The organism is Bradyrhizobium cajani, from assembly GCF_009759665.1.
GTDB classification, from domain to species: Bacteria; Pseudomonadota; Alphaproteobacteria; order Rhizobiales; family Xanthobacteraceae; genus Bradyrhizobium; species Bradyrhizobium cajani.
On the sequence record NZ_WQNE01000040.1, the window covers coordinates 1 to 57,671 of the forward strand.

Below are 57,671 nucleotides of genomic sequence, written 5' to 3' on the forward strand. Positions count from 1 at the left end.
GTCACCGCCGCCATCGGCTCGACGCTCTTGCGTTCGCAGGGCAACAACAGCCCGGTGCAATAATCCCGAAGCGGTCGCGCTCGATCGGCATGTCCGATCACGCTGACAAGACCATCAACGTAAGCCGCAAACCGCGTTTCGCTGGTTCCTTTCCCTCGGCGACCCATCTCAGTTCCTCTCGATCTGAGTGAATCTGCTCTAATACCTCGATTCTCAGTTCGATCGGATTGCGATTTTCTGACTCAGTAAGATTAAAGCGCGATGACGCTTCATCCTAATCTCATCGCGCTTTAGCCGCGACCGATGAGATGGATCGCCGAACGCCAGGCGTGCTGCGACAGCGCGTCGAGGTTTCGAACCGCCTCGACGCGAAGGAGGGCAGCGTCGGCGGTCAGTGTTCCATCAGCCACCGCACCGAGCGTCGCGCTGCGGTGGGTGCGCAACATTTCACGGAGTTGTGTCGTACAACGCTCGAGCTCGGCGATGGCCTCGTCGGGCGGGTCCGCGCGGGGACCTGCCATGATGTCGGCGGCATGCGATGCGGGCGCGAAGTGCGTCGATCCATCGACGCGAGGCGGCGCCGCTATGCCGCGCGCAATCGCGGCTGCGCTTCGCATCGTTTCGGCACATAGCTCTCCGGCGCCGATGTCCTCCGGTGTGCCTGACACCGAACCGAAATTGCTTTCCCCACTTGCGAGGTCCGCCAGCCGGGACGCGTGGTCGAGCGCGTGCAGCGTACTGGTGAGACGCTGCTGCTCGTCGTCGGTGTCAGGCGGTCCGGCCACTTCCGACAGGAATATCTGTGCCTGGCGCAAGGCATCGGCCGCTTCCTGCACGGAAACGGCGTCCTTTCCCAGGCGTATCGGTCCAGCGCGGGTCGCCAGTTTCGCCTCGACCGAACCGCACACCGTCAGGACCACGCGCGCGATCGTGCGCCGTACCGCCTCCACCGCCACAATCGGGGTCTCAAGGGCCGAAGGATCGAGACATCGCGTCAGCGGCGAGCCGCGCTCGGGCAGAATCCGTTCGACCAGCCGCGTGAACGGGTTGATCAACGGTAGCAGGACTGCGACGCCGAGGACATTGAACGCCGTGTGGTATCCGGCGAGCAGCGTAACGCCGTCGATCGTGTCCGAGGCGCGCAGCAGCCAGGGCGTTACGACGGGATAAGTCAGCAGCGCGATGAGCGCAGCGATCAGCTTGAAAAGGACGTAGGCGATGGCCAGCCGCTTTGCGGTGGTGCTCGCGCCGATCGCGGCGAGCGCGGAACTCGTCGCTGTTCCGATGTTCTGGCCGATGATCAAGGCGCAGGCCTGGTCCAACCCGATTGCGCCTGCGAAATAGCCGGACAAGGTCACCGCGATGGCGGCCGTCGACGATTGCATCAGCGCGGTCATGACCAATCCGATCACGACCAGCGCCAGCACGCCGAGCAGGCCCGACCACCCTGACACCCCGGGACTACCGAGGACCGCAGGCAGGTCCGCCGGATGCAATTGCTCCGCCAGCCCGCCCATGCCCTGCTGCAAGGTCGTCAGGCCGAACAACACGAGCCCGAAGCCCGCGAGCGCGGCGCCGGCGCCGGACGTCCGCCCTCGGCCGAGAAGCTTGGTCAACGCGCCGACGAAGATCATCGGCAGCGCCGCGGCCGTGAGGGAGACGCGGACGCCGATCAGCGCCACCAGCCAGCCGGTCCCCGTGGTGCCGATATTGGCGCCGAAGACGAGACTCAATCCTTGCTGGAACGTCAGCAGGCCGGCGCTGACGAGACCAATAGTCGTCATGGTCGTCGCGCTGGAGGACTGCACCAGCAGCGTGACGATGGCGCCCCAAAATGAGCCAAGCAGCGGAGTCGATGCCGCCTTGCCGAGCACCGCGCGAAGCGCGGAGCCGGCCACCGTCTTCAGGCCCTCCGTCATCACGGTCATGCCGAGCAGGAACAGGCCTACTCCGCCCAGTGTCGAGATCGCTGTGGACATGCGCGCTCCTAGCGACAAACCACCACGAATAGCAAAGCAGACAGCACAGCAACGCAGCCCCGATAGGTCGGATCAATTATTGCACAATCGTGGCCTTCCCCGTCGCGGTGTCTGCGATCTCAGGTATAATGGCATCTGCCTTGCAATGCATGATTTTGATGTTGGCCTCCTTGAACCGGCGAGGGCTACATGCGCAAGATCTGGTTTGCCATTGCTGTTTTCATCTTCGCTTCGAGTCCATCCAACGCGGCCGAATTCGCGGTTGCAGACATCGTCCCGATCAAGGACTGCGACACTCAGCGCGAAACGCGTCCCTGTGAGGGCCGCGACGCGATCTTCTTCGTGCATGGAATTTTTGGTGGCGTCGAGACGTTTACCAAGGGAACGTATCGGTGGCCTCAGGAACTGGCGGCTGACTTTCCCGACGTCGATGTCTTCGTCATCAAATACGACACCCAGCTTCTCAACTGGCTCAACCGCGACGTCGCAACCTTCGACGAGATCGCCGAGGTTCTGATGAGCAGCATGCAGGGCCCCGTCGTCAATGACGGGGGGACGCGAATTCTTGATCAGGGCTTCGTCACCTCACGCGGTTATCGCTCCATCGGCTTCATCGCGCACAGCCTTGGCGGGAACGTCGCTGCAGCGTACCTCCATTCAGTCAAATCCGAACTCGGCCATTCGGCGCGGGCGCAGAACGCCTACATCATCACGCTCGGGACGCCTGCGGAGGGCTCGTATCTGGCGAATGTCGGCGAGGTCATCAAACAGTTTCTGGGCCAAAGAGATCCGCTCCTGACTTCGCTCGAGCGGGACAATCTCTTCCTGCGGATGCTCGCGATGTGGCGCCGTGCCGAGGATCAGAAGTCTCAGCGATTTCATTGCCGGCCAGTGCATCTGTATGTGGGGATCGAGGGCGCGCCAACGTTTGGACTACCTGTCGTCTCCGCGGAGTCGGCAGGAGGGCCGTACAGGCGCCTTGCAAAGCAAATCAAGGTGTTCGACACCTACGATCACCTGCGCATAGCCGCGCCGGACAAGAAGACGGACCCCCTCAACGTGTGGGTGACCAGTATAATCAAGGACGAGCGCCAGCGAATGGACGATTGGAAGAGGCCGTTATGCGGCTCTGAGTTCTAGAGGGGGACTCGCCGGCAATGCGGCATGCCTGATTTCGAGTGTTTGGGGTCCAAAGCAGTCGCGACTTTCCGCCTGCGATTCTCTTCGGGGGTGACCAATTGCCCCACTCGGATTTGAATGGCCTTGCCGCAAGCGACTGTCTATCTTCGGCTCATGTCGAGAGTCGTGTGTCTATTCGTTGCTATCATCCTGTCGCTGCTGCCGGCTGTAGCGCCCGCTGCCTCAGTTCAAAAGCGCTCCAAGCAGGCCTGGCATGGCTACGGCTTCCTGCCGGGTTATCGCCAGCCGCTAAGCAACAGCATTCCGCTCTACAAGCAGAAAGACGCAATGCGGCGCCTCGCGCGCAACGACCGGCGCCATTGGTACATCGATCCGGTTCCTCAGTATTACCGCTGGAACGGCGAGTGGCACTATTTCGGTCGCCCCGGTTTCGGCGGCGGCCGCTACAATGGCGGCAGTTTCGGGCCGTGCTGGACGCGAACGCCGATCGGGCCGGTCTGGAATTGCGGGTGATGGGCCGAGTACGCGGCGGTTAGTTCGTCATTGCGAGCGGAGCGAAGCAATCCAGACTATCGCCGCGGAGGGATTCTGGATTGCTTCGCTGCGCTCGCAATGACGAGAGCAGCAGCGCGAGGGCCTACGCCTTTACGAGAAGAACGCGATCTTCTCGGCCTGGGTCATGCGGCGGATCGGCGCCAGCGGATCGTTGGCCGGCGCGCGGGGCTTCTGCAAGATGCCGCTGGCGAGGATGGTGGCGCCGAGCGAGGGCTGGGGCAGGGGCGAGGACATGGGTGAGGGCATCGGCAGCGTCGCCGTCGGCGCTGCGGCCGATGTTGCCGTGACCGCCACGGCCGCGGCCGGCTGCTCCATCACCTCGGCGGCGGCTTCGGCAATGGCGTCGGTGAGGCGCGCGAGCGAGTCCATCGCGATCGGCGCGGCGGCGGGCTCTTCCGCGACCGGTGCGGCGGCCGGCGCAGGCGCGACCGGCTCCGGACTCTCGACGGCGATGGACGCTGCGATCTCCGCCGCCATCGGCTCCGGAGTTGCGGCGGCCATCTCGACCGGCGCGATGATCTCGTCGAAATCCGGATCGGGTGCGGCCATCTCGAGTGCGATGGCTTCGAGTATGGCTTCGTCTTCGGCTTCCGCGGCGGCGTCGAGCGAAAACTCGTCGGTCACCTCGGCGAGAGCGGCGGGCTCTTCAAGAGCGACGTGTTCGAGCGCGCTATCTTCACGTGCGACGTTTTCGATTGGAATCTGGTTTTCGGCGACGATCTCCGGTTCGACGCGAGCGGCCATGACCTGCTCGGCAATTGTGGACGCCTCGTTGGTGGCCGGCCCCTCGGCGGCTGCTTCGACCTCGGGAGCTGCTGCGATGTCCTGCGGCGTCTCCGTCAAAGCCACGGAGGCTTCGCTCATCATCGCGGCAGGCGCGGTCTCGGCAGGCGAAGCTTCGGCGACGGACGCCGGTGCTTCCTGAGCCGCGGAGGGATGGACCGCCGCTTGCGGCGCCGTGTCGCCGTCGGCATCGAGCTGTTCGACGCGATCCCTGAGCAGATCGAAGGCCGCCTTGAGCTCGACGCGGGGGTCGACGGTCGAAATCTGTCCGCAGGCGGCCTGGATCGAGGCGAGCTGCGAATCAATGAGGTCGCAGATTCGCCCGTCGGCGCCGATCTCGCGCCAGCGCCAGGAGATCTCCTTGATGATGCGCACCCCGCGCGGGATCGGCGCGAGGCTCGCCTCGATCGCCGCGGGATCGAACGCCGCGATCGCGATGGTCTCGGCCTCGCGGATGGCGCGGCGGATCTCGACCAGCGCCTCGGGCAGGCGGTCCTCGACGACGGGTTGTCGCTGTGCCGCAAGGGTTTCTTCGATTTTCGCGACCGCATCGAGCACCATGCGGGTATCCGCATTGCGGTTGCGCTTGGCGTATTCGCCGAGGAACCAGCGCCCGCGCGCCGTCTCCATGAAGGCTTCGCGGATCGCGTCGTAATCCTGCTCGTTCGGCTCGGCCGCGCGGGCAGACATAGGCGAGAGGGCGAATGCTTCGTTGGCCATGGCAATCTCGTCGCGCAAATCAGTGCGCGTTACTGTAACGATCACCACGATATCGTCCGAATCGCAATTGGTTTGATGCCGCCCGAATCACAAATCCCCACGCCAGCGTCGGTGAAGCGGCGATTCGCCGTCAGCCTTGCCCTGTTCTACTCGGCCATCTTTGCGGTCTCGGGCACGCACCTGCCGTTCTTCCCGCTCTGGCTGAAGGCGATCGGCATCGACGCTGCCTGGATCGGCCTCATCAATGCGCTGCCGGCGATCACGCGCTTCACCACGCTGCCGCAAATCACGGCCTTTGCCGAAAGGCGGCATGCCATTCGCGCCGCCATGATGTTGTTGGTGCTGGCGACAGCGATCGGCTTTGCTGCGGTCGGCTTGCAGCAGCAGCCGCTGGCGCTGTTCCTGATCTATGCGCTGACTTGCATCATGTGGACGCCGACGACCCCGCTGACCGATGCCTATGCGCTGCGCGGCGTCGCCCGCTACGGGCTCGATTACGGACCCCTGCGGTTGTGGGGATCGGCGGCGTTTGCCGCCGGCTCGCTCGCCTGCGGCTATCTCGTCGACAGCATTGCGGCGCGCGATCTGATCTGGGTCATCGTCGCATGGGCCGTCGTTGCTGTCCTCGCCGGCCTCTTGCTTCAGCCGCTGGACGATGTCAGGCGAAAGGCGGCCGAGACGCATGCCGGCAAGGCCTGGCTGCGCGATACCGGCTTCTGGGCCGTGATCGCCTCGGCCGCGCTGATCCAGGGCAGTCACGTCGCCTATTACACCTTCTCGGCCATCAACTGGCAGCTCCATGGGATCAGTGGGCTGACGATCGCAGGGCTCTGGACGCTGGGCGTGATCGCCGAGATCGTCGTGTTCGCGCTGTCGCCGCGCTTCTCGCTGCATCCATCCACGTTGATCGCGATCGGCGGGCTGAGCGCCGTGGTGCGCTGGATCGTCACCGCCAACGAGCCGCCGCTCGCGCTGCTCGCGATCGTGCAACTCGGCCATGGCCTCAGCTTCGGCATGACCATCGTCGGCACCATGAATCTCCTGGTGCAGCGCGTGCCCTCGCACCAGATCGCGCGGGGGCAGGGCTACTACGCCGCCTGCAACGGGCTGCTCGGCGCGGCGACCTCGATTGCGTCAGGCGCGATCTACGCGCGCATCGGCGACAATCTGTATTACGTGATGGCGGCGATGGCTGCGGCCGGCGCGCTCGTAATTTGGGCAGCGCGGCACCGGCTCATGGCTCAGCCCCAGAGCGATGAGTCCGGCGGATAGACCAGGCTGTCGTCATAACGCAGGCCGTGGTCGCGGTCGCGCGCCAGCAGCAAGGGGCCGTCGAGATCGACGAAGCGCGCCTGCGGGGTCACCAGCATCGCCGGGGCCATCGACAGCGAGGTCGCGACCATGCAGCCGATCATGATCTCGAAGCCGAGTGCCTGAGCGGCATCGGCCATGGCGAGGGCTTCGGTGAGGCCGCCGGTCTTGTCGAGCTTGATGTTCACGGCGTCGTAGCGCTCGCGCAGGGGCGCCAGCGACGAGCGGTCGTGCACGCTCTCGTCGGCGCAGACCGCGAGCGGCCGCCTGATCCGCGCCAGCGCCTCGTCCTTGCCGGCCGGCAGCGGCTGCTCCACCAGGGTCACACCGACCGCGGCGCAGGCCGCGAGATTTTGTTCCAGATTGGCCTCGGTCCAGGCCTCGTTGGCGTCCACGATCAGCTCGGATTTGGGGGCGGCCTTGCGCACGGCCGCGATCCGCTCCGGATCGCCGTCGCCGCCGAGCTTGATCTTGAGCAGCGGCCGGTGGGCCGCCCTGGCGGTCGCCGCGGCCATCGCCTCAGGGGTGCCCAACGAAATCGTGAAGGCGGTGGTGCACTCGCCCGGCGCCGGGCGACCGAGCAGGCTCCAGGCCCGCACGCCCGCCGCCTTGGCCTCGAGGTCGATCAGGGCGCAATCCAGCGCGTTACGGGCCGCCCCTGGCGGCATGGCGGCTTGCAGGGCCTGCCGGGTGAGGCCGCCCGCCACAGCCTCCTGCATGGCCTGGATGGCGGCCAGGCTCGCCTCCGCCGTCTCGCCATAGCGGGGATAGGGCACGCACTCGCCGCAGCCGGTCAGGCCGTCCCGGCGGACCTCCGCCACCACGGTGACGGCCTCGGTCTTGGCCCCCCGACTGATGGTAAAGCTGCCGGCGATCGGGAAGCGCTCGATTCGCGCCGCCAGCGCGACAAGTTTCGTGGAAGTCATTTTGAACTCTGGCGAAATCTGAACCTGCTGGTTACCTCTATCAACTAACATTAACCAGTTGGGGATACCTTTTCCGGGTAAGGGCGCGTGCGCAACTATCTGATTTCCTCCGCTCCGGCACGGGAGCGGGCATCTTGAGTGGCGATCCGAAGCTGGAACGGATTGCCAAGGGCAACGCGCTGGCACTCTGCGCCACCGGGACCTGGACCGCGAGCTTCGCGCCGGTCCTGGAGCGGATGGTGGCCGATGCCGAGAAGCTCGCCGGCACCCCGCAAAACATCTTCATCGACGTCTCCGAGGTCGCCAAGCTCGACACTTTCGGCGCCTGGCTGATCGAGCGGCTGCGCCGCAGCCTGACCCAGGGCACGGTCGAGGCGCAGATCGCGGGGCTGTCCGCCAATTATTCGAGCCTCGTCGACGAGGTGCGGCGGGTCAGGGCGACGCCCGTGGTCGACAGCAGCACCATTACCATCACGGGCATGCTGGAGCAGATCGGCCGGACCGTGGCGGGCGTTGCCGGGACGTTTGCCGGCCTGATCGACATGCTCGGCGCGGTGCTCGCGGCGGGTTTTCGCGTCTTGATCCATCCGCGCTCCTTCCGCCTGACCTCGACCGTGCATCACATGGAGCAGGTCTGCTGGCGCGCGGTGCCGATCATCGTGCTGATCACCTTCCTGATCGGCTGCATCATCGCCCAGCAAGGCATCTTCCATTTCCGCCGCTTCGGCGCCGACATCTTCGTGGTCGACATGCTGGGCGTGCTGGTGCTGCGCGAGATCGGCGTGCTGCTGGTGGCGATCATGGTCGCGGGCCGCTCGGGTAGCGCCTACACCGCCGAGCTCGGCTCGATGAAGATGCGCGAGGAGATCGACGCGCTGCGCACGATGGGCTTCGACCCGATCGAGGTGCTGGTGCTGCCGCGCATGCTGGCGCTAGTGCTGGCGCTGCCGATCCTCGCCTTCCTCGGCGCGATGGCCGCGCTCTATGGCGGCGGCCTCGTCGCCTGGCTCTATGGCGGGGTCGAGCCCGAAGCCTTCCTGCTGCGGCTGCGCGACGCCATCTCGATCGATCATTTCATCGTCGGCATCGTCAAGGCGCCGGTGATGGCTGCGGTGATCGGCATCGTCGCCTGCGTCGAGGGGCTCGCGGTGCAGGGCAGCGCGGAATCGCTGGGCCAGCACACGACCGCGTCGGTGGTGAAGGGCATCTTCTTCGTCATCGTGATGGACGGCGTGTTCGCCATCTTCTTCGCCTCGATCGGGATGTGACGATGGCAGGCGAGATCCAGAATCCCATCATCCGCGTCCGCGACATCACCGTGCAGTTCGGCGCGACGCGCGTGCTCGACGGGCTCAACCTCGACGTCAAGCGCGGCGAGATTCTTGGCTTTGTCGGTCCCTCGGGCGCCGGCAAGTCGGTGCTGACGCGCACCATCATCGGCCTCGTGCCGAAGGTCGCAGGCTCCATCGAGGTGTTCGGCGTCGATCTGGATTCCTCCAGCACATCGCAGCGTCGCAACGTCGAGCGGCGCTGGGGCGTGCTGTTCCAGCAGGGCGCGCTGTTCTCCTCGCTCACGGTGCGGCAGAACATACAGTTTCCGATGCGCGAATATCTTCGCGTGTCGCAGCGGCTGATGGACGAGATCACCATGGCCAAGCTGACCATGGTCGGCCTCAAGCCCGAAGTCGCCGAGCGCTTTCCCTCGGAACTGTCAGGCGGCATGATCAAGCGCGTGGCGCTGGCGCGCGCGCTGTCGCTCGATCCGGACCTCGTGTTCCTGGACGAGCCGACCTCGGGCCTCGACCCGATCGGCGCCGGCGATTTCGACGAGCTGGTGAGGACGCTCCAGCGCACTTTGGGGCTGACCGTTTTCATGGTAACCCACGATCTCGACAGCCTTTACACAGCCTGCGACCGCATCGCCGTTTTAGGGAACGGTAAGATCATTGCGGCAGGGTCGATGGCCGACATGCAGGCCTCGCAGCATCCCTGGCTGAGGCAATATTTCCATGGCAAGCGCGCCCGCGCGGTTATGGGCTGAGTGGCTGGGTTGAGCAGCTGGATTGAGTAGCCGGAGCACCTGATGGAAACGCGGGCGAATTACGTCCTGATCGGATCGTTCACGCTGGCGGTGATCGCCGCGGCGATCGGCTTCGTGCTGTGGTTTCAGTCGCTGCACACCACCAAGCAGCGCAGCCCCCTGCGCGTCGTGTTCGAGGGCCCGGCGGCGGGCCTGCGCAACGGCGGCAGCGTCAATTTCAACGGTATCCGGGTAGGTGAAGTGGTCTCGGTGAAGCTGGACAATCCGCGGCGGGTTGTCGCGCTGGCCATGGTCGAGAACAACGCCCCGATCCGCAAGGACACCCTGGTCGGCCTCGAATTCCAGGGCCTCACCGGCGTCGCCGCGATCTCGCTCAAGGGCGGCGAGGAGGCGGCACCCCCGCCGCCACTCGACGAGGACGGCATCCCGACGCTGACCGCCGATCCCAACAAGCTCCAGGACGTCACCGAGGCGATCCGCGGCACGCTCCAGAACATCAACAAGATCGTCGCCGACAATCAGGAGTCGGTGAAGAACTCGCTGAAGAATCTGGAGACCTTCACCAATTCGCTGGCGCGCAACTCCGAGAAGATCGACGGCGTGATGGCCAAGGTCGACGGCGTCATGCTCAAGGCCGACAACCTCATGCTCGGCCTCAACACGCTTGCGGGCGGCAAGGACGGCGGCGAGCTGTTCCAGGCGGTGAAGTCGATCCGCGAACTCGCCGACGATTTCGACAAGCGCTCCGGCGCCCTGATGGCCGACGGCCGCCGCACCCTCGGCGACATCAGCCGCGCCGTGAACAATTTCGACCGCAACCCCACCCGCGTGCTGTTCGGCGCCAGCAACTCATCGCAGCCCGCCCCGCCGCCCGAGCCGCCGAAGCCGGCGAACGAGCGCCGCCGGCAGTAGCGGTCCCCGCGTCAACAAACTCCTCTCGCGCGCTATGGCCACTGGTCTTGCGTGACGACCGCGTCGTGCAGCGCGCGCTGCGGCGATACGAAAGTAGGGGGGTCTGGCCGAGCCAAGGTAGGGGGAGGGGCTGGCCCCGCTTGTCAGCTATATCGCGCTCAAGTCGCGCTCACGAAAAAGCGCGTCGACTTCACTCACAGGGGAGGAGAGCGTGATACGTCTGTTGCTGCTGTTGCCGTTCATCGGCCTGATGATCGTGCCGTTCTACAATGTCCGGGAGCCCTATCTGTTCGGCTTCCCGTTCTTCTACTGGTATCAGCTCGCCTGGGTGCCGCTGACCTCGCTCCTCACCTGGATCGTCTACAGGAGCGTGCGCCGTGCTGACTAATGTCGATAGCGCGGCGTTCGCCGTCTTCCTCGCCCTGTTCATCCTCGTCACCGGCATGGGCTTCGTCGCCTCGCGATGGCGCAAGCCGGAGACGCTCGCCCATCTCGACGAGTGGGGCCTCGGCGGCCGCAAGTTCGGGACCTGGATCACCTGGTTCCTGGTCGGCGGCGATTTCTACACCGCCTACACCGTGATCGCCGTTCCCGCGCTGGTCTATGCGGTCGGCGCCTACGGATTCTTCGCGCTTCCCTACACCATCATCGTCTACCCCTTCGTTTTCGCGGTGATGCCGGTGCTGTGGAAGGTCGCCAAGGAGCGTGGTTATGTCACCGCGGGCGACGTGGTGCGCGGCGCTTACGGATCGCGCGGGCTCGAACTTGCCGTCGCGGCCACCGGCGTGCTGGCGACGATGCCCTACATCGCGCTCCAGCTCATCGGCATGGAGGTCGCGATCAAGGCGCTTGGCCTTCACGGCGAGGTGCCGCTCGTTCTCGCCTTCCTGGTGCTCGCGCTCTACACCTATTCGTCGGGCCTGCGCGCACCGGCGCTGATCGCCTTCGTCAAGGACATCATGATCTACATCGTGGTGATCGCTGCGATCGCGATCGTGCCGTCCAAGCTTGGCGGCTACGGCGCGATCTTCACCGCGGCGGATGCGGCATTTGCCGCAAAGGGCTCGGGCGGGATCCTGTTGTCGCCGGCGCAGATCGTGCCCTATGCCTCGCTGGCGCTGGGCTCGGCGCTCGCCGCCTTCATGTATCCGCACACGCTGACCGGCATCTTCGCGTCCTCGGGCGGCAACACCATTCGCAAGAACGCGATGCTGCTGCCGGCCTACACGCTGCTGCTCGGCCTGCTCGCGCTGCTGGGCTACATGGGTCATGCGGCGGGGTTGAAGCTCGCGAGCAACAACGACGTCGTGCCCGAGCTGTTCAAGACGCTGTTCCCGAGCTGGTTCGCGGGCTTCGCCTTCGCCGCGATCGCGATCGGCGCGCTCGTGCCCGCCGCCGTCATGAGCATCGGCGCCGCCAACCTGTTCACCCGCAACTTCTGGAAGGTGTGGGTCGATCCGAAGGTGACGCCGGCAGGTGAGGCGAAGGTCGCCAAGATCACCTCCATGCTGGTGAAGGTCGGCGCGCTGCTCGCCATCCTGCTGATGCCGACGCAGTTCGCGCTCGACCTGCAACTGCTCGGAGGGCTCTGGATCCTCCAGACCCTGCCGGCGCTGGTGTTCGGTCTCTATCTGAACTGGTTCTCGAGCACCGCGCTCCTGGCCGGCTGGGCCGTCGGCCTTGCTGGCGGATCGTGGCTCGCCTGGTCGGACGGGCTGAAGCCGCTGCACAGCATCGACGTCGGCGCTGGCCCGGTCGCGATCTACACCGGTCTCTTGGCGCTCACGCTCAACATCGTGGTGGCCGTCGTGGTCAACCTCGTGCTCAAGCGCGCGCCGCAGGAGAGGCTGGCCCGCGAGGCGGCCGAGTGACTGCGATCGGCGGCCGGAGATCCTCCGGCCGCCGCTTTTCTCCGGAATGAAATAGCCTTCCATGCGATTGAAAACGTTCTAGTATCCGCCCGCGCTCCGAAGCCGCTCGTCGCGGGCGGATCGGACGGTCTCGGGTGAGGATGTCTTGCAGGCGTGGTTCGTTCTTGCGGTCGCAGCCGGCTATGTGACCACGCTGTTCCTGGTCGCCTGGTGGGGCGATCGACGGAGCGCCGGCGGGCCGCTGGTCTCGCCGAACTCCTGGGCGGCCGCGATCAGCTATTGTCTGACGCTTGCGGTCTACAACACCTCGTGGAGCTTCTACGGATCGGTCGGGCGTGCCGCCACCAGCGGACTGGACTTCGCCACGATCTATATCGGCCCGACCCTGGTGCTGCTGTTCGGCCAGCCGCTTCTGTCCAAGGTGATTGCGATCGCGAAGGCGCAGAACGTCACCTCGATCTCGGACTTCATCGCCGCCCGCTACGGCAAGAGCCAGGTGCTGGCGGCCTTCGTGACGCTCGCATCGCTGCTTGGCGTGCTTCCCTACATCGCGCTTCAGCTCAAGGCCGTCGGCAAGAGCTTCGACTATCTGATCCTCCAGCCCGAGCGTGTCGGAGGCGGGGCACTGCGGTTCTGGCAGGATTCGGCGTTCGGCGTGGCGGCATCGATGGCGCTGTTCGCGATCGTGTTCGGCGTCCGGCACGTCCATGCCAGCGAGCATCATCGCGGCCTGATGCTCGCGATCGCCTTCGAGAGCGTCGTCAAGCTGCTCGCATTCCTGATCGTCGCGCTGTTTGTGCTGTTCGGCCTGTCAGGCGGGCCGGCCGCTCTGCTGTCGCAATTTCAATCGGAGCCGCAACTGGCGGGGATCCTGAGCTTCGATCCGACGCAGCCGGTGTGGCCCGCGACGATCATCATCTCGGCGATCGCCTTCCTGTGCCTGCCGCAGGCGTTCCATGTCGCCGTCGTCGAGAACGAGGCGCCGGGCCATACGCGCACTGCGGCATGGCTCTACCCGACTTATCTTGCGCTGTTCAGCCTGCTGATCCTGCCGATCGCCGCGGCCGGGCTTGCGAGGTTCGGCGCGATGATGGACCCCGACACCTACGTCATCTCGCTGCCGATCGCGGCCGACGCGAGCACCGTCAGCCTGATCGCCTTCCTGGGTGGGCTGTCGGCCGCCACCGGCATGGTGATCATGACGTCCGTCGCGCTCAGCACCATGCTCTGCAACGACGTCATCATGCCGCTGCTGCTGCGGTCGCGCGTCTTCGGCCTGCGTGCGCAGAGCCGGCCGATGACGTCCGTATTGGTGGCGGTGCGCCGGTTCTCGATTCTCGGTATCCTCCTGCTCGCCTATCTGATGCACCGCCTGGTCAACCAGTCCTATCCGCTCACCGTGATCGGACTTCTGTCGTTCGTCGCGGTCGCGCAATTCGGTCCGGCGTTCGTGGGAGGGCTGTTCTGGCCGCGCGCCAACAAGACCGGCGCCTCGATCGGGATCGGAGTCGGGTTTTTCATCTGGGCTTACACGCTGCTGCTACCCTCGGCGGCGCCATTCTGGCCTGCGATCGAGGAGATTGTTCGCCAAGGCCCGTGGCAGCTCGTCTGGCTCAGGCCGAACGCGCTGTTCGGCCTCGGAGGGGTCGATCCGATCTCGCACGCCACGCTCTGGAGCCTCGGCGCCAACCTCGTCTGCTTCCTGACGTTCTCGGCGCTGGGGCGGCAATCGACTGTCGAGCGCAACCAGGCCGCGGCGTTTGCCGATGGTGTCGTGCGCGAAGCGACCCCGAAACTGTCCTCCCGCGTGGTGGTCCGGCTCGACGATCTCCGCGCGCTGGCGCTGCGGTTCGTCGGCGCGGAGCGCGGCGCGGCGGCCTTCGACGGTTATCTCGCGGCTCGCATCGCCGGCACCGGGCCGCGACTCGATCCGTCAGGGCTGGTCGATCTCGACTCGATCCGATTCACCGAGAACCTGCTTGCCGGTGCGATCGGTGCGGCATCGGCGCGCGTGGTGATCGCGGCGTCGCTGGAAGGGCACTCGCTGTCGCGGCGTGCGGCGATGGCGATGCTCGACGAGGCCTCGGAGGCGTTGCGCTTCAACCGCAGCCTTTTGCAGAGCACGCTGGAGAGCGTGCCGCAGGGCATTTGCGCGTTCGACGCCGATTTCAACATCACGGCATGGAACGGCCGTTTCATCGCGCTCCTGGACCTGCCGCCGGATTTCGTCCGCGTGGGTCTTCCACTGGCGGATCTCATTGCCTTCAATGTCGAGCGCGGCGAATATGCCGCGTCCGAATTCGCAGCGCTGCTGGTCAATCGTGACGTCGCCACGCAGAGCTGGCCCTATCTGTATGAGCGCAAGCGGCCGGACGGCACGGTGCTCGAGATCGTCTACGACCGCGTTGCCGAGGGCGGCTACGTCTCGACCTACACCGACGTCACCGAGCGTCACCGTGCCGCCGAAGCTCTGCGACGCGCCAATGAGGGGCTGGAGCTGCGTGTCCGCGAGCGGACCGAGGCGCTCGAGCAGGCGAAGGCGGAGGCCGAGCAGGCCAATCTCGGCAAGAGCCGCTTCCTGGCGGCGGCCAGCCACGATCTGCTGCAACCGCTGAACGCGGCCCGTCTGTTTCTGTCCGCACTCGACGAGAGCCTGCATGCCTCCTCGCGCGCCGGCGATGCCGGCAAGGAGCGCACCCTGGCGAGCAGCGCGATTACGGCGCTGCGCTCGACCGAGCACGTGCTGGACAGGCTGCTCGACATCTCCTCCTACGATGCCGGCGCCGTTCGCGCCGAGATATCCGACTTCCCGATCGCCGATCTGCTGGTGCAGTTGAACGTCGAGTTCTCGGCGATGGCGCGCGAACGCGGGCTCGTCCTCCGCGTCGTCGATTGCCGCCTCGCCGTATGCAGCGATCCGCATCTGCTGCGTCGGATCTTGCAGAATCTGCTGTCCAACGCGCTCCGCTACACGCCCGGGGGACGCATCCTGCTCGGCTGCCGGCGGCGCGGCGACGTGCTGCGCATCGAGGTCTGGGATACCGGCATCGGGATCGCGGCGGAGGACCAGACACGCATCTTCGAGGAGTTCCAGCGTCTCGCGCCGGGGTCGGAGAAGGGATTGGGCCTGGGACTCGCCATCGTCGATCGCGTGTCGCGGCTGCTGGACCATGCCGTCGACGTCCGTTCGCGCCCGGGGCATGGTTCGTGCTTTGCCGTCACGGTGCCGCTTGCGCGCGGACCGGGCAGGCCGCTTCAGCGCAATCCCGCGATTGCAGCGCCCGCAGCGGCGGAACGCGCGCTGACGATCCTGTGTCTCGACAATGATGTGACGATCCTCGAGGGCCTGACGGCGCTGCTCGGCGGCTGGGGACATCGCGTGCTGGCCGCGGCAGATGCCGCCGAGGCGATGGCTGTGGCCACGGCCGATCCGCCCGACGTCGTGTTGCTCGACTACCATCTCGATGGCGGCCGCAGCGGCTTGGACTTTCTCGACGATCTCAGGCAGAAGTTGGGTCGTGCCGTCCGCGCGCTGGTCGTCACCGGCGATCGCAGCGAGGCGGTGCGCAAGGAGGCAAGGGCGCGCGGCTGCGAGATCCTGTCGAAGCCGGTCAAGCCGGCAGCGCTGCGGCGCTTCCTCGGCGGCGAAGCCCTGAGCCGGCAGTTCGGGACTAAACTGGAGGCTCCCTGACAATGCGCATCCTGATCGGCGACGATCATCCGCTGGTACAGGCCGCGTTGCAGAGCGCGCTGTCGAGCGTGCTGCCCGATCTCGACATCGTCGCCTGCCAGTCGCTGGACGAGGCGATCGACCTCCTGACGGCCCAGTCCGAGGAGATCGACTTGATCCTCTGGGATCTGACCATGCCGGGTATCCAGGGCTTTGCCGCGCTGTTCATCCTGTCGGCGCAATTCCCGACGGTGCCTGTGGCGATCATCTCCGCGCGGCAGGACGCCGCCACGATCCGCCGCGCCGTCGCCTACGGCGCATCCGGCTACATCCCGAAATCGCTCAGCCTGCCCGAGATGGCGGATGCGATCACGAAGATCCTCGCCGGCGAGATCTGGATGCCGCCCAATGTCGGCGGCCGCGGCTCGATCCAGAGCGCCGATGTCGAACTCGCTGGGCGAATGGCTACGCTGTCCGCCCAGCAGCTGCGCATTCTCGCAATGATCGTCGAAGGCAAGCTCAACAAGCAGATCGCGGGCGAACTCGACATCGCCGAGCAGACCGTGAAGGGCCACGTCTCGACGATCCTGCGCAAGCTCGGCGTCGGCTCGCGCACCCAGGCCGCGGTCCTGGCCGAGCGCCTGTCATTCGGCCAGCCCAGCGGGATCTGAGATCCTACCCGCAAGACAAAACGGAGGCCGCGAGGCCTCCGTTTTCACTGTGTGGTCTTCCAGAGCTTGCCGTTTAGCCGAGCCGCCCCGCCGCATGGGCCAGCAGCGTGTAGACCAGCCCCGTCTCCGAGGTCAGGTGGCTGCGCAGCTCCTGCGGGCCGCGGCCGTCGCGGGCGACTTCGTCAAGCAGGCGCTCGAACTCGGCGACGTAGCGGTCGACCGTGCCCTTGAAGTTGCGGTCGGCGCGGTACTTGCGGGCGACCTCGTCGAAGGCCTTCTGGCCGGCGGGCGTGTAGAGGCGCTTGGTGAAGGCCTTGTTCTCGCCGCGCTGGTAGCGGTCCCACATCTCGGCGGCGAGGTTGCGGTCCATCAGCCGGCCGATGTCGAGCGACAGCGATTCCAGCGGATTGCCGTTACCCTGCGGGGCCTGCGGCTGCGGTGCAGGTGCCGTGCGGCCGCGCTGCGCCTCGCGTCCGGCCGGGGCGGCAGGACCGGTGTCGGCGCGGTTGAGCAGGTCCGACAGCCAGCCGTCGCGACCCTGGTCGCTGCCCGCGGGCGCGACCGGCGGCGCCTCGGTGCGGCGCGAGGCGGGCATGCCGAGATCCGGCGGCGGCAGCGTCGAGGCGCTGGTGCTCTCGCGCATGCGCGTCTCGGTGCCGCGACCGCCGACCGCTGCTGCCATCACCGGCTCTTCCTGGCGCTGCACGCTGGCGCGGCTCGTCGTGGTGACGTCGAGGCCGCGGCCATGCTGGGCCACGATGCGGTTGAGCTCGGCGAGGGCCTCGATCTGGTCGACGATCACCTTGCGCATCTGCGCGGTGCTCTCGGCGGCCTCCTGCGGCATCTCGAGCACGCCGCGGCGCAGCTCGTTGCGGGTGGCTTCGAGCTCGTTGTGCATCTCGAACGCCATCTGCTTCATGCTGGAGACGAGGTTGGTGAACTTCTCCGTCGACTGCTTGAACATCGTGTCCGCCTCGTCGGTGGTCTGGCGGTAGATGTCGTGCATCGCCTCGATGGTCTGGCGGTGCTCCTCCTCGGACGCCGCGCGCACCGCCTCGAACTGGCGCGTGATCGCGGCCGAGCCTGCGCCGGCGGTCTCCGCGACGACGCGGGCGATGTCGCGGGCGCGCTCCTCGGCCGCGGCCAGCGACTCATCGAGCAGGCCGGTGAAGCGCGACAGGCGCTGGTCGAGATCGGCCGTGCGCAGGTCGATGGTGGTGACGAGCGATTCCAGCGCCTGCTTGCGCTCGGCGAGCGAGGCGGTGGTGTTCTTGTTGCTCTGCTCGACGACCTGCGCGGCATCGACGAGCGCCTTGCCGTGCTTGTCGAACTGGGTCGACAGCTCGCCGAGATCCTGGAGCGCCTTCGTGGTCTTGCTGTTGAACACGTTGAGCTGGTCTTCCAGGTTCTGCGTCGCCGTCCCGTTGCGCGAGGTGACGTCGTTCATCGCCGAGACGAAGTCGGCGACGCGCGTCACCAGCGCCCGCTCGAGCGAGTTGAGGTTGTCGTGCGCACCGGTCAGCACCTCCTGGAGGAGGATGTTGCCTTCGCGCAGCCGCTCGAACAGCGCCACCGTGTCGGTGCGCAGGATCTTGCTGGTCTCCTGCATCTCGGTGACGGCCGCGATCGAGACCTGGCGCGACTGGTCGATCGCCGAACGCGAGGACTGCTCGAGGTCCTTGAGCGACTTGCCGACCGCGCCGGTGGCCATCTCGCTCGCCGCGTTGATGGTGCGGGCGACTTCCGAGCCGTTGCCCATCATGGTCTGCGAGAACGCATGGCCACGCGTCTCGATCGACTTCAGCGCGTCGGAGGTGACGCGGTCGATGTCGAGCGTGAGCTGGCTGGTCTTGGAGCCGATCGCGTCGACCAGCGCGCCGCGCTTGGCGTCGATCATGTTCGACAGACGGTCGGCCTGCTGCTGCACATAGGTGACGATCTCGTCGGTCTTGCCGGTCATGGCCTGGCCGAAGCTGGAGCTGGCGGCGAGCACCGAACGCTCGACGTCGGCCGAGCTCGACTTGACCCGCGAGCTCGCCTCGTTGGAGGCGGAGATCAGCGCGTTCTGGGCGTTGAGCGCGCTGGTCTGGATGTCGTTGGTCGCATTCGCGGTCGCCGCGCTCAGCGCCCGCTCGATCTCGGTCGAGATCGTGCGGATCTGGCTCGCGGCATCCGCCGAGGTCGAGGTCAGCGAGGTCTGCGCCTCACGCGCGCTGTTGAGGATGGTCGAGGCGGTGTCGGCGCCGACCGCGGTCAGCGTGCGCTCGATGTCCGTGGTCAGCGACTTGATCTGGCTCGCCGCATCGGTCGAGGCGGAGATCAGCGAGCCCTGGGCCTCGCGCACGCCGCTGGTGAGCGCCTCGATGGTGGCGCCGCCGGCGGTCGCCAGCGCGCGCTGCATCTCGGCCGCGAGCGAGCGGACCTGGCTGGTCTGCTCGGCGGAGACCGCGAGCAGGGTGCTCTGGGCGTCGCGGGCGCTGGTCGTGATCGTCTCGGCGGTCGTCTGGCCGACCTGCGAGAGCGAACGATGCACTTCGGCCGCGAGCGACTTGACCTGGCTCGCCGCATCCGAGGACGCCGTCACCAGCGTGCTCTGGGCTTCGCGGGCGCCGGTCATGATGGTCTCGGCCGTCGAGGTGCCGGCCATCGAGAGCGAGCGCTGCACGTCCGAGGACAGCGCCTTGATCTGGTTGGCGGTCTCGCTCGAGGCCGCGATCAGTGCGCCCTGCGCATCGCGGGCACCGGCGACGATCGATTCCGCCGTGGTGGACCCTGCCAGCGACAGCGAGCGCTGCACGTCGGCGGTGAGCGTCTTGACGTGGTTGGCCGCATCCGAAGAGGCGGTGACGAGCGTGGTCTGCACCTCGCGGGCGCCGGCCAGGATCGAGGCGGCGGTGGCCGAACCTGCCGCCGACAGCGTGCGTTCGACATCGGCCGACAGCGACTTGATCTGGTTGGACGCATCGCCCGATGCGGCGACCAGCGTCGACTGCGCCTCGCGGGCGCTGGTCAGGATCGAGTTCGCAGCGCCGGTGCCGACCGCGGTCAGCGCGCGCTCGACTTCGGTGGAGGTCATCTTGAGCTGGGCGTTGACGTCGGAGGAGACCGTCATCAGCGACTGCTGGGCGGTGCGCGCACCGGTCTGGATCGTCTCGCTGGTGTTGACGACGAGGTTGGTGAGCGAGCGCTCGGCATCCTCGACATGCGAGCGGATCGCGGTCGAGATCATCTCGGCGCGGGACATCATGTCCTCGCTGGCCTGACGTCCGCTGCTCTCGATGCGGCCGGCGACGGCCTCGACGCGCGAGCCGAGCAGGTCTTCGAACTGCGCCACGCGCACGTCGATGTCGTTTGCGACCGAGCCGACCTTGGTCTCGATGGCCTGATGGACCTCCTGGAAGCGCGCCGTGACCGTGTCGGTCAGGTGCGTGCTGCGGCCGTCGATGATCTCGGTGACGCCGTTGATGCGGCGGTCGACCGCCTCGATCGCCTGCGCGGTGCCGTCCGTGAGCGTCGAGGTCAGCAGCGTGAGCCGCGTGTCGATCGACTGCACGGCCTGGGAGGCACCGTTGGTCAGCGAGGTCGTCAGGTAGGTGAGGCGGCTATCGATGGATTCGAGCGCCTGCGACGCGCCGCCCGTCAGCGTCGTCGTGAGATGCGTCAGCCTCGTATCGATCGACTGGATGGCCTGCGACGCGCCATCGGTCAGCGAGGTCGTGAGATGGTTGAGACGCGTATCGATCGACTCGATGGTCTGCGATGCGCCGTCGGTCAGCGACGTCGTGAGGTGGGTGAGGCGGGAGTCGATCGACTGGATCGCCTGCGCGGCACCGTCGGTCAGCGACGAGGCCAGCGTGTTGATGCGCCCGTCGATGGTCTCCGTCATCGACTTCGCGCGGGTGTCGAACGACTGTTCGAGCGCGGCGACACGGCCGACGAGCTGCTCGTCGAAGGTCTTGATGTGGCCCTCGATCGTGCCGTCGAGGCTGGCGATCTTGCCGTTCAGCGCGGCGTCGAAGTTGCTGACGCGCTGGCCGATCGTGGTCTCGAACTGGACGAGGCGCTGATCGAGCACGGCCGTGATCTCGCCGCCGTTCGAGGTGAATCGGGTGTCGAAATTGTCGACATAGGTCTTCAGGCTCTCGGCGATGTCCTGCGTCCGCTGGCCCATGCGCTCGACGATCTCGCCGCCGAACGTCTTCACGGTGCGGTCGAACTCGGAGATGTGGCGCGTGATCAGCGCGCCCAGGGTGCCGGAGTCGCGGGCGAACTTCTCGACCAGCTCGGTGCCCTGGTTCCTGACCAGCTCGTCGAAGGCGCTCATCTGGAGCGACAGCGAATCGTGCGCGGTCTCGGTCTGGCTGACGACCTTGGCGACGAGGGTGTTGACTGTGGCGTCGAGCGCCTCGCTGGCCTTGTCGCCGGAGGTCATGATCTGGCCGGCGAGGCGGTTGCCGGCGTCGTCGATCTTGGCGGAGAGGTCGTTGGAGCGCAGCTCGAGCTCGAGCAGCAGCGAGTCCGACGAATTCTTCAGGCTATCGTGCACCTGCTCGGTGCGCTCGGAGATGCCGTCGACGATCGCCGCGGAGCGCTGCTCGAACTCGCCGGTGATGCGGTCGATGCGCTCGTTCAGCATCTCGTGGACGCGGTCGGCGAGGTCGACGAACTCGTCGTGGACGTGGCCGGTCTTGAAGTTGAGGCTGGTGGTCAGCCGCTCGCTGGCATCGAGCACGGCACGCGTGGTCTCGTTGCTGGCCTCCTCGAGGCGGTCGAGCAGGTCGCCGCCGCGCTCGCCGAGGGCGAGGATCATGTTGTCGCCGGCATTGCTCAAGGCGCTGGTGATGTGGGCGCCGCGCTCCTCGAGCGCGCCGGTGATGGACTTGGCGACCTCGTCGACACGCGAGGCGATCGCGTCCGAGATCAGCGCGATGTCGTGGCGCAGGTCGATCTGCACGCCGGAGATGGCGCTGCGGACCTGCTCGGCCTGGCCGACCAGATTGTCGCGCTGATGCGCGATGTCCTGGAGCAGGGCGCGGATGCGCACCTCGTTGTCGGAATAGGCGCGTTCGAGCGCGGCGACCTCGTTGGCGACCAGCGTCTCGAGCTCGCCGGCGCGCGCGATGGCGCGCTCGATGCCGTCGCCCATCGCCGCGACCTCGCGGCGGATGGCCTGGCCGACGGTGACCATGGAATCGGAGGCCGAGCCTTCGGGCTCTGAGAAGCGCATCGCGACCTGCGCCATCGCCTGCGCGATCATGCGCATTTCCTGGCCGCGCCAGACGAGGCTCGCCAGGAAGTAGAACAGCATGATCGGTGCGAAGAACATCGCGATCAGGCCGGCGATGACGAGCACGCCGCCGCTCTGGCCCATGGCGGCCTGGATCGAAGGCAGGAAGCCGAACGTCAGCGCGGCGCAGGCGGCGAGCCAGACGCCGGCAAAGATGGTGGCGAACGTATAGACGCTGCGGGCAGGGCGGCCCTTCTGAAGCGCCTGGAGCAGCTGGCCGATGGTCTCGCGGTCGTCATTGGCGGCACGGCGCGGCGAGCGCGGCTCCTCGATCGGCTCGAACACCGCCCGCTCGTTGGCGGCGGGGCGCGGTTCGAAACTCGGCTCGTCGAAGACCGGCGGCGCGGGCGGCGCCACCTGAGGCGCCGTTTCATTGCGCATCGAGGCGTTGCGGCTGGTGTCCGCAGCGGTGTCGCTGATGTTCAGGGCTTCCTNGATCGCAGAAAGCGCAACTTCTGTGGGGTCTTTGACCTTTTTCGGAGTGTTCGCCATGTTCAGTCCGAGCCCTCGTTACTTGTACGCGTCCCCCCGCGAGCCCTGCGCGTTGCGCGAGCCCACAGACCGGATCATGCCGCTTGCGCGGATCTCCGAGCCGTCCCCACCCGGACGGCTTGTCCGCCAATTTCTGCAACATCCTATTGGCAGAGCGTCGCGAATGAAATGCCCGCGATTAAGACAATCTTAATCATCGTTAACAGGATCGCGCCGTAACGCCTTAGCAATAAATGGAATTCTCCACCGGACTCGGCTGATTGCGGCAACTTTTCGACAATAAACGGGCAGAATTACGTAAAACAGGCCAAACACTTCGTTAACCATTTCCATGCTTCGGTGGAGGGAACCTGACCGCCGGACCGGCGGACCATCGCGCGATGCCGGGGCCTGCGCCATGACGCCTGAACTGCAACGGATGGACTGGATGCCCTCGCCCCCGCTTGCACCCATCGACAGCCCGCTCGATCTCGATCACCTCTCCCGGATGACGCTCGGCGATGCCGAGCTGGAACAGGAAGTGCTCGCCATGTTCGCCGAACAGGCGGCCGGGCTGCTCGCGGCAATGGTGGCGGTACCGGCCGAGGCAGGCGCGCTCGCACACAAGCTCAAGGGCTCGGCGCGCGGAATCGGCGCCTTTGTGGTGGCGGATGCCGCCGCCAGGCTGGAGACCGCGATCCGGACCGGCCACGACCGGCCTCGCGCCTTCGCTGCGCTGAAAGAGGCGGTTGCCGAGGTCCGTGCCGTCATTGCGGCGATCCTGAAGCACTAGGGCGGCGACACCGCAACACGCGGGTGGCTTGCACGTTTTTCTCGCGCGAACACGGCTCCACTTCGCATCAAAACGCTATGGCGCGGCCCTGACCGACCCGTTATAGGACAGCCCGGACCCCCTGTTCTTCCCAGATCGCGGCAGCACGAGCACACATGGCCAAAATTCACTTTGTCGACCACAAGGGCGAAACCCGCACGGTGGAAATCGAGAACGGCGCGACCGTGATGGAAGCGGCCATCCGCAACAGCATTCCCGGCATCGAGGCCGAATGCGGCGGTGCCTGCGCCTGCGCGACCTGCCATGTCTATGTCGACGAAGCCTGGCGCGAGAAGGTCGGCAGCCCGACTCCGATGGAGGAGGACATGCTCGACTTCGGCTTCGACGTGCGCCCGAACTCGCGCCTGTCCTGCCAGATCAAGGTTTCCGACGAGCTCGACGGGCTCGTCGTGGCGACGCCGGAGCGCCAGGCCTAATTCGCCTTACCTATTTCATGGGCTCGGCGGCGCGACCTCGATGCCGCGCTTGTGCCAGGGCCTGAGCTTCTCGATCACCTCCGCGGAGAGCGGCGCGGGCCGCCGCGTCGCCTCGTCGAGCATCACGCCGACCGAGGTCGCCGAGGCGATGCACCTGCCTTGCGAAAACACGACCTGCTCGAAGGTCACGGACGTTCGTCCGAGCTTCACCACGCCGAGGCCGAGCTCGATGGTGTTCGGCCAGTGCAGCTCGGCGCGGAAATGGATGTCGAGCCGCACCATGATCCAGGCGAGCCCCGGCGGCGTCAGCCCGTAGTCCGGACTCTTCATCAGCGTGACGCGGCCGGTCTCGAAATAGGTGGCGTAGACGGCGTTGTTGACGTGCTGGTTGGGATCGAGGTCGCCGAAGCGGACGTTGTCACCGAGGCGATAGGGGTAGTCCTCCAGGCGCGGCGTCGTATCGAGGCGGCTTGGTGCGTTCACCGATTGATCTCCGTCATATCCATCCTCGTTACAGCTCAGTTATCCTGACCCGGCAAGTGGGCGCGGCTGCGGGGCGCTCCCGCTTTTATGCCTTCCCTGATCCATCCCCGTTGGCTAGACAGGCAGGGTCACCTCGGCCCAAAGGGCGCCGTCCAACCGATAACGACCGATAAAGAGACGACATGAGCGACGTGATCAAAACCGATGTGGTGATTATTGGCGCCGGCCCCTGCGGTCTGTTCGCCGCCTTCGAGCTCGGCCTTCTCGACATGAAGGCGCATTTCGTCGACATCCTCGACAAGGTCGGCGGCCAGTGTGCCGAGCTCTATCCGGAAAAGCCGATCTACGACATTCCCGGCATTCCGCATGTCTCGGGCCAGGGGCTGACCGACGCGCTGATGGAGCAGATCAAGCCGTTCCATCCGACCTTCCATCTCGGCGAGATGGTGGAGGCCGTGGAGAAGATCGGCGATCCCCTGTTTCGCTGCACCACCGATGCGGGCAAGGTGTTCGAATGCAAGGTGCTGGTGATCGCGGCCGGAGGCGGCTCGTTCCAGCCCAAGCGCCCGCCGGTGCCGGGGATCGAAGCCTATGAGGGGACCTCGGTGCATTATGCCGTGCGCAAGATGGAGACGTTCCGCGACAAGAACGTGCTGATCGTCGGCGGCGGCGATTCCGCGCTCGACTGGACGCTCAACCTGCATCCGCTGGCGAAACGCATCACGCTCTTGCACCGGCGCGACGAGTTTCGCGCAGCCCCCCACAGCGTCGAGCAGATGCGCGCGCTGGTGGCCGGCGGCAAGATGGATCTGAAGCTCGGCCAGGTCACGGCGCTCTCGGGCGCCGACGGCAAGCTCACCGGTGCAACGATCAAGGGCAACGACAACAACGTCACCGAGATCGCCTGCGACACCATGCTGCCGTTCTTCGGGCTGACCATGAAGCTCGGTCCGGTCGCGAATTGGGGCATTGCGCTGGAGAACAACCTGGTGCCGGTCGAAACGTCAGCGTTCGAGACCAACGTGCCCGGCATCTTCGCCATCGGCGACATCAACACCTATCCCGGCAAGATCAAGCTGATCCTGTGCGGCTTCCACGAGGGCGCACTGATGTCGCAAAAAGCCCATCGCTACGTCTATCCGGATAAGCGGCTGGTGTTCCAGTACACGACCTCGTCTTCCAGCCTGCAAAAGAAGCTCGGTGTCAACTGACGGCGGCCGGACGGGCAGGCGATGCCCCATGTTTCTGGTGCTGGAGCCGTTCGCGAAATCGCCGTAGTCTGTGGCCATTCCAGTCGTGGAATAGCAAGGTGATGATTATGCGGAATCTCTTTTCCAGCTTTCGGCTGCTCCCCTTCCTGGCGCTTGCGCTGTCGTTCGCGTCGGTGACGCCGTCTGCGGCGCAAACCGCGGAGCCCACGGCTGCGGGCCTCTGGCAGAAGGTCGAAGACGGCAAGACGGTCGGATGGTTCCTTTTCGTCGACCGCGGCGGCGTCTTCGAAGGCGTGATCGCGAAGACCTTCCCGCGCCCCGGCGACGATCCGAACGAGGTCTGCAGCAAGTGCACGGACGATCGCAAGAACGTGCCCGTGCTCGGCATCTCCTTCGTCCGCAACATGAAGCGTGAAGGATTGAAGTACGAAGGCGGCAACGTGCTCAATCCGCGCGACGGCCAGATCTGGAAGGCCAACATGAAGGTCAGCCCGGACGGCCAGACCCTGACCTTGCGCGGCTATCTCGGTATCGCGCTGCTCGGCAAGGACGAGACCTGGACGCGGCTGCCCGACGCCAACATCGCCCAGGTCGATCCGGCCATCGTGGCGAAATATCTTCCGGCTCAGGCGACCGCCGCGACCAAGCAGGCGCCGGCGCCAGCGAAGAAGGGCGGTGCGATGATGGCGCCAGCGCCGAAGCAGTAGGCTTTTTCCGCTTTTTTGTAGCCCGCATGAGCGAAGCGACATGCGGGGAGCGGTTTTCCCGGGTATCGCTGCGCTCACCCGGGCTACGAGATCCTCAATACGTCCGCGCCTTCTTGCAGGGCGCATAGAAGGTGCCGTTGCCGGCAACGACCCGTTCCAGGCATTGCCTGGGATCGGTGATCTCGCCGTCGACCTGGAAATAATAGGCCTGCGTTCCCAGGCTCAGGACGTACTGTCCCGGCGGAAGTTCGAGTCCTGAATCGCCGGTGTGAAGCTCGTACATTTCCGCCTTTCCCGGAATCGGTGACACCCGGAACGGATAGGCGAAGTTGCGGATGACGCCGACATCGTCGCTGCCGCTCAGCCTCTTGCCTGCGGCGTCGGTCGAGAACTCCCTGGCGATTTTCGCGACGACCCGAACCTCGACGCGCTCTGTGATGGAGTTCGCGGCGTCGCGGCGGAATACGATGAACTTGACGCGACCGTTCGGCAGATGCGGCCGCTCGGGCTTCCTGAACTCGGGTGAAATCGCGATCCGCATGTCGGGCGCCATCACGCCGGTCGCGTTCAACTCCGCCAGCGACTTATCGTCGATCAAGGCGTAAATCCCGTAGTCGGTCGGCAACACGCGCGCCGGGGCAGGCGCGGCGGGCGTCATCATTTCCGGCTTGGCGACCGTGATCGTCGTCTCCGGCTTGGGCGCGACCAGCGCGATCTCCGGCGGCTGGGACGACATCTGCCGGCGCAGCGCGGCGATGTTGTCTCGCTGCGAGACGATCAGGATGACTGCGCCCGCGGCAAGCAGGATGGCCGCCGTTCGCTTGATCACCGGTAGAAGCGGGCCCGAGATCGCAGGCAGCTTGCTGCGGGACGTCCCGATCCCCGATCGCAGAACGGGCGCGTCGCCGGACGCCAGAAGACTGCCTGTCTCCTTCGACGTGAGCTGTTGCGACGGCAGCCGCTCCAGCGGCGCCTCGTCACGCGAGAACTTCTCGACCTCCTCGATGGCGACCTCGAGAGCCCGCTTCATCTGGTCGATGTTCCTGGCGTCAGCGTAGGTGAACTGCTCCTGGAGCTTGTAGCGGGCAAGGTCGTAGACCATCTGCCGCCTGGCTTCCGCGTCCCCCTTCACCGTTTCGAGCATGCGCGAGATCACCAGCGCGAACTGCACCTGGTTTGCGGGCAAGTCGGTCGGATCCTGCTGGCTGGGAAGCAGCTCTTTCGAACCACTCATAGCGCTGACGGTCCAATGCCAGTCACGCCGACACCTGATTTCTCTAATTGAAACAGTCGATTAAAACGATGCGGCCCGCGTCCGCGGCAGTTTCGTACACGGCCTCGCGCAACAAGGAAAGCCTCCAAAAGAGCTGCGGCAAATCACGGGTGCGCCACGCCTGCGGGTCTTGGCGCGCCGGTCGAAGGCAGCCCTCGCGGCAGTAGTTCACCGGAATGCGCGCTGGCGCCGGATTTGCATAGCTATCGCAAGGAAGCTGGGGGAATGAGTCGCGCCTGTCCCATTGCGGGGAGCGCGAGCGGCGTTGTTCGTCCCCCGCAAAGATGACTTCGATCCGCGGGAAAACGACATGCGATCTGGTAGATTGCGATCTGGAAGATTATGTGCAGCGGCGCTGGGGCTGACGGCGCTGCTGGCGACATCGGCGCTGGCGCGCGACGACGGGCGCTACGCCAATTCGCCCCTCAAGCCCTGGTTCGAAAGCCTGCACAGCGAATACGGGCAGTGCTGCACGGACGCCGACGGCTACATCATTGCCGACGTCGACTGGGAGTCCGATCGCGGCCGCTACCGTGTCCGCATCGACGAGGAGTGGGTCGTGGTGCCCGACGGTGCGGTGATCACCGTACCGAACAAGATCGGCCGCACCATGGTGTGGAAGCACTATATCGACGGCCACCCGCGCGTGCGCTGCTTCATGCCGGGCAGCATGACGTAGACGGCGCGGGCCATTCCGGGGCGGCGTTTCGCGTCCCCCGGAACGGTTGAATGGAGCTCAGCGCGCCGCGCTCTCCGAACTAGCGCTCGCGAGCCTCTTGACGCGCGGCGACAGCACCGAAACCTGCGCGGGCGAGGCGGGCATGCTGGCGACGATCATCGCGGGCGCGGTCGACTGCTCCTCGACGCCGGCGCCGCCGAGCACCTGCACCTGCGTCGCCGAGATCGGCAACGACTTCACTTCGTAAGAGGGAAGCTCGCCGGCGAAAGCGCCAGTTGAGCTCGCAATCATGGCGCCGGCAACGGCAATCATCGAGAGAACGCGCATTGGAAAATCTCCGTGGAAGATGTCAATCGGAGGTTTGGTCGCGCCGAAGCAGGACGAGGTTCGCTCGTATGCGAACATTCGCATTGCCGACAGCGAACATATTGGTTGCTCGAAGCGAAAGGACGAAACGAGGAAGAAGTTTTTCGCGCCAATGTTTCCGGACGGTTTCGCGAAGGGACGCAAAATAGCGCGCTAATGTGCTTGCAGGTCAGGCTGCGGAGATCTCGTCGCCGCGCTCGCCTCAGGAAAGCGCAAGCTCATCGTCGTGCCGCGACCGAGCGCGGAGGAGATGACCAGCTCGCCGCCATGCGCGGCCATGATCTCGCGGACAATCGACAGGCCGAGGCCTGCGCCGTCGCCGGCGGTGTTGCCGGTCTGGAACGGCTCAAGCAGCTTGTGTTCCGCACCAGCGGGCAGGCCCGCGCCGTCATCGTCAATCGAGATGCCATCGCGACTGAGCGTGGCGACGATGCGTCGCGCGCCATGGGCGTGGATGAGCGCGTTGCCGACGAGATTGGCAAGCGCACTGCGGACAGCGGCGTCCACACCTTGCACCAGGAATGGACCATTCCCGTCCTGCTCCAGCGCAAGCTCGATACCGGCGTCCAGCGCCGAGGGACTGAAATCGGCCAGCACATCCAGCGCGATTTGCGCGAGATCGATCGGCCGTTTCTCGATCGCATGATTTTGCAGCCGCGCCAGGTCGAGCATGGCAGAGACCAGCGAGGTCAGGCGGCGGACGTCGCGCACCAATTCGGTCCGGAGGGCCGGCTCGGGCACGTCCTCGATCTTCGCGCGCAGCAGCGTCAACGGTGTACGCAGCTGGTGGGCTGCATTGCCGAGGAAGCGGCGCTGCATCCTGATATAGGCATCGATCTCGGCGAAGGCGCGGTTCAGCGCCTCGACCAATGGCTTCAGTTCGTAGGGGACTTCGGACAACGATATCGAACCTTGCGGAGCCGCAGGGTCGATCGCGAGCGCGCGATGCGTCACCCGTGCGATGCCGCGTGAGACGAAACATGCGGCCAGCGCCGAGCCGATGGCAACGGTCGCCGCGAAGGCCAGCGCCACCAGGATGAGCGAAGAGACCCTGCGGGCGAGAAAATTCCTTGCAATCCGGCCGAAGCGGACCTGAGGCTCGCCGACCATCATCGCGAGCCGCAACGAGCCCCGTTGCATGGCGGCGAGACAGAAGGTGCTCTTCTGGTCGAGTGTGCTGAAGACGGACGAGCCGACGGGCCCGTGATAGGGAAACACGAAGGGGAGGGCGGGCCGGTGTTCGCTGCCGTATTCGCTGATCAAGTCGCCCGCCGAGACGACGTACCAAAGGTTGGGGCTGTCTGCTTTCAATTCTGCGAGGGCGGGAGTCGAGCGTACCGTCAGATTTTTCCCTTCGATCACTGTGGCGCGTTCGAGAACGGCGGCCACGACCTGACAGGTCCTGAACTCGCGTTCCTCCGTCGGATACCGCCAAATGAAGATACCGAGCATGGTCAGGAAGATCGTCGTGGCGGCGATGCCGAGCGACAGCGCGAAGGTTCGGGCGATCGACGTCATCGGGGTGTTGCCAGCCGCAGGATGTAACCGATGCCTCTCATGCTGCGGATTTCGACGTCGCCGCCGAGCTCGGCCAGCTTCTTCCGCAGGCGCGAGACTTGCGCTTCGAGCGTGTTGGACTCGATCTCGTCGTCGAAGCCGTAGATCTCCTCGATCAGGGCAGCGCGGGTGATGACGCGGTCGCGCCGCATCAGCAGCGCTCCGAGGATAAGTGCCTCGCGCCGGCGCAGCAGGATCTTGGTGTCGGCGACAACGGCCTCGTTGCTGCCGAGATGCAGCTCGACATTGCCGAGCGACAGCACCGAGGGTGCGAGCAGCCGGGGCCGCCGCAATACGGCGCGAACCCGCGCGATCAACTCCTGTGGCTCGAACGGCTTGCCGAGATAGTCGTCGGCGCCGCCGTTGAGGCCATCGACGACGTCCTCCTTGGCGTCCCTGGACGTCAGCATGATGATCGCGGGGCGGTCGGGCGATTGGCTCAGCGCCGTGACCACCTGGAGCGCATCGCCGTCGGGCAGCATCCGGTCGATGATCGCAAGATCATATTTGAAATTCTCCAGCGCCTGGCGGGCATCGGCAATCGAGCCGACGAGGTCGACTATACCGTGCAACTGCCCGAGCAGCCGGCTGACATAAGCGCCGATCTGCGGTTCGTCTTCGATCACGAGGGAACGCACGCGGGTCGTCCTTGACTCTGCTGGGCAACAAGAACCCCGAGCGTGACGCTCCCTGGCCGAAGTCTGGCGTTTCGGCTCGTGCGCAGGGTTCCCATTAAGGCAGCGAGCTTGGCGAATAAAAGGCAGGAGCGAGAGGGCCGACCGGCACCGGCAGTCAGAGTTAAGAACGCGATCGCGCCCGGGCAATGTTCGGGCAATGTTTGTCCGGCCGTCGCCGTGGGGTGCGCGTCGCAAATGCAGTTGAGCGGCGGCGGTTCGCCTTGCAATCTTGGGGCAATTTTGCCCGACCACATGCTGGGGCTCCAACCACACGAGTCGACCAGGCCAGCAAGGCCGGTCCGGGGCCCCGTAATGAAACATTTTGACGAAGCCGTTCTCGATCCTGCGGCGAGCGCGCGGCAGACCTTGCTGACCGCTTTCCTTGCCGCACTCGGCGCGGTCATGGCGATCCCTCAGTCCGCATCGGCGCAGACGGCGTTCACGCTGCCGGCGCCGCCGTTCGAGCTGCCCATGCTGCCATCGCCCTCCGGCAACTGGACCGTCATGGTCGGCATCGGTGGAGAATACACACCGGATTTCGTTGGATCGAAGAACGGGAAGTTTCTCCCGATCCCGATCTTCACCATCCGCCGCGCCGGATCGGTCGACCAGTTTCGCGGGCCCCGCGACAGCGCCAGCATCGCACTGCTCGACGTCGGCAATTTTCGCGCCGGCCCTGCGTTCAAATACGTCGCCTCGCGCAAGGCCGACAAATATGCCGAGTTGACAGGCCTTGGCAATGTCGACGCCGCATATGAGCTCGGCGGCTTCGTCGAGTATTTTCCGGTCGACTGGCTGCGCCTGCGCAGCGAACTGCGTCAAGGTCTGGGGGGCCATACCGGGACGGTGGCCGACGTCTCCGCCGACGTGATCGTGCCGCTGATCCAGAGGCTCACGATCTCGGCCGGTCCGCGCTTCACCTGGAAGAGCAGCAAGGCGACCGCGCCGTATTTCGGCGTCGATGCGGCGCAGGCGCTGGCGTCCGGGCTGCCGATGTATGACGCCAGGGGCGGCGCGCACTCGGTCGGCTTCGGCAGCCAGATCTCCTATCGCATTAACCCGCAGTGGGAGGTCCATGCTTATGTCGAGTACGAGAAGCTGCTTGGCGATGCCGCCGACAGCCCGCTGGTGAAGCTGCGGGGATCGTCGAACCAGACCACCGTCGGCCTCGGCGCGTCCTATTCGTTCGACTTCAAGATTCGATAGCTCGCCATGCGTCGCATTGCTTTTCTATGGGTCGGCCTGGCGATCGCGTGCGCCGCCCTCGGCGCCGCCGCGGCGTTCGAGACGCGCGCGAGCCGTCTCCAGGCGATCAAGTCCGTCGGCATCGTCTCGGCCATCGGCGAGGAGATGAGCCTGACGCAGGCCGGCCTGACCGGCTTGGGCAACACCGGGCAAAGCGTCTCGATCAGCGCATGGGGGCTGGACGAGATGATCGTCCAGCAGGCGACCAGGCTCTTGAGCGGGCGCTTTCGCGTAGAGGCGGTGAGCTACAGGCGCGCAGCATTCGCCGCGATCAGGGATTCGGCGGTTGCTCCCGTCAATCTCCTGCGCAGCGATCCGTTCAAGGAGCTGGTTCGCAGCGACGTCACCCCGCAGGGGCTGGATGCCTATATCGTCATCACCCGGGCAAAATCGAAACTCGGAAACGGCCGCAATGTCGACGGCGTAGGGTTCGCTGAATACCGGACGCTGTTTGCAAACTACGGACTGATCCATGCGCTGTACGAAGTCCGCGTCATCGACGGCAAGACGTTCGATGTGATCGAGAAGAGGGCGGCCGCGCCGCTGGACAACACCGGGACGATGAGGATCGCCGGCCCGAGTGGACAGATCGACGACACGTTTGACGGTCAGGCTTCGAGCGAACGGCTGCGTGCGGCGATTGCGGAGCTGGTCACGCGCAGCCTGCCGGTCACGCTCGGCGATATGCATCTGATCGATGGTCAGTGACGGGCTAGCTTGTCGGCCCTCAAAGCGCGATGAGATCAGGATGAATCTTCACCCCGCTTCAGGCGGTTGCTTGAGCATGATCTTTTCGGAAAACCGCTGCGCACTTTTCCGGATCATGCTTCAGGTCACCGGCGCCGGATTGAACAGCGTGAGGTCGTTGTGAATGCCCCAGCGATCCGACCACGGCTTTGTCCGGCCGCTGGCGACGTCGAGGATCAGGCGGAACAGGTCCCAGCCGGTTTCCTCGATGGTCTTCTCGCCTGTCGCGATGCGGCCGGCGTCGAAGTCGATCAGGTCCTTCCAGCGCCGGGCAAGCTCGCTGCGGGTCGCGACCTTGATGACGGGCGCAGCCGCAAGGCCATAGGGCGTGCCGCGGCCGGTAGTGAACACCTGCAGCGTCATGCCGGAGGCGAGCTGGAGCGTGCCGCAAATGAAGTCGGACGCCGGCGTTGCCGCGAACAGCATGCCCTTCTGCGTCGCCTTCTCGCCGGGCGAGAGCACGCCGGTGATGGCGCTCGAGCCGGACTTGACGATCGAGCCCAGCGATTTCTCGACGATGTTGGCGAGGCCACCCTTCTTGTTGCCGGGCGTGGTGTTGGCGCTGCGGTCGGCACCGCCGCGGGCGAGATATGAGTCATACCAGGCCATCTCGCGCACCAGTGCGCGGCCGACATCCTCATTGATGGCGCGGCGGGTGAGGAGCTGGATGGCGTCGCGCACCTCGGTGACTTCGGAGAACATCACGGTGGCGCCGGCGCGCACCAGGAGGTCCGCTGCAAAACCGACGGCGGGATTCGCGGTGACGCCGGAGAAGGCGTCGCTGCCGCCGCATTGCAATCCGATGACGAGGTCGGAGGCCGGGCAGGTCTCGCGCTTGCGGGTGTTGAGCACCTTCAGCCGCGCCTCGGCCTGGGTCATGATCGCATCGACGATCGCACCAAAGCCGTCGAAGGCCTCGTCCTGCATGCGCACGATGGCATCGCTGACGCCTTCCGGCACCAGCCGCTCGGGCGCGAGCTTCTCGCAGCCGAGCCCGACGACCAGGATCTCGCCGCCGAAATTCGGGTTGAGCGCGATGTTCTGCAACGTGCGGATCGGCACCACCGCGTCGGGCGCGGTGATGGCGACGCCGCAGCCATAGGCATGCGTCAGCGGCACGACGTCGTCGACGTTCGGGTACTTCGGCAGGAGCTCGGCGCGGATGCGCTTGACCGCATATTCCATCGTGCCTTTGACGCATTGCACGGAGGAGGAGATGCCGAGGATATTCTTCGTTCCGACCGAGCCGTCGGGATTGCGGTAGCCCTCGAAGGTGAAGCCTTCGAGCGGCGGCAGCGGGGCCGGAACGGCGGTCGAGATTTCGAGCTTGTCGAGGGCGGGGGCCTCCGGCATGCGGATGCGCGCTTCGTCCACCCATTCGCCGGCCAGGATCGGCGACAGCGCATAGCCAATGATTTCGCCATAGCGGATGATCGGTGCGCCTTCCGCGATGTCGACCAGCGCCGTCTTGTGCCCCTGCGGCACGAAGGCGCGCAGCGTCAGCCCGCAGGCAAAGCGGGAGCCGGCGGGAAGCCCGAAATCATTGACCACGATCGCGACGTTGTCGCGCTCGTTGAGCTTGATGTAGCGGGGCTGCTCTTTCGCTGCGAGGTCCTGGTCCATCTGCTCTTGCCTCAAAAACTGAAGCCGTAGGGTGGGCAAAGGCGCAACGCGCCGTGCCCACCATGCTTCACACCGAACATAGCGGTGGGCACGCTTCGCTTTGCCCACCCTACGATCGCGGCCTATCAACCCGGATAGGTATAGGCGGTCTTCACCGTGGTGTAGAACTCGCGCGCATAGGAGCCCTGCTCGCGGGCGCCGTAGCTCGAGCCCTTCCGGCCGCCGAACGGCACGTGATAGTCGACGCCGGCGGTCGGCAGATTGACCATCACCATGCCGGACTCGCTGTTGCGCTTGTAGTGCGAGGCGTATTTCAGGCTAGTGGTGCAGATGCCGGAGGCGAGGCCGAACTCGGTGTCGTTGGAGATCGCGAGCGCCTCCTCGTAGTTCTTGGCGCGGATGACCGCGGCGACGGGGCCGAAGATCTCTTCACGCGCGATGCGCATGTTGTTGTTGGCTTCGGTGAACAGCGCCGGCTGGAGGTAATGGCCGGGCGTCTCACGCTTGAGCAGCTCGCCACCCCAGGCGAGCTTGGCGCCTTCGTCCTGGCCGATCTTGATGTAGCGCAGATCCTGGTCGAGCTGGCTCTGGTCGACCACGGGGCCGATATGCACGCCGGCCTTGAGCGCGTCGTCGACCGACAGGCCCTTCAGGCGCTCGGCCATCGCCGCGACGAAGCGGTCGTGGATGCCCTCGGTGACGATCAGGCGGGACGAGGCGGTGCAGCGCTGGCCGGTGGAGAAATAGGCGCCGTTGACGGCGACCTCGACGGCGGTCTTGAGGTCGGCGTCGTCAAGCACGACGAGCGGGTTCTTGCCGCCCATCTCGAGCTGGAACTTCTTCATCGGGTTCGACAGCACGCAGGCCTGCGCGATCTTGCGGCCGGTCTGCACCGAGCCGGTGAAGGAGATCGCCGCGACGTCCGGGTGATCGAGCAAGGTCTGGCCGACCACCGAGCCGGAGCCAACCACGAGGTTGAAGACGCCAGCGGGAATGCCGGAGCGGGTGATGATCTCGGACAGCGCATGCGCAGAGCCCGGCACCAGCTCGGCCGGCTTGAACACCACGGTGTTGCCGTAGCAGAGCGCGGGCGCGATCTTCCAGGCCGGGATCGCGATCGGGAAATTCCAGGGCGTGATCATGCCGACGACGCCGATCGGCTCACGCGTGAGCTCGACATCGAGGCCGGGACGCACCGAGGCGCCCTTTTCGCCGATCAGGCGCAGGGCTTCGCCGGCGAAGAACGCGAAAATCTGGCCGGCACGCGCGACCTCGCCGATGCCTTCCGGCAGCGTCTTGCCTTCCTCGCGGGCGAGCAGGCGGCCGAGCTCTTCCTTGCGGGCCAGGATTTCGAGAGAAATCTTGTTCAGCGCGTCATAGCGTACCTGCGGCGTCGACTGCGCCCAGGCGGGGAAGGCGGCCTTTGCGGCGGCAATCGCCTTCTCGGTCTGCGCCTTGTCGGCCTTGGCGTATTCGCCGACGAGGTCATTGGTGTTGGAGGGGTTGATGTTCTTCGTGACGCCGGAGCCGTCGACCCATTCGCCGCCGATGAAGTTCTTCAGGATCGCAGTCATAGCTTCCTCCAGAGTTTTTAACGAACGAGGCAGGGACGCTTGTCGTCGAAGGTCCAGCCAGGGATCAGGTCCTGCATGGCAATAGCGTCATCGCGGGCGCCAAGTCCATGCTGCTTGTAGAGCTCATGCGCGGCGTCGATGGCCGCCCTGTCGATTTCGATACCCAGGCCCGGCCTGTCAGGGACCGCAATCTTGCCACCCTTGATCCGGAGCGGCTCCTTGGTGAGCGCCTGGCCGTCTTGCCAGATCCAGTGAGTGTCGATCGCGGTGACCTTGCCGGGGGCGGCGGCGCCGACATGGGTGAACATGGCGAGCGAGATGTCGAAATGGTTGTTGGAATGCGAGCCCCAGGTCAGGCCGTTGTCACGGCAGGTCTGGGCGACGCGCACCGAGCCTTGCATGGTCCAGAAATGGGGATCGGCCAGCGGGATGTCCACTGCGCCGAGACGCAACGCATGGGAGAGCTGGCGCCAGTCGGTGGCGATCATGTTGGTCGCTGTGGGCAGGCCCGTGGCGCGGCGGAACTCGGCCATGATCTCGCGGCCGGAGAAGCCGGCTTCGGCGCCGCAGGGGTCCTCGGCATAGGCGAGGATGCCGTGCATGCCCTTGCAGAGGCTGATCGCCTCGTCGAGCGACCAGGCGCCGTTGGGATCGAGCGTCACGCGCGCATTCGGGAAGCGCTTGGCAATCGCAGTGACGGCCTCGATCTCCTGCTCGCCGCGCAGCACGCCGCCCTTGAGCTTGAAGTCGGCGAAGCCGTAATGGTCGTGGGTGGCCTCGGCGAGCCGCACCACGGTCTCCGGCGTCATCGCCTCCTGGTGGCGGAGGTCGAACCATTCCGCCTTGCCGCTCTCGCCGGCGACATAGTCGAGCTTCGACTTGCGACCGTCGCCGACGAAGAAGAGATAGCCGAGCGTTTCGACGCTCCCCCGCTGCTGGCCCTCGCCGAGGAGGGCGGCAACGGGCAGGCCGAGATGCTGACCGAGCAGATCGAGCAGCGCGGACTCCACGGCGGTGACGGCGTGGATCATGACGCGCAGGTCAAAGGTCTGCTTGCCACGGCCGCCGGCGTCGCGGTCGGCGAAGGCGGTGCGGATGTCGGCGAGGATGTTGTTCATCGCGCCGACGGTCTTGCCGATCACGAGATCGCGGGCGTCCTGGAGGGTCTGCCAGATTTTCTGCCCGCCCGGCACCTCGCCAACGCCGGTGTGACCGGAATTGTCGGTGAGGATGACGATGTTGCGGGTGAAGAACGGCGCATGCGCGCCGCTCAGGTTGAGGAGCATGCTGTCGCGGCCCGCGACCGGGATCACCTGCATCGATGTGACGACCGGTGCGCCGGAAACTTCCACCATCGCACGCTCCTCCCTGTTGTCGACCGCTATTCTGCAGCCTGTTGTGACGATCGTGCGGCGGGCAGCTTCTTCACCAGCGCGGTCAGCTCCGCGATCTCCTGCTCGGTGAGATCGGTCAGCGGCGGGCGAACCGGGCCGGAATCGCGGCCGATCACCTTCATGCCGGCCTTGATGATCGAGACCGCATAGCCCTTCTTGCGGTTGCGGATCGCGATCAGCGGCAGGATGAAATCCTTCAGGCCGGCATGGATCGCCGCATGGTCGCGCTTGCGCACGGCGGCGTAGAAGCTGGTGGCGAACTCCGGCACGAAGTTGAACACGGCCGACGAGTAGGTCGTCACGCCCATGTCGAGATAGGGCAGCGCGAAGGTCTCGGCGGTCGGCAGGCCGCCGACATAGGTGAGGCGGTCGCCGAGCTTGGTGTAGACGCGGGTCATCAGCTCGATGTCGCCGATGCCGTCCTTGTAACCGACGAGGTTCGGGCAGCGCTCGGCGAGGCGGGCGAGCGTGTCGGGCTGGAGGATGGCGTTGTCGCGGTTGTAGACGATGACGCCGATCTTCACGGAGGCGCAGACGGCCTCGACATGGGCGGCGAGGCCTTCCTGCTCGGAATGGGTGAGATAGGGCGGCAGCAGCAACAGGCCGTCGGCGCCGGCCTTCTCGGCACCAACAGCGATCTCGCGGGCGATCGCGGTGCCGTAGCCGGTGCCGGCGAGCACGGGCACGCGGCCCTTGGTCTCGTCGACGGCGATCTTGACGACTTGCGGAACCTCGGTCGGCGTCAGCGAGAAGAACTCGCCGGTGCCGCCGGCGGCGAACAGGCCGGCAACGTCATAGCCGCACAGCCAGTCCATGTTGGCGCGGTAGGTCGCCTCGTCGAAGGAATAGTCAGCCTTGAACGGCGTGACGGGGAAAGACAGGAGGCCAGATCCGATCTTCTGGGCCATCTCCTGCGGGGTCATCTTGCTCATGGGCGCGGCTCCCTTCTTGCGTGTTGTGGAGGACGCGAGCTTGAGGCCTGCGCGTCCATGCGCCGTGGTTTAGGAGACCGTTCGATGCGCGTCCAAGCCAAAGCCTATATCGACTGATGCGGATTGAGCATCAATCGTCCGCTATCTCCGCGGAGGACAATTCGCCGGCGATTTTGACCAGGGCGGACAGCAGCGGATTCTCGTCGTCGCGGCGCCAGACCATGAACAGCTCGACGGGGACGCGCGTGCGCAGCTTCAAGGGGCGCAGGCGCACGTCGGAGATCTTCAGGCTCGCCGCCGCGGCCGGCACGATGGCAAGGCCGAGGCCGGCGCGGACCATGGCGAGGATCGAATGGATCTGGCTCAGATGCTGGACGTAGCGCGGCAGCACGTCGGCGCGGGTGAACAGGGCCACCAGGAGGTCGTGGAAGTAGCGGCTCTCATAGGGCGAATACATCACGAAGGGCTGGTCGTCGAAATCCTTGATCGTGATGCTGTCGGCGTTCGCCAGCGGGTGCTTCTTGGGGATCGCCGCGAGCAGGGGCTCGGCGACGACGCGGCGGCTGGCAAGTTCGGGACGCGCAATCGGCGGCCTGAGCAGGCCGGCGTCGATCTGGCCCGAGGTCAGCGCCTCGAACTGGTCGCCGGACACCATCTCCTTCAGCGAGAAATCGACCTCGGGCAATTTCGCCCGGCAGGCGGCGACGAGCTCGGGCAGGAAGCCGTAGGCGGCTGCTGCCGTAAAGCCGATCTTCAGCGAGCCGGTCTTGCCGAGCGCGATGCGGCGGGCGACCTGCGAGGCGCTTTCCGCCAGCTTGAGGATGCGCCGCGCCTCCGGCAGGAAGCTGCGCCCCGCGGGCGTCAGGCGCACCGAACGGCTGGTGCGCTCCAGGAGCGGCGCGTCGATGATGTGCTCGAGCACCTGGATCTGCCGGGACAGCGGCGGCTGCGTCATGTTCAGCCGCACGGCGGCGCGGCCGAAATGCAGTTCCTCCGCCACCGTGACGAAACAGCGGAGCTGGTTGAGGTCGAACATCGATACATGCCTTAGATGGATAAGGCGTTTCCCCGGCACTTCTAGCATCGATCACCCCCAAAACAAAGACGGCGGCTTTTCGAGCCGCCGTTGAGTTGCCTGGTCAAGCTCCCATGGGAGCCCTCAGGAGGAATGTTTGAGCGTCACCCGCTCGATCTTGCCAACGACCACCAGGTAGGCGAACGCCGCCACCAGCGCGTTGAGGCCGACGAACACCAGCGCGCCGCTGAACGAGCCGGTCGCGGCCAGGATGTAGCCGATCACGATCGGGGTGGTGATCGAGGAGAGATTGCCAAAGGTGTTGAACAGGCCGCCTGAGACACCGCCGGCTTCCTTCGGCGAGGTGTCGGAGACGACGGCCCAGCCGAGCGCGCCGATGCCCTTGCCGAAGAAGGCGAGTGCCATGAAGCCCACCACCAGCGCCTGTCCGTCGACATAGTTGCAGGCGATGATCGACATCGACAGCAGCATGCCGCCGACGATCGGGATCTTGCGCGCCATGGTCAGCGAGCCGGTCCGGCGCAGGATCGCATCCGAGATGACGCCGCCGAGCACGCCGCCGATGAAGCCGCACAGCGCAGGCAGCGTCGCGACGAAGCCGGCTTGCAGGATCGACAGGCCGCGCTCCTTGACGAGATAGACCGGGAACCAGGTCAGGAAGAAATAGGTCAGCGTGTTGATGCAGTACTGGCCGAGATAGACGCCGAGCATCATGCGGTTGGAGAGGAGCTGGCGGATGTGGTCCCATCCCGAGCCGGATTGAGGCGCACGCTCTTCCTTCAGGTCGTCCTTGGGCGCGTCGAGATCGACCAGCGCGCCGCCCTCCTTGATGTAGTCGAACTCGGCGTCGTTGATGCCCGGGTGCTCCTTCGGGCCGTAGATGGTCTTGATCCAGACGAGGCCCATGACGATGCCGAGCGCGCCCATCACGAAGAACACGAAGCGCCAGCCGTAGGCGTGCGCGATCCAGCCCATCAGCGGCGCGAAGATCACGGTGGCGAAATACTGGCCCGAATTGAAGAAGGCCGACGCGGTGCCGCGCTCGTTGCTTGGAAACCAGGCTGCGACGATGCGGGCATTGGCGGGAAAGGAGGGGGCTTCGGCGATGCCGACAAGGAAGCGCAAGCCGAACAGCACGGCGATGGCGGTGCCGGCGCTGAAGAAGCCGACCCAGCCCTGCATCATCGTGAAGATCGACCAGACGATGATGCTGAAGGCGTAGACGAGGCGCGAGCCGTAGCGGTCGAGCAGCCAGCCGCCCGGCACCTGCGCGATCACGTAGGACCAGCCGAAGGCGGAGAAGATGTAGCCCATTGCGACTGGATCGAGATGCAACTCCTTGGAGAGCGCGGGGCCCGCGATCGACAGCGTGGCGCGGTCGGCATAGTTCACGGTGGTGACCAGGAACAACATGGTCACGATGAACAGCCTGACGCGAGATCTTCTCACGTCCGCTGCGGACACCACTGCGCTCATCACGCGCCTCCTTAGAACTCGAAACGTTTCCTCGAAGCGACTCCTAGAGGCGCGCGCGGCAAAGTGTCCAAGTTCAAGGGAGTATCGATCGATGCCGTTTTTGGATTGATGGAACGGCAGGTGGCGGGAACGATCGTGAGAGAGTCGAAATGCGAGCCCAGGCTCGTCATTGCGAGCCAACGGGTCCGCGCAAGCGCGGCCCAATGACAGGCTCCGCGAAGCAATGCAGAATCTTTCCGCGGAGCGACTCTGGATTGCTTCGCTGCGCTCGCAATGACGGCGAGGAGAGATTTCGTCTTCGCTACTGCCGCGCGCTCGGCAGCAATTGCGGCAGCAATCCGCGCGTCACGCCCGGCGGCACGGCATCCAGTCCAAGCACCGAACTCGCTGCGGGCAGTGCGGCATCCGCCATCGCGGCGTGGCCTTCCGCGCTGGGATGCACGGCGCCGCCATAGACGGCGGAGAGCACGCCCCAGGTGGCGTCGTGGATGTCGGTCGGCTGGCTCGCCGCCGGCAGGCCTTGCGGATAGGTCATCGCCGCGAAGTAGCTGTCATTGGCATCGCGGATCCAACGCGCGCGCGGCAGGTAGGCGCGGTATTCGGAGGCGCCGCGGCCGCACAGCATCGGCTGGCTCGCCGCGGTCACGATGTCGGGATCGAAGCTCTGGCCGTTCTCGGCAAAGCAGGTGCGGTCGAATTCGGGATCGTTGCCGGAATGGGCGCAGAAGCCGTGATCGGCGAACGCGGCCTGATGCGTATCGACGAAGGTCATGCGGTCGGCCTCGGGATCGCGGCACAGCGCGCCGCGGGTGCAGGTGGCGAGTCCCTTCAGCTGCGGCAGGAATTCTGTGTCGACGAAAGTCGAGACGCGGGCGAGGCGCTGCGGGTCGGCATTGAAGGACGGGTGAATGTCGAAACCGGCGCGGCCGCCACGGCACGGTACGCCGCCATCGGCGAGTGCGGGATTGGCGTAGGAGACGTAGACCACGTGCGAGAGATCGCCGCCAACCAGCGGCTTCAGCGCCTCGCGCAGCTTGACGAAGTTCTGCGGCAACTCGCGCGCCAGCGCGTCGCGGGAATCGTCGACGCTCGCCATCACGCCGGAGCGGCGGAACAGCGCGCGCTCGGTCGCGGTGTCGACGATGACGTCGGCGACGAGACCGGAGAAGTAGACATCGTTGGCGCCGACCGAGAGCAGCACGAGGTCGAGCGTGCGGTCGGGCTGGCGTTTCTTCGCCGCGGTGAGCGCCTCGCGCAGCTCGGCGACCTGCGCATTCACGCTGGTGTTGCAGACGCCGGTCTTGCCGGGCGGGCATTCGCGGGCGCGCTGCGAGCCGAGCAGCCCGTCGCCGATGCTGGCGCCGGTGCAGGCGAGCGGCAGGAAGGTCACGGCGATGTGCGTGTAGCGCACCGCGAGCGCCAGCGCGGTGCGGGCCTGATAGCTGTAGAGCGAACGGTGGCAGGGCGCGTTGAACCAGAGTGCGCCGTAGCGCTGCCAGTTGGCGAGCGTATCAGGCGCCTCGCAGGCGCGGCCGCCCTTGAAGCCGGCGCGGCTCGGCCGGTAGTACTGCGCGCCGGCGGTGCCGAGATAGGAGCGGAAGCAGAAGCCTTCGTCGGACAGCGCCAGCGGCCGGTCCGGATTTCCCTCGCCGGAGGCGATGCTGTCGCCGAGACCGGCGACGAAGATGTCGCGGACCTGGATCTCGGCCTGGATGCGCTGGGTCGGATCGGAGCCGGAGGACACGTCGACGGTCGCGACCGTCTGCTTGCCGTAGCGGACGCGCAGATTGACCGGCTCGGCGCAGTCGAAGGTCGAGGCTTGCGGTCCTTCGCCGTCGTCGAACGACCATGCGCAGATGGCGCCGACCGGCACCGCGCCGGTCAGGCGCACGGTCACCGGATGGTCGGCTGGCGTGAGGTAGTTCTCCTTGACGTTGTCGCGGGTGCAGGGCTGGTTGACCCGGCCCTGAAGGTCGATGCAGAGCCGATTGACCATATTGCGAGCCCAGCCGCGGCCCTCGCTCTGAAGCTCGAGCGATTGTTCGGCGGCGAGGATGCTGCGGTTACGCGCATTCTCGACATGGAGCAGGAAATCGCGCTCCTCGCGGAACAGGCGGAAGCGGTTGCGCACCTCCCAGGAAATCTGCATGGCCCCGGCGTCCTGCGCGGCTGCGCGTGAAAGCGGAAAAGCAGTCAGAATCCCGACAAGCAATACGGCGCCAGCGGAGAGGGTACGAAGGGATACAGGGATCATGGCCCGCGTCTTCAACGGCAAAGTTGAGGCGGAAATAAGAGAGGATTGCTCTGCCGCCCGCAACCTTTGTCTGGCGGTCCGTCCTAGCGCTTATTGGCCTGCCGCAGCGACCGCTCGCGCTCCATCGCTGCCACCTGCTTGGGAAGGTTGGCCTGCGCGCAGGCTTCCGCCAGCCGCCGCCGCTCCTGCCAGGGCTCGACCACATTCATCCAGAGCTCGCGCGTTCCCATGATGGAGATGGCGAGGCCGAACGGGATCACGAAATAGAGAATGCGGAACACCAGCAGCGTCGCCAGAAGCTGCTCGCGGCCGAATTCGGGCAGCGCCACCAGCATGGCGGCATCGAACACGCCGATCGAGCCGGGAGCATGGCTGGCAAAGCCGATCAGGGTCGCCAGGATGAACACGACCGCCAGCGACATGAAGTCGATCGGCGGATTGGCCGGCATCAGGAGGTACATCGCCGTGGCGCAGAAGCCGAGATCGACCACGCCGATCAGGATCTGCACCAGCGTCAGTGGCGCCGACGGCAGCACCACCTTCCAGCCCTTCTGGCCGAGCTCGCGCCGCTTCTCGCCCATGCAGAGCCAGACCAGATAGGCGCCGATCGAGGCGAGGCCACCGAGCGCGATCAGGCGGTTGATCGACGACGGCAGCTGATCCATCGAGGAGGCCGCATCCGGGTGGATGGCCATGCCGATCGAGAGCACGAAGATGTTACCGAGCCAGAAGGTCAGGCCCGACAGGAAGCAGATCTTGGCGACGTCGATCGCGTTCAGCCCGTAATCCGAATAGATCCGGAAACGGATCGCGCCGCCGGTGAAGACCGTGGCGCCGATGTTGTGGCCGATCGAATAGGACGTGAAGCTGGAGAGCGCTGCGATGCGATAGGGCACGTGCTTCTTGCCGATCGTTCGCAGTGCAAAAAAGTCGTAGAAGGTCAGCGTACAGAACGCGAAGAAGACGCAGATCGCCGCCAAGCCGATACTCCCGCGGGGAATCTCGGTTAACGCGGTCAGGATCACGCTGGTATCGATACCTTTGAGGGTCCGCACCAGCGTCGTGATCGCGAAGGCGATGATGAACACGCTCGCGGCAATTCCGAGCCGGCGCCAGCCGATCCATCTCTTGAAGCCGCGTTTCAGCGCGGGCAGCAGTCCGTGCATTCATCCTCCCGGCGGGGGGCAAGACCGATCTGGCCAGACATTGTCCAGTCGGGTGCGATCGCGGCCAAAGATAGGCGTCGATCGCTCGGTATGATCCAGCTCATTTAAGGCAAAAACAGCGACTTGTGCAGCCCTTGACAAGGATAGGTTCTGCGCTGGATCTACCACTTTTGTCATACGCGGTTCACATCGGCCGCGCGTTAAGCATATGAGTCGTGAGGCCGGCGCGTCCGCAGGTCGACATGGTTTCAAATCCTTGCGCCGCTAGCGTTGTTCCAGCGCAAGCGGCGTGGGCTTTTTTGGAACGTCGATGTTGCGTGCCCGTTAGCGCCCCATCAGCAATCGAACATGGCGGAATATGCGGCTTTTCGTGCAGGCCGCCGCAGTCGTGTTCCCGAAACCGGAGAGGACCGGAACGATGGGACTGTTCACAAAAGACATCAAAACCATGAACGACCTGTTCGTGCACCAGCTGCAGGACATCTACTATGCGGAGCAGCAGCTCACCAAGGCGCTGCCGAAAATGGCAAGTAAGGCGACCGATCCGCAGTTGAAGCAGGGCTTTTTGACGCACCTCGAGGAAACGAAGCAGCACGTCGCTCGGCTCGAGGAGGTCTTCAAGATGCATGGCGTGGCCGTGAAGGCGATCGACTGCCCGGCGATCGACGGCATTATCGAGGAAGCCGACGAGACCGCCGGCGAAGTTGCCGACAAGGCGGTGCTCGATGCCGCGCTGATCAATGCAGCGCAGGCCGCCGAACATTACGAGATCGTGCGCTACGGCAGCCTGATCGCCTGGGCCAAGCAGCTCGGCCGCAACGACTGCGCCAGCGTGCTCGCCAAGACGCTGGAAGAGGAGAAGGCGACGGACAAGAAGCTGACGACGCTGGCCGAGAGCAAGGTGAATTTGCGCGCGGCGAGCTGAGGTAAGCCGGAAACATGGAAGCGCCGCGCGGTGACCCGCGCGGCGCTTCCATGACGTGCAGCCATCATTCGGTCATTGTCGAAACATGACAGAAGGCCGAAGCGTAATGTGTCGCATGGGGCTGCAATCGAGGTGGCAGCATGCGAGCCGATTCCATCAAATATGAAACCTTCGACGACAGAGCCGGCGCGGCGCATGCCGGCTCGCGCCTTGCGACCTCGCTGACACTGGCTGCGATGAGCCTCGGCTATGGCGTGGTGCAGCTCGACGTCACCATCGTCAACACCGCGCTCGATGCGATGGGCCGGACGCTCGGCGGTGGCGTCGCCGAGTTGCAATGGGTGGTCAGCGCCTACACCATCGCGTTTGCCGCCTTCATCCTGACAGCCGGCGCGCTCGGCGACCGCATCGGCGCCAAGCGCGTCTTCATGGCGGGGTTCGCCATCTTCACCGCGGCCTCGCTCGCCTGCGCATTGTCGCCTAACGCAATCGTGCTGATCGCAGCGCGGCTGGTCCAGGGCCTGGCGGCGGCGATCCTGGTGCCGAATTCGCTGGCGCTGCTCAATCACGCCTACGCCGACGATCGGGCGCGCGGCCGCGCCGTCGCGGTCTGGGCCGCCGGCGCGAGCGTCGCGCTCACCGCCGGCCCGTTTGTCGGCGGCGGCCTGATCACCCTGGTCGGATGGCGCTCGATCTTTCTGGTCAACCTTCCGATCGGGCTTGCCGGCCTGTGGCTGACCTGGCGCTATGCCGGCGAGACCACGCGCGCGCCCTCGCGCGAGATCGATCTGCCGGGCCAGCTGGCCGCGATCGGCGCGCTGGGCGCACTGGCCGGCGCGATCATCGAAGGCGGCGGGCTCGGCTGGGGGCATTCCGCCGTGATCGGCGCCTTTGCCGCCGCGGCTGTCCTCGGCGTTCTGTTCGTGTGGCGGGAGAGCCGCGCACACCAGCCGATGCTGCCTTTGTCGCTGTTCAGCCACCGGCTGTTCGCATTGACCTCGCTGGTCGGCCTGCTCGTGAACGTCGCGATCTATGGCCTGATCTTCGTGCTCAGCCTGTATTTCCAGAGGATCAACGGGCTGTCGGCGTGGTGGACCGGGCTTGCCTTCGTGCCGATGATGGCGGCGGCGCTGCCGGTCAATCTGCTGGCGCCGCACCTCGCCGAGCGCATCGGCCCGTGCCCGACCATCGTCGTCGGCGCCTGCATCTCGGCGCTCGGCTGTCTCGGGCTGCTGTGGATCGAGGCTGAAACGAGCTACTGGATGATCTGCGCGCAGATGATCGCGATCAGCGGCGGACTTGGGCTGCTGGTGCCGCCCCTGACCTCGACCCTGCTGGGCAGCGTCGAGAAGGCGCGCTCCGGCGTCGCGGCCGGCGTCCTGAACGCGACGCGGCAGACCGGCAGCGTACTCGGCGTCGCGCTGTTCGGTTCCCTGGTGGCCGCGGACAGCACATTTCTGACCGGATTGCATCTGTCGCTGGTCATCTCCGCGGCGGTCCTGCTGCTCGCTGCCGCCGTGATCGGGATCGGCGCGCCGGCGCGAGGATGATCAATCCGAGTGAATGAACACATCTTCCGTTCACCATCCCCGAAACAGCCGCGTAGCCGGTTACCGACTGTCCACTTCTGTCGGTTCAAGTGCGGGTGCATAGGGGCCGGCAATGTATCAAGTTCTCTTCTGTCTCACCGACGAGCATGATTGGCGACTTGTCGCGCTTGGCGGCGCGGTGTGTCTGCTCGCCAGCGCGGCGGCAATCAGCCTGTTTCACCGGGCACGCGCATCGCACGGCCGCGGACGTCTGGCCTGGATCGGCCTGGATGCCGTGGTCAGCGGATGCGGCATCTGGGCGACGCATTTCATTGCGATGCTCGCCTACGGGCCGGGCGGCGCCGGCGCCTACAACATTCCGGTGACGGTCCTTTCGTTGATTTTCGCGATCTCCGTGACCTTCGTGGGCTTGAGCATTGCGGTGTCGTCCTCGCGAGTGGCGTGGATCGTCCTCGGCGGTGTCATCGTCGGCACGGGTGTCGCAGCGATGCATTACACCGGCATGGCGGCGCTGGAGATGCCGGCACGCCTGGACTGGGTCGGCAGCACGGTTGCCGTATCAGTGCTGCTCGGAATTGTCTTTGCCGCCCTGGCGCTGTTCGTCGCCGCACGAGGCGACGACCTCTCCCATGCGCTGACGGCGACGGTCCTGCTGACGGTCGCCATCGTCGCGCATCACTTCACCGCGATGGGCGCGGTGCTGCTGACGCCGGACCCGACGCTCGCGATCAGCGGGTTGTCGATCCCGGCGGCGTCGATGTCCTTCCTCACCGCGAGCGCAGCGGTCGCAATCATCGCGATTGCACTGGCTGCCGCGGTGCTCGACCGCCGCGCCAAGGGCGAACTCGGACGCCAGCAGATCGTGCTGGACACCGCGCTCGAGAACATGTCGCAAGGGCTCTGCATGTTCGACGCGGACGGCAAGATCATCCTGTTCAACGAGCGCTATGCCGCGATGCTTCGTCGCACCGACATGCCGCTCGCCGGCCGCCGCCTGGTCGAGGTGCTGCGGGAGGAGCAGGCCAAGGGCCAGTGGCAAGGCAACGCGGACGAGTTCTTCGCGCGCCTCGTGGCGGATGCGCGGGAAGGGCGCACCACGACCGACGTGGTCAACCGGTTCGGCCGCTCCATCCGGGTCGTCAACCAGCCGATGCAGGGCGGTGGCTGGGTTGCGACCTTCGAGGACATCACCGAATGGCTGGAGGCACAGGCGAAGATCTCGCACATGGCGCGCCATGATGCGCTGACCAGTCTGCCGAACCGCGTGCTATTCCACGAGCAGCTCGAGCAGGGACTACGCCGGACGCAGTCGGGCGATCAGCTTGCGGTGCTCTGCCTCGATCTCGATCATTTCAAGGACATCAACGACTCCCTCGGCCATCCCATCGGCGATGCGTTGCTCAAGGAGGTCGGCCGCAGGCTCAAGGCCGCCGTCGGCGAGAGCGATACGGTGGCTCGGCTGGGTGGCGACGAGTTCGCCGTGGTCCAGATCGGGCGCTCGGAGGAAGCTGCCGCAAGGTCCCTGGCAGGCCGCCTCGTCGAGGTGATCTCGGCGCCTTACGAGATCGACGATCATCAGATCGTCATCGGTGTCTCGATCGGCATCTCGCTGTCGCCGCAGGACAGCGACAATCCGGACGAGCTGCTGAAGAATGCCGACCTCGCGCTGTACCGCGCCAAGGCGGACGGCCGCGGCACCTATCGCTTCTTCGAGACCGGCATGGATGCGCGTGCGCAGGCGCGGCGCCTCTTGGAAATGGATCTTCGCGCGGCGCTGCAACGTGACGAGTTCGAGGCGTATTATCAGCCGATCCGTGACGTCGCGAGCGGTCGCGTCGTCGCCTTCGAGGCGCTGCTGCGCTGGAACCACCCGCAGCGCGGGCTGATCGCGCCCATCAGCTTCATTCCGGTGGCCGAGGAGACCGGACTCATCGTTCAGCTCGGCGAGTTCGTGCTGCGCTCCGCCTGCGCCGACGCGGCCACCTGGCCCGGCGATGTCGACGTCGCCGTCAACCTGTCGCCGGTGCAGTTCAAGAACCCGAACCTGATAGCATCCGTGACCGAGGCGCTGACCGCCTCCGGGCTCGACGCGCGTCGTCTCGAACTCGAGATCACCGAATCCGTGCTGCTCCAGAACAGCGAGGCGACGCTGACCACGCTGCACGAGCTGCGCGCGATGGGCGTGCGGATCTCGCTCGACGATTTCGGCACCGGCTATTCTTCGCTGAGCTATCTGCGCAGCTTCCCATTCGACAAGATCAAGATCGACCGCTCCTTCGTGTCGGAACTGGCGACGCGCGAGGATTCCATGGCGATCATTCGCGCGGTGACCGGCCTTGGCCGCAGCCTCGGTATCGTCACCACCGCGGAAGGCGTCGAGAACGACGCGCAGCTCGAGCTGCTCAGGCGCGAGGGCTGCACCCAGGCGCAGGGCTATCTGTTCAGCAAGCCGCGGCCTGCCTCCGATGTCGCGATCATGCTGGAGCGACCGCGACTGCGCGCGTCGGCGTAGAAAGTCAGCCGCGGCGCAGCGCGAAATGCGCGCCGCAGAATGCCATCACGGCACCGAGGCACAGCGCGGCAAGGCCGGCGAGCACGCCCGAGACGGTCGGGATCGGGCTCGGCGCCGAGGCCGCTTGCCCGGCGCCCGCGAGCAGCAGCACGCCGACCGCGATCAGGAACTGGCGCATCCGGTGCGGGATCTGGCCGGAGACGGCGCTCTGCATCAACGTCGCCGTGAAATAGCCGCCGGAAAAGCCGACGGTTGCGATCAGCCACCAAGCGATCGCCGCGCCCGCCGGGATGAACTCATGCGTGTCGGACCGCCAGAGGCCGCCGAGGTCGAGCCCGTAGCGCGCGCCCAGCATGTGGACCGCGAGCGCAAGCAGCACGCCGGAGATCACGGCGGCGCCGAGAATCAGGCGGCGCGGAAAAAATGTCGTCTCAGCCATGCCCCGCTTGTAGGATGGGCGAGGGCGATCGCGCAAGCGGATCGCTAACCGGATTGCGTGGACGGGATCGATCGGGAAGATGCAGGTTTCGGGAGCTGAGGCTGCGTCGGTCACGAGCTATGCCTACAAGGCGTCGCTGATCGGATCGGCGCATCGCTTCGAGCTGACGGAGGAGGGGCTTGCCTGGCACATCGCCGGCCGCTCCGGCCTGTGGCGTTACGACGAGATTTCGGCGATCCGGCTGTCGTTTCGCCCGGTGTCGATGCAGCAGCACCGCTTTCGCGCCGATATCAGCCATACCAACGGCGGCCGCATCGCGATCCTGTCGACGAGCTGGCAGACCGCGGCGCTGATGGCGCCGCAGGACAACGGCTTTCGCGATTTCCTGATTGCGCTGCATGCGCGGATGGCGAAGGCGGACAGTCGCGCGACGCTGACTGCGGGCCTCGGCCGCAGGACCTATGCCGCGATGCTGGCCTTCCTGGCGGTGCTGGCGGTGGCGATGGCGGGCTTATTGATCCGAGCGCTGATGATCGGCGAGTTCGCCGGCGCGCTGTTCATCGTCGGCTTTGCCGCCTTGTTTGTCTGGCAGGTCGGCGGCTTCGTGCGGCGCAACCAGCCGCGAAGCTACAGCTTCGATCGCGTGCCCCGATCGGTGCTGCCATAGACCGATCGCTACTCCGTCGAATCAAAATCCTCTTCCTTGGTGCCGAGCAGCGACACGATCGTGCGCAGGCCGGAATCGAGCTGCTCGAACGAGGGCGGGGCGAGGGCGAGACGCACCGCGTTCGGCGCGTGACCATGCGCAATTGCGAAGGTCGAGGACGGCGTCAGCGCGATGCCGCGCCGGGCTGCAGCTGCGACGAATGTCTGCGAACGCCAATGCGGCGGCAGCGTGAGCCAGAGATGATAGGAGCGTGGATCGGCCGCGAGCTGGTAACCGGCCAGCAGCCTCGCTGCGGTCTGCTGGCGGCGCGTGGCATCGATCCGTTTCAGCCGTGTGAGCTCGGCGACGGTGCCATCGGCCATCAGCCGCTGCCCGGCCGCGAGCGCGTGACCGGAGGCGATCCAGCCGCCGGTGCGGACCGCGCTCATCACGCTTTCGCGCAGATGCGGCGGCGCGACGAGGATGCCGAGCGCAAGGCCGGGTGCGACCTTCTTGGACAGGCTGTCGAGCACGATGCAGCGGTCCGGCCCGAGCGCTGCCAGCGGCGTGTCGTCGGCGAGGAAGCCGTAGACGGTGTCCTCGATGATGGTGAGATCGAGCTTTTCGGCGACGCGCATGATGTCGGCGCGCCGCGTCGCGTTCATGGTGACGCCGAGCGGATTCTGGATGATGGGCTGGAGATACAGCGCCGACAGGTGGGCCTCGCGATGCGCCTTCTGGATGGCGTCGGGCCGCGCACCATGCTCGTCCATCGGAATCGGGACCAGCGTCACGCCGAGCCGCGCCGCGATGCTCTTGACGTAAGGATAGGTCAGCGCCTCGACGCCGCAGCGGCCGCCGGTGGGAACGAGTGCTGCGAGCGCGGCCGCGAGCGATTGCTTGCCATTGGCGGTGAAGACGATCTGCTCGGCCTGCGGCGCGAAGTCCTTGCGCGCGAGGTAGGCGGCGGCCGCAACGCGCGCGCTCTTGGTGCCGGTGCTGGTCGAGACGCGCAACGCGGATTCGAGCGCGTCGACGCGCTCCAGTCCGGCAAGGCTCTTGGCGATCATCGCCCATTGCTGCGGCAGGAGCGGGTAATTGACCTCGAAATTGATGCGCGCGTCGGCCGGTTCGCTGATCGTCTCGACCTCGCGCCGGATGTCGCCGGAGATGAAGGTGCCGCGGCCGACCTCGCCGACCACGAGACCGCGGCGGAGCAACTCCGTATAGACCCGGCTCGCGGTCGAGACTGCGATGCCGCGGTCATAGGCAAAATTGCGCTGCGGCGGCAGCCGGTCGCCGGCCCTTAACGTGCCGTTAGTGATATCGGCCGCAATGGCATCGGCAAGCTTCACGTACTCGAACTTGGACATTATTGCACCGAGAGCAATGTTTTACTTGCTCCGAGCAGTGTACTGGAGCATTTAAGTTCCATCAAGTTCCGCGATTGAGCCGAGGGGTGCGAGAGCAATCCGATGGCAAATGAGGTGCAGGCGCCGACAGCGTCCGCGCCAACGGCACCTGCTGCGCCGCGCGGGACGTACGCCGGAGAAGAAGAATGACCACGATCTCGCAAACTGCCGGGCGGAGTTTACGCCCATCCTCATCGGGCGGATTTTTCAGCACGCTCGCCAACGCTGCCTATTCGCTGTTCGACCGCCTGGAGCGCCGCTCTGCCATCAAGACGCTGAGCGAGCTCGACGACCGCGCCCTGCGCGACATCGGGATCAATCGCAGTCAGATCGAGGACGCGGTCTACGGGCAGGTGAAAACCGAGCTGACGCGGTATCTGTGAGACGAGGACGTCATGGCCGGGCTTGTACGGCGATCCACGCGTAACCGCGTGGGAGAAGAGGCGTGGATGCCCGAGACATGTCCGGGCATGACGATGTTGCGATAAGCGCACATTGTCTCCGCACAGTCATTGCGAGCGCAGCGAAGCAATCCAGAGTCTTTCCGCGGAACATTTCTGGATTGCTTCGCTGCGCTCGCGATGACGGAGTTTGCGGCCCTCAGTGCCTGACCACCAGCACCGAGCACTTGGCGTAGCGCACGACATGCCCGGCATTGGAGCCCAGGAAATAGGTGCGCATCGCCGGCCGGTGCGAGGTCATCACGATCAGGTCGGCCTTCATGTGCGCGGCCTCCTCGAGGATCTCGTGGTAGATGCCGCCCTGGCGCACCACGCTCGAGATGCGGGAAGCCTCGATGCCGGATTCGCGTGCGACGATGGCGAGCGCTTCTTCCGAGGTCTGGCGCTGCTGCTCGTCGAAATCGGCCGGCACGTATTCGGCCAGCATCACCGGCGTCATCGGCAGCACGTTGAGCAGGCGCACGGCGCCGCTCCAGGTTTGCGACAGCGTTGCCGCGGTCGCGATCGCCGGCTTTGCCAGGTCGGTGTCGGCGAGGTCGATGGGCACGAGGATGGACTTGAACATCTGCGCCTCCAAATCTTCAGCACCTCTTGATCGCGCTGGATCAATCGGAGAGAGACGGCGCCCGCGCGTCTCAACCCGATCGAAGCAGCTTGGGGCTGACGAACAGCACCAGTTTGCCGCGGCGGTACGCCACGTGACCCCAATCCTTGACGTCAAAGTCGAAGACCGCAAGCCCCGCCGTGGGCAGGTTGTGGGCAAGCGCCTTGGCACCGGCCCGATCGCCGCCGCCCATCAGCATCAGCGCGACCTCGTGCATGCCGGGATTGTGGCCGATCAGCAGCAATCGCCTGGGATCGGCGGGAATCGTTGCAGTGCGAATGGACTCCAGGATCTGCGCGGGATCGGCGCCGTAGAGTTCCGGCAGGACTTCAACCTGCGGCGCCGCGACACGGTCCTCCATCGCCTCCCAGGCGATGTCCCAGGTCTGCCGGGCCCGGACGGCGTGCGACACCAGCACGGCATCGGGGAAGGGCGGATGGGTGGCGATCCAGTCGCCCATCTGCGCAGCATCCTTGTGGCCGCGGTCGTCGAGGCGGCGATCCTGGTCACGGCCGCTTGGCGCGTCCGTCTCGGTCTTGGCGTGACGCAGCAGCATCAAACGGCGCATGGCATTCTCGAATCGTTACGCGTCCAGGAGGATAATCTACAGGCGCGGGTTGAGGACAAGGTGACAAGCGCCCGCTCGGTCTATTTAAGTTGTTGTTTCGAGCATGATCCTTCGGAAAACCGCTGCACACTTTTCCGGATCATGCTCTAAGAAAACGATATGAGCGAGACTTTCACAAGCGTGTCCCAGGAAGAAGCCGGCTTTCGCGACCGCGTGCGGCTGTCGTTTGATCTCGACGCCGACATCTGCGTCATCGGTGCGGGGCTTGCCGGGCTCTCCATCGCGCTGGAGGCGGCCCGGCTAGGCGCCAGCGTCGCCGTGCTCGAGGGCCGCCATGTCGGCTGGAATGCCTCCGGCAATCAGTTCGGCACCGTGATGCCGGGCTTTGCATTGCCGCTCGCGGATCTGATCGAGCGCATCGGCTTCGAGGACGCGCGCGAGCTGTGGACGTTGTCGAAGGAAGGCGCCGAGTTCGTCCGGGCCAACGCCGCGGAAGAGAACATGCCGGGGATCGGCCTCAGCGACGGTGTGCTGGAAGTCTCCAACGTCGATGCCGGCGATCGCCTGATCAGCCGCTTGCAGATGCTGAACGAGGATTTCGACACCGAGGTCGCGGGCTGGCAGGCCGATCGCGTCCGCGCGGTGCTCAAGACCGACCGCTACTTCCACGGCGTGTATTATCCGAGGGCGTTCCAGGTCGACGGCCGCAAATATGTGCATGGCCTTGCGGCGCTGGCGCGGCGCGCGGGTGCCCGCATCTTCGAGGATACGCCGGTCGTCAGCATCGATCATTCCGGCATTCGCAAGCGCATCGTGACGCCGTCGGCGCGGCTGCGCGCGACCCACATCGTGCTCGCCGGCAACATCCATCTCGGCGCGCCCCTGAGGCGCTTGTCGGAAACGCTGCTGCCGGTCTGGCGCTATGCCGGCATCACCGCGCCGCTCGGCGAGCGCCTGCACGAGATCATCGGCTTCAAGGGATCGGTGATGGATTCCGACGGCGTCGACCATTTCCGGATCGTCGACGGCGACCGGCTGATGTGGGAAAGCCCGGAGACCACATGGGCCGCGCGTCCGCAGCGCTTTGCCGGCCTGGTCAAGCGGCGGATCCGCACGATCTTCCCACAGCTCGGCGATGTCGGGATCACCGACATGTTCGGCGGCGCCACCGGGCAGACCGTGCACGGCATGCCGCAGATCGGGCAGTTGCGCAAAGGCCTGTGGGTGGCGAGCGGGTTCGGCCGCCAGGGCATGAACACCTCGGCCATGGCCGGGCAGCTGATCGCGCGCAGCATCTTGTGGGGCGACGAGCGCTGGCGGCTGTTCTCGCCGTTCGAGCTGGTCTGGGCGGGCGGCGCGACCGGACGTGTCGCCGGCCAGCTGGTCGGAATCTGGGGCAGGGCGAGTTCCGCCGCCGCCGGATCGCTGGCGCGCTACCGCGAGCGGGCGCGGGCCAAGGACCGGGAACGCGAGGCGCGTCTCGCCGAAGCCAACCGGGCCGCCGGCACCGGTCCCCGCCGCCCGCCGTCCGACGTCAGGCCGCGGCCAGCCTCACCACCGGAACCACGTCCGGCCGAGAGCGCGGAACCGGCCGCCCGCGAGCGCAGCGTCTCGCAATAAGCCCGAGAAAAATCCCGCCAGGAAGTGTAACGTCGGCCGTTAGAGCCCGTACCTCAGGGCGTGGACTTCCCGCGCACGGAGAATGAGATGTTTGACCGCCGCATCCTGTTGACCACTGTCGCCGGCCTGTTCGGCCTTTCGGCTTTCCGCTGGCTGAGAACAACTCCGGCCGAAGCAGGCGAGAAGGCCGCGGAGAAGTTCGAGATCGTGAAGACGGAGGCCGAGTGGCGTGCCCAGCTCACGCCGCAGCAATATGAGATCCTGCGCAATCACGGCACCGAGCGGCCCGGCTCGAGCCCGCTGCTCAAGGAGCACCGCAAGGGCATCTTCGCCTGCGCCGGCTGCGACCTGCCGCTGTTCGCGTCCGACACCAAGTTCGAGAGTGGCACGGGCTGGCCGAGCTTCTATGCGCCGATCGAGGGCAATGTCGGCAGGACCGAGGACCGCACCTACGGCATGGTGCGCACCGAGGTGCATTGCCGGCGCTGCGGCGGCCATCTCGGCCACGTCTTCGACGACGGGCCGAAGCCGACTGGACTGCGCTACTGCATCGACGGTTTCGGGCTGGTTTTCCATCCAGCGGCGGCATCGGCGACGTAGTGAGTTGAAGTGTCATTCCGGGGCGATGCGTCAGCATCGAACCCGGAATCTCGAGGTTCCGGGTTCGGTCCTTGCGGACCGCCCCGGAACGACGGGATGGCCCGGCAATTGTTGCCGGCCCGGCAATTGTGCCCCGGTCATCCGACCGGGGCATGTCTATTCAAGTCATTGATTTTCTGAAGATACCCGCATTGGCATGGCCCTTGCGACTGTCTCTTCCGATTGCGGCCACCGGTCGGCGCCGCCGAGATCGGATTTGGAGACAAAGTTATGGGTATCTTCGATGCAATGAACACCTCGGTGGGTGGCTTGCAGGCGCAGTCCTTCGCGCTTCAGAACATTTCCGGCAACATCGCGAACTCATCCACCACCGGTTACAAGGGCATCGGGACCAGCTTCGTCGACCTCATTCCCGACTCCTCCGTGCCGAGCAAGCAGGTCGCAGGCGGCGTGACGGCCAACGCCAAGGCCACCATCACGACCCAGGGCACGATCTCGGCCTCCAGCGTCGCCACCAACATGGCGATCACCGGCGACGGCTTCTTCGCGGTGCAGAAGGCGAGCGGCGTCGTCGACAACGTGCCGGTTTTCAACGGCGTCACCTATTATACGCGGCGCGGCGACTTCCAGGTCAACGCCAACGGCAATCTGGTCAACGGCGCCGGCTACTATCTGATGGGTGTCGCGGTCGACCCCAAGACCGGCAATCCGACCGGCAGCGTGCCGACGGTGCTGCAATTCCAGAACAACTTCATCCCGGCGCAGGCGACGACGTCGATCCAGTACGCGGCGAACCTGCCGACGCAGCCGAACACGGTGGCGGCCTCGACCGCGGCGAGCGGCACGCTGCTGGCAGCCGGCGGCCTGAACCCGTCCGACTTCTCCGCCAATCCGCTGCCGGTCGGCACGCCGCCCGCGCCCTATGCCAACGCGAAGGTATCCGGCGCAGCCGCCACCGGCAACCTCCGCTCGGCCTATTCCTCGACGACGGCGACAGGCTCGGTTGCACTCCTGAACACTTCCTCGTCGGTGGCCGTCGCCACCACGTCCCTCGATAGCGCCACGACCCCGCATCTCGCCAACAACATCCTCACCGCGCTGGCCGGCCAGACGCTGGTGGTCAATGGTCACAATATCGTCTTCGACAACAGCACTGCGGTCACGCCCGACGGCACCGGCGGCACCGCGATCGGTCTCGGCAGCGGCACCACCGCAACGGTGTCGAGTATCCTGAACGCGATCCAGACCGCCGGCGGCGCCGGCGTTACCGCGTCGGTCAATGCCAGCGGCAACATCGTGATCTCGACCGGCACGGGCACCGACGTCACCATCGGCAGCGGTACCGCAGCAACCGCGCTCGGTATTGGCACCGTAACGCGCGGCGGCAACGTGCTGTCGACGCCCCCGATCACGGCCAACACCGTCCTGAGCGGCACCGCGACGGCCGGCAACGCCGAGGTGCTCTCGTCGGGCTTCGCGGCCGGCAATACCATCACCGTCAACAGCCAGACCTTGACGTTCGTGGCTCCGCCTACCGTTCCCGCCGCCAATGAGATCCTCACCACCGACACCGTCGCAGGCCTGCTCGCCAAGATCGACCAGCTCGCCGGCGCCTCCGGCTCCTCGGTCAGCGCTAGCGGCGTCATCACGCTGAACACCGGCACCGCGTCCAACCTGTCGGTGTCCAGCTCCAACGCCGCCGCCTTTGCCGCGCTCGGCTTCACCTCGACCGTCACCAAGAACCGCGACGGCGGCGGCACCGCTGGCACCGGCACCGTGATCGGCAACGACATCGCCACCTTCACCAAGGAATCGATCAGCGGCGGCGCGGTCACGGCCTACAACGCTTCCGGCACGCCGGTGAACCTGCAGCTGCGCTGGGCCAAGACCGACAGCGCATCGCTTGGCGCCGGCCATACCGATAGCTGGAACCTGTTCTACCAGACCGATCCGAACGCGACCGGCACGACGGTCGGCTGGGTCAATACAGGCCAGACTTTCACCTTTGCCGCCGACGGCTCGCTCACCTCGCCGAGCGGCTCGGGCATCACCATCAACAACGTCAACGTCAGCGGTCAATCGCTCGGCTCGGTCGCCTTCAACATCTCCTCGGGCGGGTTGACGCAATATGCGAGCACCAGCGGTGCGGTGACCATCAACACCATCACCCAGAACGGCTACTCCGCAGGTCAGCTCCGCTCGGTCGCCGTCAGCAACAACGGCCTGGTGGTCGGGACCTTCTCCAACGGCCAGAACCTCAACCTCGCGGCGGTGACGCTGTCGCACTTCAACGGCACCAACTACCTCAAGGCGCTCGACGGCGGCGCC

General features: G+C 65.9%; 47 protein-coding genes (1 of these 47 running past the window's edge). 25 read left to right on the plus strand and 22 right to left on the minus strand.

Annotated features, from left to right (window positions below; all coding sequences use genetic code 11):
• Positions 1-167, minus strand: a 167-nt coding sequence (locus GPL20_RS33035) for a transposase (protein WP_205751220.1), incomplete at its 3' end; no start/stop codon positions are given.
• A 123-nt stretch (positions 168-290) separates the two neighbouring features.
• Positions 291-1,979: a Na/Pi cotransporter family protein gene (locus GPL20_RS33040; RefSeq protein WP_157335818.1), complete on the minus strand. Its 1,689-nt coding sequence runs from the start codon at positions 1,977-1,979 to the stop codon at positions 291-293.
• A 189-nt stretch (positions 1,980-2,168) separates the two neighbouring features.
• Here GPL20_RS33040 and GPL20_RS33045 point away from each other — a divergent pair, with 189 nt between their 5' ends.
• Complete coding sequence (locus GPL20_RS33045) at positions 2,169-3,119, plus strand: esterase/lipase family protein (protein WP_157335820.1); 951 nt, start codon at positions 2,169-2,171, stop codon at positions 3,117-3,119.
• Positions 3,120-3,272: 153 nt separating this feature from the next.
• A complete protein-coding gene (locus GPL20_RS33050; protein ID WP_157335891.1) occupies positions 3,273-3,632 on the plus strand; it encodes a hypothetical protein in 360 nt (119 codons plus the stop codon).
• Between the two features lie 132 nt (positions 3,633-3,764).
• Here GPL20_RS33050 and GPL20_RS33055 read toward each other — a convergent pair whose 3' ends face one another.
• Entirely contained in the window at positions 3,765-5,177 is a 1,413-nt protein-coding gene (locus tag GPL20_RS33055; RefSeq protein WP_157335822.1) for a hypothetical protein, read from the minus strand.
• A 75-nt stretch (positions 5,178-5,252) separates the two neighbouring features.
• Between GPL20_RS33055 and GPL20_RS33060 the strand changes: the two genes are divergently transcribed.
• Positions 5,253-6,449, plus strand: a complete 1,197-nt coding sequence (locus tag GPL20_RS33060) for an MFS transporter (protein ID WP_157335824.1) — start codon at positions 5,253-5,255, stop codon at positions 6,447-6,449.
• On the opposite strand, the gene dgcA is transcribed toward GPL20_RS33060, so the two are convergent.
• Entirely contained in the window at positions 6,419-7,414 is a 996-nt protein-coding gene (dgcA, locus tag GPL20_RS33065; RefSeq protein ID WP_157335826.1) for an N-acetyl-D-Glu racemase DgcA, read from the minus strand. The two genes, GPL20_RS33060 and dgcA, sit on opposite strands and share 31 nt — an antisense overlap.
• Before the next feature lie 134 nt (positions 7,415-7,548).
• On the opposite strand from dgcA, the gene GPL20_RS33070 reads away from it, so the two are divergent.
• From GPL20_RS33070 to GPL20_RS33100, 7 genes are all read left to right on the plus strand, one after another.
• Positions 7,549-8,682, plus strand: a complete 1,134-nt coding sequence (locus tag GPL20_RS33070; RefSeq protein WP_157335828.1) for an MlaE family ABC transporter permease — start codon at positions 7,549-7,551, stop codon at positions 8,680-8,682.
• A 2-nt stretch (positions 8,683-8,684) separates the two neighbouring features.
• On the plus strand, positions 8,685-9,455 hold the full coding sequence (locus GPL20_RS33075; RefSeq protein ID WP_157335830.1) for an ABC transporter ATP-binding protein: 771 nt from the start codon (positions 8,685-8,687) through the stop codon (positions 9,453-9,455).
• A gap of 42 nt (positions 9,456-9,497) precedes the next feature.
• The gene (locus GPL20_RS33080) at positions 9,498-10,367 is read left to right on the plus strand and encodes an MlaD family protein (protein WP_157335832.1); all 870 of its coding nucleotides are present in this window, start codon (positions 9,498-9,500) and stop codon (positions 10,365-10,367) included.
• Between the two features lie 250 nt (positions 10,368-10,617).
• Positions 10,618-10,755, plus strand: coding sequence for a DUF3311 domain-containing protein (locus GPL20_RS33085; RefSeq protein WP_246251155.1), 138 nt, complete (start codon positions 10,618-10,620; stop codon positions 10,753-10,755).
• On the plus strand, positions 10,745-12,238 hold the full coding sequence (gene mctP / locus GPL20_RS33090) for a monocarboxylate uptake permease MctP (protein ID WP_254125983.1): 1,494 nt from the start codon (positions 10,745-10,747) through the stop codon (positions 12,236-12,238). Before GPL20_RS33085 ends, mctP begins: the two co-directional genes overlap by 11 nt.
• 145 nt (positions 12,239-12,383) lie before the next feature.
• Positions 12,384-15,929: a hybrid sensor histidine kinase/response regulator gene (locus GPL20_RS33095; protein ID WP_157335834.1), complete on the plus strand. Its 3,546-nt coding sequence runs from the start codon at positions 12,384-12,386 to the stop codon at positions 15,927-15,929.
• The gene (locus GPL20_RS33100; RefSeq protein ID WP_157335897.1) at positions 15,926-16,579 is read left to right on the plus strand and encodes a response regulator; all 654 of its coding nucleotides are present in this window, start codon (positions 15,926-15,928) and stop codon (positions 16,577-16,579) included. Before GPL20_RS33095 ends, GPL20_RS33100 begins: the two co-directional genes overlap by 4 nt.
• Before the next feature lie 73 nt (positions 16,580-16,652).
• Here GPL20_RS33100 and GPL20_RS33105 read toward each other — a convergent pair whose 3' ends face one another.
• Positions 16,653-22,358, minus strand: coding sequence for an apolipoprotein A-IV repeat region-like domain-containing protein (locus tag GPL20_RS33105; RefSeq protein WP_157335836.1), 5,706 nt, complete (start codon positions 22,356-22,358; stop codon positions 16,653-16,655).
• A gap of 397 nt (positions 22,359-22,755) precedes the next feature.
• Between GPL20_RS33105 and GPL20_RS33110 the strand changes: the two genes are divergently transcribed.
• Positions 22,756-23,130 (plus strand): Hpt domain-containing protein, encoded by a 375-nt coding sequence (locus GPL20_RS33110; RefSeq protein WP_157335838.1) that lies wholly within the window; start codon positions 22,756-22,758, stop codon positions 23,128-23,130.
• Positions 23,131-23,285: 155 nt separating this feature from the next.
• Entirely contained in the window at positions 23,286-23,606 is a 321-nt protein-coding gene (locus GPL20_RS33115) for a 2Fe-2S iron-sulfur cluster-binding protein (RefSeq protein WP_008143731.1), read from the plus strand.
• Between the two features lie 15 nt (positions 23,607-23,621).
• Here the strand turns inward: GPL20_RS33115 and GPL20_RS33120 are convergent, their stop codons facing one another.
• The gene (locus GPL20_RS33120; protein WP_254125987.1) at positions 23,622-24,089 is read right to left on the minus strand and encodes an acyl-CoA thioesterase; all 468 of its coding nucleotides are present in this window, start codon (positions 24,087-24,089) and stop codon (positions 23,622-23,624) included.
• Positions 24,090-24,271: 182 nt separating this feature from the next.
• Between GPL20_RS33120 and GPL20_RS33125 the strand changes: the two genes are divergently transcribed.
• Together GPL20_RS33125 and GPL20_RS33130 are read left to right on the plus strand one after the other, a co-directional pair.
• The gene (locus GPL20_RS33125; protein ID WP_157335840.1) at positions 24,272-25,300 is read left to right on the plus strand and encodes an NAD(P)/FAD-dependent oxidoreductase; all 1,029 of its coding nucleotides are present in this window, start codon (positions 24,272-24,274) and stop codon (positions 25,298-25,300) included.
• A gap of 107 nt (positions 25,301-25,407) precedes the next feature.
• Positions 25,408-26,007: a DUF2147 domain-containing protein gene (locus GPL20_RS33130; RefSeq protein ID WP_157335842.1), complete on the plus strand. Its 600-nt coding sequence runs from the start codon at positions 25,408-25,410 to the stop codon at positions 26,005-26,007.
• A gap of 94 nt (positions 26,008-26,101) precedes the next feature.
• Here the strand turns inward: GPL20_RS33130 and GPL20_RS33135 are convergent, their stop codons facing one another.
• On the minus strand, positions 26,102-27,241 hold the full coding sequence (locus tag GPL20_RS33135; RefSeq protein WP_157335844.1) for a hypothetical protein: 1,140 nt from the start codon (positions 27,239-27,241) through the stop codon (positions 26,102-26,104).
• Positions 27,242-27,590: 349 nt separating this feature from the next.
• Between GPL20_RS33135 and GPL20_RS33140 the strand changes: the two genes are divergently transcribed.
• The gene (locus tag GPL20_RS33140) at positions 27,591-27,959 is read left to right on the plus strand and encodes a hypothetical protein (protein ID WP_373568272.1); all 369 of its coding nucleotides are present in this window, start codon (positions 27,591-27,593) and stop codon (positions 27,957-27,959) included.
• A 57-nt stretch (positions 27,960-28,016) separates the two neighbouring features.
• On the opposite strand, the gene GPL20_RS33145 is transcribed toward GPL20_RS33140, so the two are convergent.
• The 3 genes from GPL20_RS33145 to GPL20_RS40015 all read right to left on the minus strand — a co-directional run bounded on the left by GPL20_RS33145 (position 28,017) and on the right by GPL20_RS40015 (position 30,520).
• Complete coding sequence (locus GPL20_RS33145; RefSeq protein ID WP_167533326.1) at positions 28,017-28,286, minus strand: hypothetical protein; 270 nt, start codon at positions 28,284-28,286, stop codon at positions 28,017-28,019.
• Positions 28,287-28,478: 192 nt separating this feature from the next.
• A complete protein-coding gene (locus tag GPL20_RS33150; protein ID WP_157335848.1) occupies positions 28,479-29,843 on the minus strand; it encodes a sensor histidine kinase in 1,365 nt (454 codons plus the stop codon).
• Positions 29,840-30,520, minus strand: a complete 681-nt coding sequence (locus GPL20_RS40015; RefSeq protein ID WP_254125991.1) for a response regulator transcription factor — start codon at positions 30,518-30,520, stop codon at positions 29,840-29,842. Before GPL20_RS40015 ends, GPL20_RS33150 begins: the two co-directional genes overlap by 4 nt.
• Positions 30,521-30,871: 351 nt before the next feature.
• Between GPL20_RS40015 and GPL20_RS33160 the strand changes: the two genes are divergently transcribed.
• Together GPL20_RS33160 and GPL20_RS33165 are read left to right on the plus strand one after the other, a co-directional pair.
• A complete protein-coding gene (locus tag GPL20_RS33160) occupies positions 30,872-31,765 on the plus strand; it encodes a MipA/OmpV family protein (protein WP_167533327.1) in 894 nt (297 codons plus the stop codon).
• A 6-nt stretch (positions 31,766-31,771) separates the two neighbouring features.
• Positions 31,772-32,512 (plus strand): hypothetical protein, encoded by a 741-nt coding sequence (locus tag GPL20_RS33165; RefSeq protein ID WP_157335850.1) that lies wholly within the window; start codon positions 31,772-31,774, stop codon positions 32,510-32,512.
• A gap of 120 nt (positions 32,513-32,632) precedes the next feature.
• On the opposite strand, the gene garD is transcribed toward GPL20_RS33165, so the two are convergent.
• The 8 genes from garD to GPL20_RS33205 all read right to left on the minus strand — a co-directional run bounded on the left by garD (position 32,633) and on the right by GPL20_RS33205 (position 44,006).
• Positions 32,633-34,174: a galactarate dehydratase gene (garD, locus tag GPL20_RS33170; RefSeq protein ID WP_157335852.1), complete on the minus strand. Its 1,542-nt coding sequence runs from the start codon at positions 34,172-34,174 to the stop codon at positions 32,633-32,635.
• Positions 34,175-34,299: 125 nt separating this feature from the next.
• Complete coding sequence (locus GPL20_RS33175; RefSeq protein ID WP_157335854.1) at positions 34,300-35,748, minus strand: aldehyde dehydrogenase family protein; 1,449 nt, start codon at positions 35,746-35,748, stop codon at positions 34,300-34,302.
• Between the two features lie 17 nt (positions 35,749-35,765).
• A complete protein-coding gene (gene gudD / locus GPL20_RS33180) occupies positions 35,766-37,103 on the minus strand; it encodes a glucarate dehydratase (protein WP_157335856.1) in 1,338 nt (445 codons plus the stop codon).
• Positions 37,104-37,129: 26 nt separating this feature from the next.
• Entirely contained in the window at positions 37,130-38,074 is a 945-nt protein-coding gene (gene kdgD, locus GPL20_RS33185) for a 5-dehydro-4-deoxyglucarate dehydratase (protein ID WP_157335858.1), read from the minus strand.
• Positions 38,075-38,204: 130 nt separating this feature from the next.
• A complete protein-coding gene (locus GPL20_RS33190; protein ID WP_157335861.1) occupies positions 38,205-39,110 on the minus strand; it encodes a LysR family transcriptional regulator in 906 nt (301 codons plus the stop codon).
• A 123-nt stretch (positions 39,111-39,233) separates the two neighbouring features.
• Positions 39,234-40,586 (minus strand): MFS transporter, encoded by a 1,353-nt coding sequence (locus tag GPL20_RS33195; RefSeq protein ID WP_157335863.1) that lies wholly within the window; start codon positions 40,584-40,586, stop codon positions 39,234-39,236.
• A gap of 301 nt (positions 40,587-40,887) precedes the next feature.
• The gene (locus GPL20_RS33200; RefSeq protein WP_157335865.1) at positions 40,888-42,840 is read right to left on the minus strand and encodes an SGNH/GDSL hydrolase family protein; all 1,953 of its coding nucleotides are present in this window, start codon (positions 42,838-42,840) and stop codon (positions 40,888-40,890) included.
• An 83-nt stretch (positions 42,841-42,923) separates the two neighbouring features.
• Complete coding sequence (locus GPL20_RS33205; RefSeq protein ID WP_157335867.1) at positions 42,924-44,006, minus strand: lysylphosphatidylglycerol synthase transmembrane domain-containing protein; 1,083 nt, start codon at positions 44,004-44,006, stop codon at positions 42,924-42,926.
• A gap of 418 nt (positions 44,007-44,424) precedes the next feature.
• Between GPL20_RS33205 and GPL20_RS33210 the strand changes: the two genes are divergently transcribed.
• The 3 genes from GPL20_RS33210 to GPL20_RS33220 all read left to right on the plus strand — a co-directional run bounded on the left by GPL20_RS33210 (position 44,425) and on the right by GPL20_RS33220 (position 48,993).
• Complete coding sequence (locus GPL20_RS33210; RefSeq protein WP_157335869.1) at positions 44,425-44,931, plus strand: YciE/YciF ferroxidase family protein; 507 nt, start codon at positions 44,425-44,427, stop codon at positions 44,929-44,931.
• A 140-nt stretch (positions 44,932-45,071) separates the two neighbouring features.
• Entirely contained in the window at positions 45,072-46,481 is a 1,410-nt protein-coding gene (locus GPL20_RS33215) for an MFS transporter (RefSeq protein ID WP_157335871.1), read from the plus strand.
• 112 nt (positions 46,482-46,593) lie between these two features.
• Complete coding sequence (locus GPL20_RS33220; protein ID WP_157335873.1) at positions 46,594-48,993, plus strand: bifunctional diguanylate cyclase/phosphodiesterase; 2,400 nt, start codon at positions 46,594-46,596, stop codon at positions 48,991-48,993.
• 4 nt (positions 48,994-48,997) lie between these two features.
• On the opposite strand, the gene GPL20_RS33225 is transcribed toward GPL20_RS33220, so the two are convergent.
• The gene (locus tag GPL20_RS33225; protein ID WP_157335875.1) at positions 48,998-49,432 is read right to left on the minus strand and encodes a hypothetical protein; all 435 of its coding nucleotides are present in this window, start codon (positions 49,430-49,432) and stop codon (positions 48,998-49,000) included.
• A 79-nt stretch (positions 49,433-49,511) separates the two neighbouring features.
• Here GPL20_RS33225 and GPL20_RS33230 point away from each other — a divergent pair, with 79 nt between their 5' ends.
• The gene (locus GPL20_RS33230) at positions 49,512-50,099 is read left to right on the plus strand and encodes a hypothetical protein (protein ID WP_157335877.1); all 588 of its coding nucleotides are present in this window, start codon (positions 49,512-49,514) and stop codon (positions 50,097-50,099) included.
• A gap of 8 nt (positions 50,100-50,107) precedes the next feature.
• On the opposite strand, the gene GPL20_RS33235 is transcribed toward GPL20_RS33230, so the two are convergent.
• The gene (locus GPL20_RS33235; protein WP_157335879.1) at positions 50,108-51,451 is read right to left on the minus strand and encodes an aminotransferase-like domain-containing protein; all 1,344 of its coding nucleotides are present in this window, start codon (positions 51,449-51,451) and stop codon (positions 50,108-50,110) included.
• Between the two features lie 185 nt (positions 51,452-51,636).
• On the opposite strand from GPL20_RS33235, the gene GPL20_RS33240 reads away from it, so the two are divergent.
• A complete protein-coding gene (locus GPL20_RS33240; RefSeq protein ID WP_157335881.1) occupies positions 51,637-51,873 on the plus strand; it encodes a DUF1127 domain-containing protein in 237 nt (78 codons plus the stop codon).
• A 217-nt stretch (positions 51,874-52,090) separates the two neighbouring features.
• Here the strand turns inward: GPL20_RS33240 and GPL20_RS33245 are convergent, their stop codons facing one another.
• A complete protein-coding gene (locus GPL20_RS33245) occupies positions 52,091-52,516 on the minus strand; it encodes a universal stress protein (RefSeq protein ID WP_157335882.1) in 426 nt (141 codons plus the stop codon).
• Between the two features lie 70 nt (positions 52,517-52,586).
• Positions 52,587-53,123 (minus strand): SixA phosphatase family protein, encoded by a 537-nt coding sequence (locus tag GPL20_RS33250; protein WP_157335883.1) that lies wholly within the window; start codon positions 53,121-53,123, stop codon positions 52,587-52,589.
• 159 nt (positions 53,124-53,282) lie between these two features.
• On the opposite strand from GPL20_RS33250, the gene GPL20_RS33255 reads away from it, so the two are divergent.
• The 3 genes from GPL20_RS33255 to GPL20_RS33265 form a co-directional block, all read left to right on the plus strand.
• The gene (locus GPL20_RS33255; RefSeq protein WP_157335884.1) at positions 53,283-54,743 is read left to right on the plus strand and encodes an NAD(P)/FAD-dependent oxidoreductase; all 1,461 of its coding nucleotides are present in this window, start codon (positions 53,283-53,285) and stop codon (positions 54,741-54,743) included.
• Positions 54,744-54,830: 87 nt separating this feature from the next.
• Positions 54,831-55,343 carry a peptide-methionine (R)-S-oxide reductase MsrB gene (gene msrB, locus GPL20_RS33260; protein WP_157335885.1) on the plus strand — a complete coding sequence of 171 codons (513 nt, stop codon included), beginning with the start codon at positions 54,831-54,833 and terminating at the stop codon, positions 55,341-55,343.
• Between the two features lie 270 nt (positions 55,344-55,613).
• Positions 55,614-57,671 carry the 5' portion of a flagellar hook-basal body complex protein gene (locus GPL20_RS33265; protein WP_157335886.1) on the plus strand. Its footprint extends 201 nt past the window's final position, so 2,058 of the gene's 2,259 nt are visible here — the first part of the coding sequence; it begins with the start codon at positions 55,614-55,616; its stop codon lies off the right edge, out of view.

Bases quoted from the DNA above. Each gene is read 5' to 3' on its own strand.
- garD (WP_157335852.1), bottom strand. From the start codon at position 34,174: ATGGACCAGGACCTCGCAGCGAAAGAGCAGCCCCGCTACATCAAGCTC.
- GPL20_RS33160 (WP_167533327.1), top strand. From the start codon at position 30,872: ATGAAACATTTTGACGAAGCCGTTCTCGATCCTGCGGCGAGCGCGCGG.
- GPL20_RS33085 (WP_246251155.1), top strand. From the start codon at position 10,618: ATGATCGTGCCGTTCTACAATGTCCGGGAGCCCTATCTGTTCGGCTTC.
- GPL20_RS33250 (WP_157335883.1), bottom strand. From the start codon at position 53,123: ATGCGCCGTTTGATGCTGCTGCGTCACGCCAAGACCGAGACGGACGCG.
- GPL20_RS33165 (WP_157335850.1), top strand. From the start codon at position 31,772: ATGCGTCGCATTGCTTTTCTATGGGTCGGCCTGGCGATCGCGTGCGCC.
- GPL20_RS33255 (WP_157335884.1), top strand. From the start codon at position 53,283: ATGAGCGAGACTTTCACAAGCGTGTCCCAGGAAGAAGCCGGCTTTCGC.
- kdgD (WP_157335858.1), bottom strand. From the start codon at position 38,074: ATGAGCAAGATGACCCCGCAGGAGATGGCCCAGAAGATCGGATCTGGC.
- dgcA (WP_157335826.1), bottom strand. From the start codon at position 7,414: ATGACTTCCACGAAACTTGTCGCGCTGGCGGCGCGAATCGAGCGCTTC.
- GPL20_RS33205 (WP_157335867.1), bottom strand. From the start codon at position 44,006: ATGCACGGACTGCTGCCCGCGCTGAAACGCGGCTTCAAGAGATGGATC.
- GPL20_RS33215 (WP_157335871.1), top strand. From the start codon at position 45,072: ATGCGAGCCGATTCCATCAAATATGAAACCTTCGACGACAGAGCCGGC.
- GPL20_RS33110 (WP_157335838.1), top strand. From the start codon at position 22,756: ATGACGCCTGAACTGCAACGGATGGACTGGATGCCCTCGCCCCCGCTT.
- GPL20_RS33115 (WP_008143731.1), top strand. From the start codon at position 23,286: ATGGCCAAAATTCACTTTGTCGACCACAAGGGCGAAACCCGCACGGTG.
- GPL20_RS33235 (WP_157335879.1), bottom strand. From the start codon at position 51,451: ATGTCCAAGTTCGAGTACGTGAAGCTTGCCGATGCCATTGCGGCCGAT.
- GPL20_RS33175 (WP_157335854.1), bottom strand. From the start codon at position 35,748: ATGACTGCGATCCTGAAGAACTTCATCGGCGGCGAATGGGTCGACGGC.
- GPL20_RS33195 (WP_157335863.1), bottom strand. From the start codon at position 40,586: ATGAGCGCAGTGGTGTCCGCAGCGGACGTGAGAAGATCTCGCGTCAGG.
- GPL20_RS33040 (WP_157335818.1), bottom strand. From the start codon at position 1,979: ATGTCCACAGCGATCTCGACACTGGGCGGAGTAGGCCTGTTCCTGCTC.
- GPL20_RS33130 (WP_157335842.1), top strand. From the start codon at position 25,408: ATGCGGAATCTCTTTTCCAGCTTTCGGCTGCTCCCCTTCCTGGCGCTT.
- GPL20_RS33245 (WP_157335882.1), bottom strand. From the start codon at position 52,516: ATGTTCAAGTCCATCCTCGTGCCCATCGACCTCGCCGACACCGACCTG.
- GPL20_RS33140 (WP_373568272.1), top strand. From the start codon at position 27,591: ATGCGATCTGGTAGATTGCGATCTGGAAGATTATGTGCAGCGGCGCTG.
- GPL20_RS33060 (WP_157335824.1), top strand. From the start codon at position 5,253: ATGCCGCCCGAATCACAAATCCCCACGCCAGCGTCGGTGAAGCGGCGA.
- GPL20_RS33135 (WP_157335844.1), bottom strand. From the start codon at position 27,241: ATGAGTGGTTCGAAAGAGCTGCTTCCCAGCCAGCAGGATCCGACCGAC.
- msrB (WP_157335885.1), top strand. From the start codon at position 54,831: ATGTTTGACCGCCGCATCCTGTTGACCACTGTCGCCGGCCTGTTCGGC.
- GPL20_RS33210 (WP_157335869.1), top strand. From the start codon at position 44,425: ATGGGACTGTTCACAAAAGACATCAAAACCATGAACGACCTGTTCGTG.
- GPL20_RS33220 (WP_157335873.1), top strand. From the start codon at position 46,594: ATGTATCAAGTTCTCTTCTGTCTCACCGACGAGCATGATTGGCGACTT.
- GPL20_RS33045 (WP_157335820.1), top strand. From the start codon at position 2,169: ATGCGCAAGATCTGGTTTGCCATTGCTGTTTTCATCTTCGCTTCGAGT.
- GPL20_RS33080 (WP_157335832.1), top strand. From the start codon at position 9,498: ATGGAAACGCGGGCGAATTACGTCCTGATCGGATCGTTCACGCTGGCG.
- GPL20_RS33050 (WP_157335891.1), top strand. From the start codon at position 3,273: ATGTCGAGAGTCGTGTGTCTATTCGTTGCTATCATCCTGTCGCTGCTG.
- GPL20_RS33125 (WP_157335840.1), top strand. From the start codon at position 24,272: ATGAGCGACGTGATCAAAACCGATGTGGTGATTATTGGCGCCGGCCCC.
- GPL20_RS33150 (WP_157335848.1), bottom strand. From the start codon at position 29,843: ATGACGTCGATCGCCCGAACCTTCGCGCTGTCGCTCGGCATCGCCGCC.
- GPL20_RS33240 (WP_157335881.1), top strand. From the start codon at position 51,637: ATGACCACGATCTCGCAAACTGCCGGGCGGAGTTTACGCCCATCCTCA.
- GPL20_RS33075 (WP_157335830.1), top strand. From the start codon at position 8,685: ATGGCAGGCGAGATCCAGAATCCCATCATCCGCGTCCGCGACATCACC.
- GPL20_RS33145 (WP_167533326.1), bottom strand. From the start codon at position 28,286: ATGCGCGTTCTCTCGATGATTGCCGTTGCCGGCGCCATGATTGCGAGC.
- GPL20_RS33200 (WP_157335865.1), bottom strand. From the start codon at position 42,840: ATGATCCCTGTATCCCTTCGTACCCTCTCCGCTGGCGCCGTATTGCTT.
- GPL20_RS33225 (WP_157335875.1), bottom strand. From the start codon at position 49,432: ATGGCTGAGACGACATTTTTTCCGCGCCGCCTGATTCTCGGCGCCGCC.
- GPL20_RS33190 (WP_157335861.1), bottom strand. From the start codon at position 39,110: ATGTTCGACCTCAACCAGCTCCGCTGTTTCGTCACGGTGGCGGAGGAA.
- gudD (WP_157335856.1), bottom strand. From the start codon at position 37,103: ATGGTGGAAGTTTCCGGCGCACCGGTCGTCACATCGATGCAGGTGATC.
- GPL20_RS33055 (WP_157335822.1), bottom strand. From the start codon at position 5,177: ATGGCCAACGAAGCATTCGCCCTCTCGCCTATGTCTGCCCGCGCGGCC.
- GPL20_RS33230 (WP_157335877.1), top strand. From the start codon at position 49,512: ATGCAGGTTTCGGGAGCTGAGGCTGCGTCGGTCACGAGCTATGCCTAC.